This is a genomic window from Streptomyces sp. NPDC127098 (genome assembly GCF_042722465.1).
Lineage (GTDB): Bacteria > Actinomycetota > Actinomycetes > Streptomycetales > Streptomycetaceae > Streptomyces > Streptomyces millisiae.
In genome coordinates this window covers 55,896-112,883 of record NZ_JBHXFJ010000018.1, presented here as the reverse complement: position 1 = coordinate 112,883, position 56,988 = coordinate 55,896, and the positions used below count along the sequence as shown (strand labels likewise).

The following is a 56,988-nucleotide window of genomic DNA, read 5'->3' as shown; positions in this document are numbered from 1 at the left end:
GCCGCAGCTGATCGGCAGCGCCCTGGCCACCGGCGCCGGCTTCGTGGTCGGCAGCCGCTATGTGCCGGGTGGTCGGCTCGCCAGTGAGTGGGCCCCGCACCGGCGGCTGCTCTCCCGCTGGGCCAACCGCTACGTCGGCGCGGTGCTGCGCACCGGGCTGCGGGACGCCACCGCCGGCTTCGTGCTCTGGCACGCCGACGTGGTGCGCGCGCTCCGCCTGGAAGAGGTCCGCAGCAACGGGTACTGCTTCCAGGTCGAGCTGAAGTACGCGGCGGTGCGCGCCGGTTGCCCGGCCGTGGAGATCCCGATCCGCTTCGAGGAGCGCCGGCAGGGCGCCTCGAAGATGTCGGCCGGGGTGCAGCTGGAGGCGGCGGTGCTGCCCTGGCGGCTGCTGCTCGGCGACCTCGCCGCGGGTCGGACCGGGCGGGTGGGCGCCGTGATCCGTCCGGCCGCGCGCCGCCGGGCGGGGACTGACCGCCGGTGGCCCTGACCTCGTCGCGGTCTTCGGAGGGCGTGGACGAGCCGTCGGCGTCGCCCGGCGCGGGATCGCCGACGCCGCGCGCCGCGGCGCCCGCGCTGCTGGCGTACGCCGGGGTGCGGGCGACGGGGCTGATCCTGTTGGCGATCTGGGCGGCCGTCGAGGACCGGAGTCCCCACACGCTGCTGACCGCCCGCTGGGACTCGCTGTGGTACGCCAGGATCGCCGAGGGCGGCTACGGCTACGAGGTGCGGCTCGCGGACGGCGGCGTCCACTCCGACCTGGCGTTCTTCCCGCTGCTGCCGGCGCTGGAGCGGGCGGTCACCGCCGTCACCCCGCTCGGGGCGGGTGACGCGGGGCTGCTGGTCTCCCAGGTCGCCGCGCTGGCCGCCGCCTGGGGGATCTACGCCGTCACCGCGCTGGTCACCGGGCGGCGGGCGGCCGGCGTGCTGCTGGCGGCGCTGTGGGGCGCGTACCCGACGGCCTTCGTCCAGTCGATGGCGTACACCGAGACGCTGTTCACCGCGCTCGCCGCCTGGGCGCTGTACGCGGTGCTCACCGGGCGTTGGGTGTGGGCCGGCGCGCTGGCGCTCGCGGCCGGGCTGACCCGCCCCAGCGGCGCGGCCGTGGTGGCCGCCGTGTGGCTGCCGGCCGCCGTCCAGGTGTGGCGGGCGCGGCGGGCGTCGCCGCGGCTGCTGCTCGGCGTGGCGCTGGCGCCGCTCGGCTGGCTCGGCTACGTGGTCTACGTGGGGGTGCGGCGGGGCGGCCCGTTCGGCTACTTCGAGGTGCAGGCGGAGTGGGGCAACCGCTTCGACGGCGGTCTGGCGCTGCTCGGCTTCGTCTGGGAGAACCTGACGGGCAACGTGATCGGCGGGATCGGCCTGGCCGCCGCGCTGGCCCTGGTGGGCTGGCTGCTGTGGCTGTTGGCGCGGGGGCGGTGGCCGCTGGCGTTGCTGGTCTACACGGTCGTCGTGGTGGTCACCTCGCTGGTCGGCTCCGGCTACTTCGGCTCCCGGCCCCGGCTGATGATGCCGGCCTTCGCGCTGCTGCTGCCGGCGAGCATGGCGCTGCTGCGGCTGCCGCCCCGGCGGCGCGCGCTGGTGGTCGCGCTGGCGGCGCTGGCCTCCGGCTGCTACGGCGCGCTGACGCTACTCGGTCCAGGACCGCCGTAGCGCTCCGCGTGAGCGCTCCGCTGGAAAGCCGGGCGGGTGGCGGGTGGCCCGGCCCGGCGGCCGCGCCGAGGCGGCGCGGCCGCCGGCCGCGGCAGCCGCGCGCCGCGTCGCCGTCGACGACTGGGACGATCGCCTGTCGGCGGGGCCGCGTCGGCTCAGGCCGTGTGCTTGACGATCTCGCCGTCCACCAGCACCACCAGGCAGCCGCCCGCGGTGGCGCAGTACTCGACCGAGCCCTGCGAGGAGTGGTGCCGGGAGCGCAGCGTCCACTGCTCCCCGGAGCCCGGGGCCGGCCGGCCGCAGACCGGGCAGACGTCCTCCTCGGCCGCCGCGTCCGACGCCTCGGCGCGCGGCGTGTGGATCCTGACGGGCTCGGTGGTTCGGCGCCGCGACTGCGCGACGGCCCAGGCGCTGGCCGCCACCACCAGTGCGATCGCGCCGAGCTGACGGGCGCTCAGCCGCTCGTCGAGCAGCGCGAAGCCCACGGCCGCGCCGACCGCCGGGGTGAGCGACAGCAGCACGCCGAAGGTGCGGGCGTCCACCCGCCGCAGCACCACCATGTCCAGCGTGTAGGGGACGAGCGAGGACAGCACCGCCACCGCGAGCCCGGCGCCGAGCGCGTCGGGGTGCGCCACCACCGCGCCGCCGTCCACCACGGCCGCCACCGGGGCCAGGGCGCAGGCGCCGACCGCGAGCGCCAGGGCGAGCCCCGTCCAGTCCGAGAACACGGCCCCCACCTGCCTGTTGAGCAGCACGTACCCGGCCCGGCAGGCGCCGGCCAGCACGCCGAGGACCACCCCGGCGGCGGCCAGCGAGGCGCCGGGCGCGGCCAGCAGCAGCACCCCGGCGAGCGCCAGCAGCGCGGCCGACAGCTGCCCCGGGCGGCGCGAGAGGCCGACCGCGAGCGCCAGCGGGCCGAGCAGCTCCAGGGTGGCGGCCACCCCGATCGGCAGGCGTTCGAGGGCGCCGAAGTAGGCCACGTTCATCGTCGCCAGGACCAGGCCGAGCCCCACCACGGCCCGCCACTGGCGTGCGTCGAGGGCGCGCACCCGGGGCCGGGCGACGGCACACAGCACGAGGGCGGCGATGGTCAGCCGGAGCCCGGCCAGGGCCAGCGGACTGACCTGCTCGTAGGCGCCCTTGGCGACCGCGGCGCCGAGCTGGAGCGAGGTGATCTGTCCCAGTACCAGCAGGATGGTGCTCATGACGTCCAGCGTGATGTCATGGCCTTATGCAGTTCAACCATTACGGCGGCGAGGCCGCCCGGCTCGCCGCCGACCTCGTCAACCTCCCCGCCCCACCCACCCCCGACCAGCTCGAACCCCTGCTGGTCGCGCGGGACATCTCCCGCCCCAGGCTCGACGAGGCGGAGGCCGGGGACATCTGGAACTGGAGCCGCCGGCTCGCCCCCTGCTTCGGGCCGCAGGACACCACCCGGCGCTGCGAGACCATCAACGCGCTGCTGGCCGACGCCTCCAGCCGCCCCTACATCTCCCAACACGGCGGCCGTGACCCGCACCTGCACTACAGCTTCCCCGGCGCCGGGCCCGCCGCCCACATCCGCGCCGTCACCGCGGCCGGCCTCGCCTACGTCGTCTGCTTCGCCGCGCCCGAGCGCCTGGGCCGCTGCGCCCGCGCCAACTGCGGCCTCGCCTACGTGGACACCTCCCGCAACGGCCGGCGCGCCTACTGCTCCGTCCGCTGCTCCAACAACGACGCGGTCGCCCGCCACCGCGAGCAGCGGCGGCGGGCGACCGCCTGACAGCTCAGGGGGCGGTGCGCAACCAGCCGGCCCAGGCCGAGGTGATCATGTCCTCCAGCGAGCGGCTCGCGGTCCAGCCCAGGTGCTTGGCGGCCAGGTCGGGGCAGGCGACGATCCTGGCCGGGTCGCCCGGGCGGCGCGGGGCGGTCCTGGGGCGCAGCCGGGTGTGGCCGGTGATCTCGGCGACGGCGCGGATCAGTTGGCGGACCGAGACGCCCTCGCCGCGCGAGAGGTTGAGGGTCAGGTGGTCGGGGGTCGGCTGCTCGACCAGCGCCTGGGCGGCGGCCACGAAGGCGTCGGCCACGTCCTCGACGTGCACGAAGTCGCGCACGCAGGTGCCGTCCCCGGTCGGGTAGTCGTCGCCGAGGATCCGGGCCGGGGAGCCGGCGTGCAGGTACTCGAACGTCATCGGGAGCAGGCCGCGGCCCGCGGTGTCCGCCAGGTGCGGCGCCGCGGTGCCGGCGACGTTGACGCAGCGCAGGGCGGCGGTGTTGATGCCGTGGGCGCGGCCCGCGGCGCGCACCAGCCACTCGCCGGCGAGCTTGGTCTCGCCGTACGGGGTGGTCGGCAGGCAGGGGGCGTCCTCGGTGATCAGTTCCGTCTCGGGGGCGCCGTAGACCGCCGCCGATGAGCCGAACACGAAGCGGGGGACGCGGGCGCCGCGCACCGCCTCCAGCAGGATCTGGAGGCCGTGCAGGTTCTCCCGGTAGTACCGCAGCGGCTGGCGGACGGACTCGGCGGCGTCCTGGTGGCCGGCGAGGTGGACGACGGTGGTGACCCGGTGCTCGGTGAGGGTCCGGTCGAGCAGGCCGCGGTCGAGCACGGAGCCGCGCACCAGCGGGACGCCGTCGGGCAGCCGGGTGGTGTCGCCGGTGGAGAGGTCGTCGTAGACCGCGACGCTCTCGCCGGCCTGGGCCAGGGCACGCACCACGTGGGCGCCGACGTAGCCGGCGCCGCCGGTGATCAGATAGGACATGTGCTCACCTTTCTCGGGGCGTTGGGCTGCGGGGGAGGCGGCGTGACGGCGGCGCGTGGCGTGAGGGCGGCGGGGGACGGCACGGGCCGGCGGCACTCGTCGGGGACCACGGGCGGCACCCCGCGCCCGTCGAGGAAGAAGGCGCGCACCACGCGTTCCGCGGCGAAGCCGTCGTCGTAGGGGCAGAACCGGCGGCGGAACTCGGCGCGCAGCGCGGCCGAGCGCGGGTGGGTCCACAGCCACGGGCGGAGCAGGGCGGCGGCCAACTCCGGGAGGGTCCTGGTGACCGGTCCTGGGGCGACGGCGGGCAGGTCGAGGTAGGTGCCGTGGACGGCGCGGTACGCCTCCCAGTCGGGGATGTGGACGACGATCGGCCGGTCGAGGCCGGCGTAGTCGAAGAGCACGGGGGCGTAGTCGGTGACCAGCGCGTCGGCGGCCAGGCAGAGCCGCTCCAGCGGCGTGTCCGGGTGCTCCTCCGCGCTCAGCACGGCGAAGTCGGGGCCGAGTTCGCGGGCCAGTTCCAGGGTGTCGAGCGGCTGGCGCGGATAGCCCCGCGGGGCGGGGGCGTACAGCACGGCGCGCGCGCCCTCGGGCACGCCGAGGCGGGCGCGGACGTCCGCGACCTCCTCGGGGCGCGCCGTGTGGAAGAGGTCGGCGCGCGGTGAGCCGTACTCCAGGACCGTGTAGCCGGCCGGGAAGGCGGTCTGCCAGGCCAGGGTGGTGTGCCGGTTGGCCGACAGGCAGTGGTCCCAGCGGTCGATCTGGCGCAGCAGCGGGTCGAGTTCGCGGTCGGTGACGTCGAGGCCCTGGGGGGCGAGCGGGGTGCCGCGGTGGGTCTGGAGGCGCAGCTGGCCCCGGCGGTCGGCCAGCGTGGCGGGGAAGTCGGTGTTGGAGACCAGGTAGCGGGCGCGGGCCAGCGCCGTCCAGTAGCCGGCGGTGCCGGGGACAAGACGCTGGACGCCGGTGGGCAGCGGGTGCTCGGGGCCGGCCGCCCAGGCGGTACGGATGCCGGGGGCGAGCTCGCGCACCTTGGCCTCCAGGGCGGCCGGGTGGCAGGCGTAGCGCCGGTCGTGGGTGGTGAAGACGGCGAGCTGGGGATCGAGGGGCCGGTGCAGCTGGAGGCGGTAGTGCGCTCGGAGCGCGACGGCGCGCGCGCGAGCGGCGGCGGCGCGTACGCGGGCGCCCAGCACGCCGAGCGCGGCGCGGGTCCGGCGCGTCAGGCGCCGGGCGGCGGCGAGCAGCCGGTAGGCGTGCCGGCCGCGGAGCCTGGGCAGCGGGAGGCCGGCGCCGCGCCGGCCGCCGATAGCCGTGGCGCCGGCGGCCGCCCGGTGCCTGAGGCACAGCTCCCGGCAGGCGCGCAGGAAGGCGGCCCGGTCGGCGGCCGGCAGCGCGGTGCCCCGGTGGACGGCGGTCAGGTGCGCCACCATCCGGCGGTAGAGGGCGGCCCGCCAGCGGTCGGTGGGCAGCAGCGCGAAGGCCAGCTCGTACTGGCGCAGCACGTCCACGTGGCCGCTGCCCGCGCTCTCGGCCCGGCCGCCGTGCCGGCGCTCCCGGTGGTGCAGGCAGACCCGGTCGAGGACGGCGATGGAACCGGCGCCGGCCAGCGCCGGGTAGGCGAAAGGCACGTCCTGATAGTGGCCGGCGGGGAAGCGCAGGCCGAGACGGGTGACGAGGTCGCGGCGGTAGGCGCGGGCCCAGGCGATCGGCGGCAGGCCGAGCAGCTCGGGCCGGCCGGCGAGCGGGGTGGCCTCGGTCGGACGCGCGGTCAGCGTGCCGGGCGGGTCGGCGGGGGTGACCCGGCCGTGCCAGGCGAGGCGGGCGTGGCCGAACACCAGCAGCTCGGGGTCGCCGGTGGTGGTGATCCTGGCGTCGAGGGCGGCGAGCGAGCCGGGGGTCAGGACGTCGTCGCCGTCGAGGAACAGCAGGTAGTCGCCGGTGGCGCGGTCGATGCCGGCGTTGCGGGCCGGCCCTGGGCCCACGTTCCGGTCGAGCGTGATCACGGTGACGCGGGGGTCGGCGGCGGCGACGTCGGCGGCGATCTCGCCGCAGCCGTCGGGCGAGGCGTCGTCGACCACGATCAGCTCGACGTCCCGGAAGTCCTGGGAGAGCACGGACGTCAGGCAGGCCGGCAGGTACGCCTGGACTCGGAAGGCGGGCACGATGATGCTGAAGCGGGGCACGGCACCACATCCAGGTAGGGGATTGTCCGGACGATCTGACAATCTCTCTTCCGTACCGTCATCCCGGGGATGGTCCGAGGTGTCGCGCCCGCGATCCCACCGAACGGCGTAGCCGCCGGCCCGCGGGAAGCGGACCGGCGGCCACGAGGCGGCGGTGCGGGGACGGCGGTGCGGGGGCGGCGCTACTTCACCGCGCCCGACATCACGCCGGCCACGAACTGCCGCTGGAAGGCGAAGAAGATCGCCAGCGGGATCAGCATCGTGAGGAACGCGCCCGGCGCCAGCACGTCGAAGTTGCTGCCGAACTGCCGCATCTCCTGCTGGAGCGCCACCGTCATCGGCGGCGAACCCGCGTCCGCGAAGATCAGCGCCACCAGCATGTCGTTCCACACCCACATGAACTGGAAGATCGCCAGCGCCGCGATCGCCGGGCCGCCGAGCGGCAGCACCACCCGGGTGAAGAGCCGCAGCTCGCCCGCGCCGTCGAGCCGCGCCGCCTCAAGCAACTCGCGCGGGATGTCCGCGAAGAAGTTGCGCAGCAGGAAGATGGCGAACGGCAGGCCGAACGCGGAGTGGAAGATCACCACGCCCGGCGTCGTCTCGAAGATCCCCAGCGTGTTGAAGAGCCGGGCCACCGGCAGCAGCGCCACCTGCACCGGCACCACGAGCAGCGCCACCACCAGCAGGAACCAGTAGTCGCGGCCGGGGAAGTCCAGCCAGGCGAAGGCGTAGCCGGCCGCCGCGCCCAGCACGACCACCAGCACCGTGGAGGGCACGGTGATCGCGATCGTGGTCCAGATCGAGCTGGTGAAGGTGTCGTTGGAGAGCAGCGCGTCGTAGTTCTCGAACGTCCACTGCCCGGGATCGGTCAGCGCCTCCCACCAGCCCGTCGACGCGATGTCGCGCGGCGTGCGGAAGGAGGAGGCGAAGAGCCCCGCGGTCGGCAGCAGCCAGATCAGCGCGAGCACGACGAGCAGGACGCGCACGGCGCCGCTCGCGGCGAACGAGGCCAGCCGGGAGCCCAACGAGCGGGGCGGCGGGCCGGAGTCGGCGGCCGGGCCGGTGTCCTTCGCCGGCTCCGGCGCCTGCGCGGTCAAGGTGGTGGCGGTCACCGCTGGTTCTCCCGTCGCAGCCTTCTCAGGTTGAAGATGATCATCGGCACCACCAGCAGCAGCAACAGCACCGCGATCGCGCTGCCCAGGCCCTGGTCGGGCTCGGCGCCGAAGGCGGAGATGTAGAGCTGGAGCGCCAGCACGTTGGCGTCGGCCTGGCTGGAGCTGGGCGCGATGATGTAGACCAGATCGAAGATCTTCAGGACGTTGATCATCAGCGTCACCATCACCACGGCCAGCACCGGGGCGAGCAGCGGGACGGTGACCCGGCGGAACACCTGCCACTCGTTGGCGCCGTCGACGCGCGCCGCCTCCAGGGTCTCCCGGGGCACGCTGGCCAGGCCCGCGGCGATCAGCACCATCGCGAAGCCCGCCCACATCCACACGTAGGCGCCGATGATCGCCGGGGTGATCAGGTCGGGACCGAGCCAGCTCGCGCCGTTGTAGGGGGCGGCGAAGCTGTCGGCGGCCAGCCGCAGCTGGGCGCCGTCCGCCTGTTCTGCCGGCAGCGCGAAGGTGCCGTCGGCCGCCGTGTCCGCCTCGGCCACCACCTCGCCGTCCCGCACCGCCTCGACGGTGATGCCCGCGAGCGCGCGCTCCTCGCCGTCGATGGCGTTCCGCTCGCCGCCGCCACCCCGGGTGAAGTCCATCCACACCGTGCCGGTGACCTGCCCCGGGTCGCTCGCCGCGGTGGCGGCCGGCTCGGCGTCCGCCAGCTCCGGCTGGGGCACCGCGACCAGCGGCAGCAGCACCGGGGTGCCGGCCGAGACCGGCGCGTCCAGCAGGTAGGAGCCGTCCTCCTGCGCGGTGAGCGGCCCGCCGGGGCGCGGCTCGGCGTCCGGCCAGGACGAGGAGCCGACGAAGGTGTCGTGGACCGTGGTCAGCACGGCGTTGGCCAGGCCGCGCTCCGGGTTCTGCTCGTAGACCAGCCGGAAGATGATGCCGGAGGCCAGCATCGAGACCGCCATCGGCATGAACACCAGCAGCTTGAACGCCGTGGCCCAGCGGATGCGTTCGGTCAGCACCGCGAAGATCAGGCCCAGCGCGGTGGCCACCGTGGGCGCCAGGATGATCCAGATCAGGTTGTTGCGCAGCGCCGTCCTGGTCGCCTCGTTGGAGAAGATCTCCGTGAAGTTGTCGAGGCCGACGAACTCGTCGCCCGACGCGTCGAAGAAGCTGTACCAGATCGAGTACCCGATGGGGTAGAGGACCAGCGCGCCGAGCAGCAGCAGCGCCGGCAGCAGGAAGCTGGCTACCGCCCAGGGGCGGGCTCTGATCACCGCCTTGCCGGAAGCCATGAGATCTCCGTCCGTGATGAGTCGTCGTTGAAGCGTCGCGGCGTCGTCCGCCGGTCGGTTGCGGTCGGGGCCTCAGTCGCCATACGCCCTCGCCGCCTGCGACTCCAGGTACTGCTGGGCGCCCTCGATGTCGTCCGGGTTCCGCAGGAAGTTCTGCAGGCCCTGCCACATGCCCTGCCCGGTGGTGCCGCCGAAGGCCGCCGGCGTCTGGTCGGACAGGTCGAAGCGGAAGTCGTCGCCCGCCGAGATCAGCGCGTCCGCGATGCCCCGCTGCACGTCGTTGGGGTAGGCGGCGAGGTCGAGTGACCGGTTGGGGGAGACCATGCCGCCGCCCTCGGCCCAGATCCCGGCGGCGTCGGTGGAGGCGAGGAAGGCCAGCATCGCCTCCTGCGCCTCCGACGCCTCGCCGTCCGGCGCCACCGCGACCGCGGCGTCTCCCGCGCTCACCACCGGCGGGTCGCCCTCGCCGACCGCCGGGAACGGGAACACCAGCGCGTCCTCGCCGATCACCGCGTCCGTGGAGTCCGTGATGACGGCCCCGACGAAGTCGGCCTCGAAGACCATCGCGGCGTCCGGGATCTCCAGGTTGATGAAGGTCTGGGTGACGGAGGTCGGGAAGTCCGTCTGCAACGAGCCGCTGTTGCCGTTCGCCAGCAGCTGGTTGGCGCCGAACAGCTCGCCGAGCGTGGTCAGCGCGTCGGTGACCGTCTGGTCGGTCCACGGGATCTCGTGCGCGATCAGCTGGTCGTACGCCTCGGGGCCGGCCTGCGAGAGGTAGATGTTCTCGAACCAGTCGGTCAGCGTCCAGCCGTCGCCGCCGGCCACCGAGACCGGCGTGGTGCCCGACTCCCAGACCGTCCAGGCCGTGTCGACGAACTCGTCCCAGGTCGCCGGCGCCGAGACGCCCGCGTAGTCGAAGGCGGTCGAGCTGTACCAGACCAACGACTTGTTGGCGACCTTGACGTACACGCCGTACTGCTCGCCCTCGTGCTGGCCGACGGCCTGCCAACCCGGCGTGTAGTTGGCGTCCAGCTGCTCCTGGACGAGGTCGCCGACCGGGGCTATCCAGCCGTTCGCGGCGAACTCCCGCAGCACGCCGGGCTGCGGGACCATCACGATGTCGGGCGGCGCGCCACCCTCGATCTTGGAACTGACGAACTGCGAGACGTTGTCACCGCTCGGCACGAAGCTGACCGAGGCGCCGGTCAGCCGCTCGAACTCGTCCATCACGCGGAGGAAGTTGTCACGCTCCGCGCCCGTCCAGACCGCGGCGACCTCCAGGTTCTGCCCGCTGAGGTCCGGCAGCTCGATGGTCGACTGCCGGTTGCCCCGGTCCTCGCCCTCCTCACCGCCGCACGCGGTGAGCGTCGCAAGCGTCGAGAGCGTCAGCGCGGCCGCGGCCACGGCACGCGTGGACCCCCTGGTTCCTCCGGCCCCTCGCCGGGATTTCCGGCCTGAACCGTGCATGAACACAGCCTCACCCCTTCAGGTGCGGCAATGCGCCGAGCCGGCTGCAGGGCCTGCCACACCGCATGTCCTGTGGCGAATGTCCTACGCCCGGGAGGATGCCCGGGCAAGAGCAGACGGTAGACAAGTCGCCTTTGTGATCGGGATGTTATTGCCGTGCGCGAGATATGGTCCAGACAAGTCTGGATGCGTTCGCATGTGTGCATTCACAAGCTGACGGCATCGCCCGACGACGGCCGGCGCCGCCGACGCCGGCACGGCGGCCAGCACCGTCGCACCGGACATGGCCGACTCGCGCAGGGTTCGCATGAGTTTTCTCCGCCCCCTTCGCCGAGGGCGCGATCTTCACGACTCGGAGCGGTCAGACCAGCGTCGCGGTGGGGTGGTCCGTCTCCGCCGCGCGGGTGGCCGCGCTGGCGAGGAGGGCCACGTCCGTCGGGCCGTTGCCCAGCTCGCGGACGGGACGGGTGGTCGGCGGATCCCCGACGCGGGCCCAGTCGAGCCGGGTGACGGTGGGCCGCAGCGTCGCGGTGCGGGGGATGCGGCCGGTGACCCGGCCGGCCTGGAAGGCCGTCGCCGCGCCGGCCCGCCACAGCTCGCCGCGCCCGGGCGGCTGGCCGGCCAGCGAGATCCAGGCCGGGGCGCCGGCCGCCACCCGGCCGCCCGCCACGATCAGCCGGACGCCGAGGCGCCGGCCCTCGCCGGACACCGCGTCGAGCACCCGCAGCACCGAGCCGGCGGCCTGCCGCCCCGGCGCGCCGAGCGGCGGGGTCAGCAGGGCGTCGAAGTCGTCGACCAGCACCACCAGCCAGGGCAGCGGGTCGCTGCCGCGCGCCAGCATCGGCGGCAGGTCGTCCTCCACCGCCGGGCGCGGGGGGTGGACCCGGCGGGTCCTGGTGGGGGCGCGGCCGAAGTCGGCGTCGCCGAGCAGCGCGGCCCGCCGCTTGAGCTCCTCCCGCAGGGCCTGGGCGAAGGCTCGTATCCGCACCGGGTCGGTGGCCCCCACGTACGACGCGACGTGCGGCAGCTCGGCGCTCGGGCGCAGGCCCGCGCCCGCGCCCTCGACCAGCAGCAGGGACAGGTCGCGGGGGGAGAGCGCGCTCGCCAGCGAGGCGGCCAGCGTGTTCAGCAGCTCGGTGCGGCCGGAGCCCGGGCCGCCGTCGACGGTCAGCGGGGCGGTCAGGTCGGCGAGCTCGACGGCCACCGGGCCCTCGACGCCCGCGCCGAGCACCAGCGGCAGGCCGGTGTGCCGGTGCCAGCGCTCCCGCAGCGTGCCGGGTGTGACCCGGGCCAGCTCGAGCGCGTCGAGCAGGCGACAGCTCTCGGGGAGCGGCGCGGCGGCCTGGCGCGGCGACCCGGCCGGCCGGCCCGCGGTCTCCTCGGTGACGGGCGCCAGCGCCCTGGCGAACCGCTCGGCCCAGGCCGCCGACACGGCGTCGGCGCCGGCGGCCGGGCTCTCCGCGCCGTCCGAGCCGATGAGCCGCAGCGAGGTGGCGACCGCGCCGGTGAGCAGGCCCACCGTGCCGCAGGCGCGGAAGAGCGGGGAGGCGGCCCTGGCGGCGGCCAGCGTCTGCGCCGTGGGCGAGGCCGGGGTGGCCGGTGGTGCCTCGGCGAGCACGATCAGATGGATGCCGGCGGCCGGCCCCGTTATCGCCAGGTGGGCGAGGGCCGCCCTGGCCTCGGGGCCGCCCGGGTCGCCGTCGACCAGCACCACGGTGCGGCGGCCGGCGAACGGCCGGGCGGTGAGCTCGGTCAGCTCCTGGATCCTGGCGGCCGCCTGCGCGGGCTCGAAGGCCAGCAGCAGCCGGCAGTCCTGGCCCCGGGCGGGGCGGGTGTGCGGGAGCCAGCCGAGCCAGGACCACTCGCTCGCCCGGCCTGGGGCGAGCACCACCAGTTCGAGCGCGCTCGGCGGGTGCAGCGCGGCCAGCTGGGCCAGGGCGGCCCTGGCGACGCCCGCCACCCGCTCCCGTGGCCCCGCCAGACCGAGCGAACCGGCCTCCGGCAGTGCCACGGTGACGGGTCTCGGGGTCGCGGCGCCGCGCTGCGCGGTGCCGAGCCGGACGCCGAACGCGTCCTGGTGGGTGGCGCCGCGCTCCCACAGCCGAGGGCCGGCCGCGGGGGCCCGGGGCGAGCCGAGAGCCGTCAGCAGCAGCGCCGCGAGGTCGGGCCAGCGCGCGTCGGCCGCCGCCGGCTCCGGGGCCGCGGTGCGGGCGGTCTCGGGCTCGGCCGGGGCGCCGGACTGCCACCGCCCGGCCAGGTCCTTCAGGCCGCGTCTGCGGGCCTGGGGCGCGCCGGGCGGTGCGGCGGGCGGGGGCGGCACCGCGCCCTCGACCTCGACCCTTATCAGCGACTCGCCGAGTCGCAGCAGGGCGCCCGGCGGCATCGGCACCGGGCCGCCGGTGACCGGCCGGCCGTCGAGCAGCGTGCCGTTGCGCGAGCCGAGGTCGGTGACCGTCACCCGGCCGCCGGGGTCGAGGGACACGGCGCAGTGGACGCGCGAGACGTCCGGGTCGTCGAGCGGGATGTCGGCCTCGGCCGAGCGCCCGATCCTGGCGACGCCGCCGCGCAGCAGGTGGACGCCGCCCGCGTCGGGGCCGGCCACGACCAGGAGCCTGCCGGGCACCGGCTCGTGGCCCGCGCCCTCGACCGGCTTGTGGAAGGCGAGCACGGCGCCGTCGACCAGGGGCGGCTGGCCGAGGACGGCGCGCCTCGGGTCGAGCCTGTGGTCCTCGCAGAAGACGGCGCCAGGCGTCGCGGAGCCGGGCGCGAGGGTCGCGGCCAGCGAGCCGAGCACGGCGGCGAGCGGGGTGTCGGCGGGGGCGGCGACCTGCACGTCGACGCCCGCGGCGGCGTCTCCGTGTCCGAGAACGGTCAACCTGATCTGAATCGGCATCGGCCCTCCCGGTCACCTCGCCAGCCCCGGCTGTCACGCGCCCGCTCGCACCAGTCGTCGCATCGGATGCTGATGCTGAAAGCATCCTCGCACCCGCCACTGACGGCGCGCCGCGCTCCCGACAGTTAGTGATCTTGATTGGCTGCTTCTGACCAGATTCCGACCAAGACTTCTGACCAAAACTGATCGGTGGCACCCACCGCGGCTCGTCGCGGCGGCGGAGGTGATCGTAAGGCCCGGCGGACCGTGGAACGCAACCAAGCGCCACGGGACGGCGTCCCCCCACGTGAGCCGGCCGTGGCCCAGGACCAGGACCGGCCGTGCGGACGGCGCCGCCCCTCCGCGGGCGGTCGCACTACAGTAGGGACCTCGAACCCGTCACCACCAGCGATGCACCAGGGAGCTCACGTGCGGCCGGTAGGCAGCAAATACCTGCTCGAGGAGCCCCTGGGGCGCGGTGCCACCGGCACCGTCTACCGGGGCCGCCAGCGCGAGTCCGCCGGGGACGAGGCGGCCGTGGCGGGACAGCCGGGCGAGCGGGTCGCCATCAAGGTCCTCAAGGAGGAGCTCGCCTCCGACCCCGACGTGGTGATGCGCTTCCTGCGCGAGCGCGCGGTGCTGCTGCGGCTCAGCGGGGACAACCACCAGAACATCGTCCGCACCCGCGACCTGGTGGTCGAGGGCGAGATGATAGCGCTGGTCATGGACCTGATCGACGGCCCCGACCTGCACCGCTACCTCTACGAGAACCGCCGGTTCTCGCCCGTGGCCGCGGCGCTGCTCACCGCCCAGATCGCCGACGCGCTGGCCGCCGCCCACGCCCGCGGCATCGTGCACCGCGACCTCAAGCCGGCCAACGTGCTGCTCGCCGGCGCCGACGACGAGAACGTGGCGCTACGGCCGATGCTCACCGACTTCGGCATCGCCAGGCTGGCCGACTCGCCCGGCGTCACCCGCGCCAGCGAGTTCGTCGGCACCCCGTCCTACGTCGCCCCCGAGTCCGCCGAGGGCCGCCCGCAGACCTCGGCCGTCGACGTCTACGCGGCCGGCATCGTGCTGTACGAGCTGGTCACCGGGCAGCCGCCGTTCGGCGGCGCGAGCACCCTGGAGATCCTCCGCCGGCACCTGAGCGACGAGCCCCGCAGGCCCGCCGGGCTGCCCGACCCGCTGTGGACCGTCATCGACTGCTGCCTGCGCAAGAGCCCTGACGAGCGGCCGAGCGCCGCCGCGCTGGCCCGCGCGCTGCGGACCGTCGCCGCCGGCATCGCGGAGAACGCGAGCCCCGAGCAGCGCACGGCCGCGCTCGGCGTCGCCGCGCTGCTCGCGCCGGACACCAACCCGGTCCAGGTGCCGGGCACGGGGATCAGCCCGCCGGGATCCGCCGAGCCCACCCAGGTGCTGCCCGGCGGCTCGGCCTCCGGCGGCGGCCCCGACCCCTTCGGCGCCACCAGCGTGCTCCCGCAGCACGGCGCGGGACCCGACCACGGCCAGGGCGGCGGTGGGCGCGACGACGACCTGTCGGCCACCCGGGCCATGCCGGCCCAGGGCGCGCCGCCGCCCGAGCCGCAGCTCCCGACAGCCTGGGGCGACCAGCTGCGGGCCGCCCGCGACCGCAACGAACCGACCAGGGTCCAGCCCGCCGAGCCGGCGCTCGACCCCCTGCAGCGCGCCCCGCAGCGGCGCCCCCAGCGCCGCCCGCAGCGCGTCGCGCCCCCGCCGCAGCAGCAGGGCCAGGGCGGGGCCTACGGCTACCCCGTGGCGCCGCCACCCCAGTACCAACAGCCGCAGCAGTACCAGCCGCAGCCCCAGCAGTACCAGCCGCAACCGCAGCGCTACCAGCCGCCGGTGCCGCCGCGCTACCAGGAGCCGGCCCCGCGCCGGAACGACGAGCCGCGCGGCCGGTCACGGAGCGCGAACCCCATGCGCATCCCGGGGCTCGGTTGCCTCAAGGGCTGCCTGTTCATGGTGCTGATCCTCGTCGTCATCTGTTTCCTGGTCTGGAACTTCACACCGCTTCAGGACTGGATTGCCGACGGCCGGAGTTTCTGGGACACCGTCACCGGGTGGTTCGACGACGTCCGGGAATGGCTGGGCCTGATCGAGGAGGCCAATCAGCAAGTCGAGGACATCCAGAACAGCGTCCCCGAATAATCGACGACCTCGGGGATTTATCGACTTCCGAGGGTGGAATTTCGTCCGGGCATGCCAATAAAACCGGGCAAGCCGGGCATGCGGTAGTCCCGTCACCTGACGGGGCGTCGTAGCCTCACGCCATGGCACGGAACATCGGCAGCCACTACACCGTCCACCGTGTGCTCGGCCGCGGCAGTGCCGGAACGGTGTGGCTCGGGGACGGGCCCGACGGCCCCGTGGCGATCAAGCTCCTGCGGGAGGACCTCGCCGCGGACCGCGACCTGGCCGAGCGCTTCGCCCACGAGCGGCACGCCCTGCTCGGACTCGAACACCCCAACATCGTCGGCGTCCGCGACCTGATCATCGCGGACTCGGGCGACACCCCCGACGGCCAGGAGGTCGCCCTGGTCATGGACCTGGTGCGCGGCCCCGACCTGCGCCGCCACCTGGAGCGCGAGCGCCGCCTCGCGCCGCGCGAGGCCGTGGCGATCACCGCGGCCGTCGCCAACGGCCTGGCCGTCGCGCACGCCGCCGGCATCGTGCACCGCGACGTCAAGCCCGAGAACATCCTGCTCGACACCCCCGAGGGCGGCCGGGTCGCGCTGCTCACCGACTTCGGCGTCGCCAAGCTGATCGACGAGCCGCGGCACGGCGGCAAGGGCGGCGTCGTCGGCACCCCCGACTACCTGGCCCCCGAGATCGTGGAGGGCCTGCCGCCCCGCGCGGCCGTGGACATCTACGCGCTGGTCACCGTCCTCTACGAGCTGCTGGCCGGCTTCACCCCCTTCGGCGGCGGCCACCCGGGCGCCGTGCTGCGCCGGCAGGTCACCGAGAAGGCCGCCGAGCTCCCCGGCATCCCGCGCGAGCTGTGGGAGCTGATCCAGCAGTGCCTCGCCAAGGCGCCGGCCTCCCGGCTGCGCGCCGCCGAACTGGCCTCCCGACTGCGCGAGTTGCTGCCGTCCCTGGAGGGGCTGCCGCCACTCGACATCGGCGACCCGGACGAGGACGCGGCGCCCGAGCCCGTCGAGGCGGAGGAGCCGATCGCGGCCCTGGCCGCCGCGGGCGGTGGCGGCGGTGGCGCGGGGCGGGTCGCCGTGCCGCTGGTCCGCGGCACCGCGCCCGACTCGGAGCGCGAGACCCACACCCGGATGCGGGTACCGGACGCGGAGGAGCTGGCCGGGGGCGCGCACGGCACCGCGCGCACCATCAGGACCGCCGGCGAGCGCCGGGCCGGCTCGGCCAGGAACGCCGCGGCCGCCCGCCGCCGCAGGCGGCTGGCGGTGACGGCCGCCGCCCTCGTGGGCGCCGCCGCGCTCGGCGGCTGGCTGCTGTTCTCCGGCGGCGACAGCAGCGACGGCGGTCTCGGCGAGCCGGCCGGCGGCCCACCCAGGGCGGATATCCAGCTCTCCGAGCCCGCGTAGCGGCCCCTCGGCGGGCGGCCACGCCGCTCGCCGACGGCGCGCGCCGCTGGCCGCGGCGCCCAGCCGTTACGCTGGACGTGTGGCAGTTGTCGATGTATCCGAAGCTCTGAAGTCTCTCGCCTCCACCATGGAGTCGATCGAGGCCGTCCTCGACCTGGACAGCCTGCGGGCCGAGGTCGCCTCGCTTGAGGAGCAGGCGGCCGCCCCCACCCTCTGGGACGACCCGGAGCACGCCCAGCAGGTCACCAGCAAGCTCTCCCTGCTCCAGGCCCAGGTGCGCAAGACCGAGGAGCTGCACGGCCGCATCGACGACCTCGAGGTGCTCTTCGAGCTCGCCGAGGCCGAGTCCGACGCGGACACCCGCAAGGAGGCCGAGGCCGAGCTGGCCGCCGTCCAGAAGGCGGTGGACGAGCTCGAGGTCCGCACCCTGCTCTCCGGCGAGTACGACCAGCGCGAGGCCATGGTCAGCATCAGGGCCGAGGCCGGCGGCGTGGACGCGGCCGACTTCGCGGAGCAGCTGCAGCGCATGTACCTGCGCTGGGCCGAGCGCAAGGGCTACCCGACCGAGGTGCTCGACACCTCCTTCGCGGAGGAGGCCGGCATCAAGTCGACCACCTTCACCGTCAAGGCCCCCTACGCCTACGGCACGCTCTCGGTCGAGCAGGGCACCCACCGCATGGTGCGGATCTCCCCGTTCGACAACCAGGGCCGCCGCCAGACCTCGTTCGCCGGCGTCGAGGTGCTGCCGGTGGTGGAGCAGACCGACCACATCGAGGTCCCGGAGAACGAGATCCGGGTGGACGTCTTCCGCTCCTCGGGCCCCGGCGGACAGTCCGTCAACACCACGGACTCGGCGGTCCGCATCACCCACCTGCCCACCGGCATCGTCGTCTCCTGTCAGAACGAGAAGTCCCAGATCCAGAACCGCGCGGCCGCGATGCGCGTGCTGCAGGCCCGGCTGCTCGCCCACCAACGGGCGCAGGAGCAGGCCAAGATGGACGCGCTCAAGGGCGACGGCGGCAACTCCTGGGGCAACCAGATGCGGAGCTACGTCCTCCAGCCGTACCAGATGGTCAAGGATCTTCGTACCGAACACGAAGTCGGAAACCCCCAGGGTGTTTTGGACGGGGATATCGACGACTTCCTGGAGGCGGGAATCCGCTGGCGGAAACAGCAGGAGAAGTAACCTTCACACAACTTTCTTGGCCCGCTCGGCATTTACCGGACATCCCGCTTGACGGGGGTCGTTTCAGCGGGAAAGCTGTTCGCCTGGCATGCCTATGTCCAGGGGTGCGTGTTGCGCAAGGGGCGCGTGAGAGGCTCGGTGCCCTCCGCGCCGGGCGCCGCCCTTGCGCAGGCTGCCCATGACAAGCGGGACATAGTCTGTACCGAACAGCTACAGGGGGTAGTGCATCTATGGCCAGTCCCAAGACACGCGCCAACATGGCGCGCGTCGCCGCGGCCGCCGTCTTCGCGGCGGGCGCCTCGCTCGCCGTCGTCGGCACGGCGTCCGCGGGTGAGCAGAGCAAGGACAGCTCGGCGCCGACCGCCCAGGACGCCGCCATCCTCGGCGTCGCAGAGGGCGCCGACGGTGCCATTCTCGGCCTGACCGAGGGCAACGACGGTGGCGCGGACGACGGCGGTGCCGATGACGGTGGCGCGGACGACGGCGGTGCTGACGACGGTGGCGCCGATGACGGCGGTGCTGACGACGGTGGCGCGGACGACGGCGGTGCCGATGACGGTGGCGCCGATGACGGCGGTGCCGATGACGGTGGCGCGGACGACGGCGGTGCCGATGACGGTGGCGCGGACGACGGCGGTGCTGACGACGGTGGCGCGGACGACGGCGGTGCCGATGACGGTGGCGCCGATGACGGTGGCGCGGACGACGGTGGCGCGGACGACGGCGGTGCCGATGACGGTGGCGCCGACGACGGCGGCGCGGCCAACGGCGCTGACGGTGGCAGCCCCGAGGGTGTCGCCGAGGGCGCCGGCGGTCCGCAGCCCGACTCCGAGGGTGCCACCTCGCCGATCGAGCAGAACGACCCGACCGAGCAGCTGACCGAGGAGGAGGCCGAGGCCGTCCCCAGCGGCAACGGCGAGCTGGCCGAGACCGGCGCCTCCATGAACGAGACGCTGCTGATCATCGGCGCCGCGACCATGATCGCGGGCGGCGTGGCCTTCCGCTACCTGCCGCGGCTGATCACCAAGAACGGTGGTGCGGCCGCCGCCTGACCAGCCAGGTCACGGCGCGCGTACACCACGTAACACCACGCACATCAGAACGGGCCCGGGGCGGCAGCGCCGCCCCGGGCCCGCTCGTTGGAGTCCCGGGCTCCGGCCCGCTCAGGCGGGCCTGGCGACCAGCAGCAGCACGGCCACCAGTGCCAGCAGCAGGGCGACGAGACCGGCGGGGCTGCCGAGCGCGCCCCACGGGCCACGCTCCGCGCGCAGCCGCGCGAGCTCGGCCCGGCAGACGGCGCAACGGCCCTCGCTGACCCGCCCCGCGCAGTTGGCGCACACCAGCCAGTCGGCGGTCATGCGATCGTCTCCTCTCATCTCCCCCTGCTCCCTACTGTGCCAGGGTCCGTACGGAAACGCAGAAGCCCGACCGGATCCGGGCCGGATCCCGCCGGGGACCGGCCTGGAAACAGGACCCCGATCCACCCAACGGGAGCGAAACCGGCAAAAGCGGATGGCCTGGGACGCCGCCTGCGGACCACGTGCCGCTTCGCGTATGGTCTGCCCCAGCGACGGGGAGCCCCCCGCATGTACCCCATCCCGACATGGTGTAACCGTGATCCGATTCGACAACGTCTCCAAGACGTACCCGAAGCAGAACGCGCCGGCCCTCAACAACGTGTCCCTCGAGGTCGAACGCGGCGAGTTCGTCTTCCTGGTGGGCTCCTCCGGCTCCGGCAAGTCCACCTTCCTGCGGCTGCTGCTGCGCGAGGAGCGCGCCAGTCACGGCTCGGTGCACGTGCTCGGCAAGGACCTAGGCCGGCTCTCCAACTGGAAGATCCCCCAGATGCGCCGCCAACTCGGCACCGTGTTCCAGGACTTCCGGCTGCTGCCGAACAAGACGGTGGGCGAGAACGTCGCCTTCGCGCTCGAGGTCATCGGCAAGCCCCGCGGGCAGATCCGCAAGACCGTGCCGGAGGTCCTCGAACTCGTCGGCCTCGGCGGCAAGGAGGAGCGGATGCCGGGTGAGCTCTCCGGCGGTGAGCAGCAACGCGTCGCCATCGCACGGGCGTTCGTCAACCGGCCGATGCTGCTGATCGCGGACGAGCCGACCGGCAACCTGGACCCGCAGACCTCGGTCGGCATCATGAAGCTCCTGGACCGCATCAACCGCACCGGCACGACCGTCGTCATGGCCACCCACGACGCGCAGATCGTGGACCAGATGCGCAAGCGCGTCATCGAGCTCGAGAAGGGCCGTCTCGTCCGCGACCAGACCCGCGGCGTCTACGGCTACCAGCACTGACCCCGGCCTGAGCCCCGACTGAAAGGACGCCATGCGCGCCCACTTCGTCCTGTCGGAGATCGGCGTCGGTCTCCGCCGCAATCTGACGATGACCTTCGCGGTGATCGTGTCGGTCGCCCTCTCGCTGTCCCTGCTCGGCGGCTCGCTGCTGACCAACCAGCAGGTCAACAGCATGAAGGACTTCTGGTACGACCGGGTCGAGGTGTCGATATTCCTCTGCAACGAGAACGACGCCCAGACCGACCCCGCCTGCGCCCGCGGCGCGGTCACCGAGGACCAGAAGGAGCAACTGCTGGCGGAGCTCGAGGAGCTGGAGCTCGTCGAGGACGTCTTCTACGAGTCGGCCGACGAGGCGTACACGCACTACCAGGAGCAGCAGGCCGACTCGCCGATCGCCGCCGTGGTCACCCCGGACCAGATGCAGGAGTCGTACCGCGTCAAGCTGACCGACCCGACCCAGTACGACGTCGTGTCCTCGGCGTTCGCGGGCCGGGAGGGCGTGCAGTCGGTGCAGGACCAGCGCTCGACGCTGGAGAACCTGTTCGACCTGCTCAACGGCGTCAACTACGCGGCGCTCGGGCTGATGGCGCTGATGCTGGTGGTGGCGATGCTGCTGATCGTGAACACGGTGCGGGTCTCGGCGTTCAGCCGTCGCCGGGAGACCGGGATCATGCGGCTGGTCGGCGCGTCCAGCCTCTACATCCAGCTGCCGTTCATCCTGGAGGCGGCGATCGCCGGCCTGCTCGGCGGGTTGTTCGCCTGTGTGCTGATCGTGGGCGTCAAGTACTTCGCGATCAACAACTTCCTGGCCGAGCAGATCCCGCTGATCAACTTCATCGGCTGGGACGCGGTGCTCTCGGTGCTGCCGTTGGTGCTGGTGGTGAGCGCGCTGATGCCCTCCCTGGCGGCCTTCTTCGCGCTCCGCAAGTACCTGCGCGTGTAGGGCGCGTGTGATTTATCACCGTGACGTGCGCCCGGACGTACCGGGTGAAACTCCCGTGCGCCCCCTGGGTGTGTCCTACACTCCGCACCATGTCACGTCCGTGTCACGGAGTTTCGTTTGGGCCGCGGGGCGGGGGTGCCGCCGCCAGGCGGGGGACCGCCCTGGCGTGCGTCTTCGCCGGGGTGCTCGTGACGGGCGCCGCCACCGGCTCCTGGCCGGAGGCGGCGGGCTCCGGCCAGCCGGTGCCGGCCGCCGGGCCGGTCCCGGAGCGGGCCGAGGCGCTCGACGACGCCGGCGAGTTGGTGAGCCGTAGCGGCGACCGCTGGGCGAGCGCCTACTCGGCGGAGGAGTACCAGTCGGTCCGGCTGAACCTGGCCGGCGAGTACGTCGGCACGGGGATAGCGGTGATCAGCACCGCCGAGGGCCGGATCGTGGTCAGCGAGGTGCACCCGGGCAGCCCGGCCGAGCGCGCCGGCGTCCGGGCCGGCGACGAACTGGTCACCATCGACGGCGTGCCGCTCACCGGCCGCCCGGTCACCGACGCCGTGAGCCGGCTGCGCGGCAGCGCGGGCCCCGAGCCGGCGCCCGCCGGCAGCACGGTGCTGCTCGGCGTCGAGCGGGACGACCTGGTCACCACGGTGCGGGTGGAGCGCGCCCGGCTGACCGCCCGCCCGGTCACCGTCACCCGCGACGAGCCCGGCGTCACCAGGATCCACGTCAGCTCCTTCGTCGAGGGCTCGGGCGAGCTGGTCCGGGCCGCGGCACACAGCGCGCCGCCGGAGGACGGCATCGTGCTCGACCTGCGCGGGAACACCGGCGGACTGCTCACCGAGGCCGCCGCCGCGGCCTCCGTCTTCCTGGACGGCGGCCTGGTCGCCACCTACGACGTGCGGGGCGAGCAGAACGCGCTGCACGCCGAGCCCGGCGGCGACACGGCGACGCCCCTGGTGGTGCTGGTGGACGGCGGCACCATGAGCTCGGCCGAGATGCTGACCGGCGCCCTCCAGGACCGCAACCGCGCGGTGATCGTCGGCACCCCGACCTTCGGCAAGGGCACCGTGCAGATGCCGGACGTGCAGCCGGACGGCTCGGTGGCCGAGCTGACCGTGGGCCGCTACGCCACCCCGTCGGGCCGCACGGTCGGCTCCGAGGGACTCGTGCCCGACCTGCTCGTCGGCCCCGGCGAGGACGCCGAGGAGCGGGCGGAAAACGTGCTCGGCGGTCTGGCGGCCGGCCGGTAGACTCGGCTGGTCATGGCAAAGGAAACGGGGCGCAAGCTGATCGCGCAGAACAAGAAGGCGCGGCACGACTATCACGTTCTGGACACGTACGAATGCGGTCTGGTACTGACCGGCACCGAGGTGAAGTCGCTGCGCCAGGGCCGCGCGTCCCTCGTCGACGGTTTCGGTCAGATCGACGGCGGCGAGGTGTGGCTGCACAACGTGCACATCCCCGAGTACGCGCAGGGCACCTGGACCAACCACAGCGCCCGGCGGAAGCGGAAGCTGCTGATGCACCGCGGGGAGATCGACAAGCTGGTCGGCCGGATCCAGGAGACGGGCCTGACGCTGGTGCCGCTCTCCCTCTACTTCCTGAACGGACGCGCCAAGGTCGAGCTCGCCCTGGCGCGGGGCAAGCGGGACTACGACAAGCGGCAGACGCTGCGGGAGAAGCAGGACCGCCGGGAGGCGGAGCGCGTCGTCTCGGCGGCTCGCCGCAGGCAGCGCGCGTGACGTATCATGGCAGAGACGCGGCCGGGAGCGGTCGTGGTGTTTGTTAACTCAACATGGGGATGATCGGTTTCGACAGCGGATGTCGAAGTAGGGGAAGCGAGCCGAGGAAGCGCGGCAATGATCTCGTTAACCATGTGCCGTGAAAAAATAATCGCCAATAACAAGCGCGATTCCTTCGCCCTCGCTGCCTGAGCAGCGACTCGCGAAGTGTCAGCCCGGGCCTGTTCCCGTCCCGGTGTCTGGCATCAGCTAGGGAACTCACCTGTTAGCTCCGGTCGCGGGAGCTAAGGGGACACCAAACAGCGACTGAGCCCGTCGGAGACTTGTCCGCGTGATCTCCGGGGCTGAGAAAATCAGAGCGGACTGCGCTCGGAGAAGCCCTCCTTCTGCTTCGTTGGACGCGGGTTCGATTCCCGCCATCTCCACTCCGTCGACAGGCGACGTGTGCCACGCGCTCCGCGGGTGGCCGCGTCGCCTTCGTCGTTCCAGGCCACGTCGTCTTTGTCGTTTCTGCTCGGCTTGGCCCGGGTGGCGGCGGTAGGGTGCGCGCCATGGGGAACAGTGCACCGGGGTGGGACCCGCAGCGGCAGCCGGCGAGTTGGCGGTCTCATCGAAGCGTGGTGATAGGTGGCGCCGTGCTGGTCACGGTGTTGGCGGTGGTCGCGGTGCTCGTGCTCCGTGGCGTGGACGGCGACGGCCGCTCCGACCAGGCGCGGGACGGTGCGGACGCCTTCCTGCGGGCCTGGGCCGACGGTGACCTGGCGCGGGCCGCGTCGCTCACCGACGATCCGGAGGGCGCGCGTTCGTTGCTCGACTCGGTGGCGGAGAACATGGGCTCCGAGGAGACGGTGCTGGAGGTCGCCGGCGAGGCCGAGGCGGTCGAGGACGCGGACGAGGCGATGCGGGTGCCGTTCACCGCGACGTTCACCCTGGGAGAGCTGGGCGACTGGTCGTACGACTCGGCCGCGGTGATGGTGCCGGGCGAGGAGGACCGTTGGCTGGTGCGCTGGGAACCCGCCGTCGTCCACCCGCGGTTGGGGGAGGGGCAGACGCTGGTCCTCACCACCGAGGAGCCCGAGCGGGCCCCCATACTCGCGGCCGACGGCAGCCAGTTGGCCGGCCCGTCGACCGTGTGGGACATCAGCATCTGGCCCGCGATGCTCAGCGATCCCACGGCGGCGTACGAGGCGATCGACGCGCTGGACGTGGGGGTCGACACCGAGGCGCTGGCCGACCGGGTGGCCGCGGCCGAGCCGGACCAGGCGGTGCCGGTGGTGACCCTGCGGGACGCCGACTACCAGGAGCACGCCGGGGAGTTGGGGGCCGTGCCCGGGATCCAGGTCCAGGAGGACACCAGGCCGCTGGCGCACGCGGCCAGGTCGCTGGTCGGGGGCCTCGACCCCGAGTCCGGCGCCGGCTCCTCGGGGCTGCAGCAGCGCTACGACGAGCAGCTGGCCGGCACCCCCGCCTCCGCGGTGGTGATCGCCGACCGAGAGTCGGGCGAGGCCGTCGACACCCTCTACGAGCAGGAGGGCGGCGAGGCCGGCAGCCCGGTGGAGACCACGATCGACCCCGAGGTGCAGGCCGCGGCCGAGGAGGCGCTCGACGACCTCGGGCGGGCCGGCTCGATCGTCGCGATACGGCCGTCGTCAGGCGAGGTGTTGGCCGCCGCCGACTGGCCGCTCGACGGGTTCAACCGGTCCCTCCAGGGGCAGTTGGCGCCCGGCTCCACCTTCAAGGTGGTGACGGCGGCCGCGCTGCTCGAAGCCGGGGTGACGCCGGACGACCGTCTCGGCTGCCCCCGTGAGGTCACCGTGAACGGCCAGGCCTTCGAGAACCAGAACGAGTTCGAGCTCGGGCCCGAGACGACCCTGCGTGAGGCGTTCACCGAGTCCTGCAACACGGCGTTCATCGGCAACCGGGACCGCTTCGAGGACGACACCCTCAACCGGACGGCGCGGGCCTTCGGCATAGGCGAGGAGTGGAGCGTGGGCGCCGTCACCTTCGACGGCAGCGTGCCGGTCGCCGACGACGAGAACGCGCTGGCCGCGTCGCTGATCGGGCAGGGCCAGGTGCAGGCCAGCCCGCTGGTGATGGCCTCGGTGGCGGCCACCGTGGCGGACGGAACGTTCCGCCAGCCGCTGCTGGTCCCGGCGGCCGTGGAGGAGCCGTACCAGGCGGACACCGAGCTGTCCGAGTCCACGGTCGCGGCGCTCCGCACGATGATGCGGGCCACCGTGACGGAGGGCAGCGCCTCGGCGCTGGACGGCGTGCCGGGCGAGCCGCACGGCAAGACCGGGACGGCCGAGTACCGGGCGGAGGACGGCGAGCTGTCGACCAACGCGTGGATGATCGGCTTCCTCGGCGAGGGCGACCTGGCGTTCGCGGTGGTGCTCGAGGACGGCGGCTCGGGCGGCCGCGACGCCGGGCCGCTGGCCGCGGCCTTCCTCACGGCGCTGTAGCCGCTCACTCGTCCGCCCGCCGGCGGAGCCGGGGTGTCCCGCGCCCGGCTCGCCGGCCGGCGGACGACGGCCGGCGGCGTCGCGGGTGCGCTTGCGCGGCGGGTGGGCGGGTGTCGTCCAGGGCCGAGGGGAGGGCGGCGATCAGGGTGCCGCCGGTGAGGGCGAAGAGCATGGTCGGCATGGCATCCACCCTCGCCAAGGGCGAGGCGCCGCGTCCAACACCTGATCAGCGCCCATTCACGCGCCCCTGTTGTGAATCGGCTGAGGCGCGTGAGAATGGTCCTCGTGCACCACGAGACCGATCCCCGACTGCTGCGCGCGTTCGTCACGGTGGCCGAGGAACTGCACTTCACCCGGGCCGCCGGCCGGCTCTTCGTGGCGCAGCAGGCGCTCAGCCGGGACATCAGGCGGCTGGAACGCGAGTGGGGGACGGCCCTCTTCGACCGGAGCACCCGGCACGTCGCCCTCACCCGGGAGGGGGAGCGCCTGCTGCCGCACGCGCGCCGTGTGCTGGCGGCGTACGACGGGCTCGGCGCCGCCGTGGCGGCCGGTGGCGACCGGCCACTGGTGGTGGACGTGGCGGCGCGGGTCGCCACCGGGCAGCGGGTGCTCGACGAGGCGCGGCTGATCGCGCCCGAGCTCGAGTTCGTCGCCCGCTACCACAGCGGCCTCGCCAGGGCGGCGGCCGAGATCGCCGACGGCCGGCTCGACGTGTCGTTCGGCCGGGTGGCCGGCCTCGCCCCGGCCGTGCGGTCCTGGCTCGCGCACCGGCTGATCCGCTTCGAGCGGGTGGCCGTGCTGCTGCCGGGCGACCACCGGCTGGCCGCGCTGCCCCGGGTGCCGCTCGCCGAACTGGCGGGCGAGACGCTGTACGCGGCGGCGGGCAACGAGGAGACCACCGAGTGGACCGACTACGCCCGGAGCCTCTTCGCCGGGCGCGGCATCCATCTCGCGCCGCCGTTCCCGAAGATCGAGGGCGAGGCCGAGTTCGGCCGGGTCGTGCGCAGGCAGGGCTGGTCCGTGCTGGCCAGCACGGAGTTCGTCGGCGTACCGGGCATGGTGCTGCGACCGCTCGTCGAACCCGTGCCGCTCTCCCCGGTCTCCATGGTGTGGCGGCGCGGGCCGCACCACCCGGGGCTCGACGCGCTCACCGCGGCCGCCCGCGACCTGGGCGGCCGCGGCTCCTGGTTGGAACGCCCGGCCGGCTCCTGGCTGCCGGAGGCCGACCGCGGGCTCTACGCCTCCGCCGGGTCCTGAACGGTCAGCCAGCCCAACTCGGCCGCCCGCACCCCCGCCTGGAAGCGGTTGGTGGCGCCGAGCCGCGCCATCAGCTGCGCCACCGTCCGGCTCACCGACCGCTGGGAGACGCCGAGCCGCAGGGCGATGTCGTCGTTGGTGCGGCCGGTCGCCATGAGCAGCAGCACCTCGCGCTCGACGCCCACCGGCTCGGTGTCCGGCGCCGCCACGTCGGGCTCGACGAAGTCCCGGCCGTCCTCCCAGCACTGTTCGAAGACCTGGCACAGGAAGCTCAGCACCGAGGGGTCCCGGACGATGGCCGCGCCCGCCGCCGTGTCCAGCGGGTCGAGCGGCAGCACCACGCAGTCCCGGTCGTAGATCAGCATGCGGGACGGCAGCGTGCCGGTGCTGCGCACCGACCCGCCGGCGGTGGTCAGCCGCTCCACGTACTGCACGGTGTTGCGGTGGCGGCGGGCGCTGTGCTGGAACAGCGACCGCATGGTGATGCCGCGCGACAGCAACTCCATGTCGAGCGGCGCGGCCGCCCGGACGGCCGCGTCGGTCACGCCGCCACCCGGTTGCATGGAGTCCAACGAGGTGGTGCAGGTGCGGCCCAGGTCGTCGATCACCGCGCGGACGTTCTCTATCCCCTCGACCACCTCGATGCTGCTCTTGGCCGAGCGCATGCTGCGGGCTTCCAGGTAGTCGCCGGAGAGCGCGTGCAACTGCTCCCTGGTGGCCGCCATCGCGATCCGCTGCTGGAGGATGTCGCGCTCCAACGGGGCGAGCAGCGCCTCCGCCGCGCTCTCCGGGCTGATCGCCACCCAGCCGCCGCTCGGCGAGCGCTGCAACAGGCCGAGCTGGGAGAGCTTCTTCTCGGCCCGGCTGACCTGCTCCCGGTCGAGACCGGCCCGCGCCGCCAACTGGCTGACCAGGTCGGTGGGATGGGTGACCCGCAGCTGGTACACGCGGACGGTCGCCGCGTCGATCTCCTCCTCGTCGCCCAGCACGGCGCCGGCCTCGCCGAGCAGCGGGTCGTCGACGGCGTCGGCATCGCCGTCGCCGACGGCGTCGCCCGTCTGTGTCGTGCTCACATCCATCGTCCGCACCCCTTCCCGTCGGAGTGGTCGTGTCAGGACAGCCAGCCGTTGAGCGCGGCCCGCGCGCCCGCCTGGAACCGGCTCTCGGCGCCGAGGCGCTCCATCAGGCGGGCGACGATCCGGCTGACGGACCGGGGCGACATGCCCAACTGGTGGGCGATCGCCTCGTCCTTCTTGCCCGCCGCCATCAGCAGCAGCACCTCGCGCTCGACACCGGTCGGCACGGGGCCCGTGCGCTGCTCCTCGGCGAAGTCCAACGCCCGGTCCCAGTAGTGCTCGAAGAGCTGCTTGAGGAACTTGAGCACCGCGGGATCGCGCACCAGGGCGGCGCCGCCCGCCGTGTTCAGGGGGTCGAGCGGCAGCACCGCGCAGTCGTCGTAGATCAGCATCCGGGACGGCAACACGGCGGTGCTGCGCACCTGGCCGCCCTCGCTGGCGAGGGTGGCCGCGTAGACGGTGGTGGCACGGTGGCCGCGCGCCGAGTGCTGGAAGATCGAGCGGATCCGGATGCCACGGGAGAGGAGCTCGCGGTCCACGGCCAGCGCGGCGCGGAGGGCGTCGTCGGTCTGTGGGCCGCCGTACACCAGCGCGTCAAGGGACTTGGCGCAGGTGCGGCCCAGGTCGTCGATGACGGCGCGGATGTTGTCGATGCCCTCGACGATCTCGATGCTGCTCTTGGCCGAGCGCATGCTGCGGGCCTCGAGGTAGTCGCCGGAGAGCGCGTGCAGCCTGGCCCTGGTCGCCGCCATCGCGATGCGTCGTTGGAGAATGTCCTGTTCCATCGGCGCGAGGAGCGCGTCGGCGGCGCTCTCGGGACTGATGGCCACCCGGCCGCCGCTCGGGGACGGCCGCAACAGGCCCAACTCGGCAAGCTGGAACTCCGCGTCCTTCACTTGCTCCGGTGTAAGACCAGCACGAACGGCAATCCATTCAACGGAGTTGGTGGGGTGAGTCACGCGGAGCCGGTAAACTCGGGCGGCCGCTGCGTCTATTTTGCCGGATTCGCTCACGATCTTCTTCCTCGAACGACATCGGCCAGCCCCTTGGCGTCAACTTGACAGGCGAGATGATGCCACAGCGATTCTATCGACTTCGCCGTGAATGCTCGTGAGCATGATTGGGCCAGCATGCCACTCATGTTCGCCTATGTGGACACGGAAGAGGGATCCCGTGAAGAAGTTTGTTCTCAGCGTTCTCGCCGCCTTCGCGATCGCGGCGGTGTCCGGTGGGGTCGCCACGGCTCAGGACGCGAGTGCCGGACAGAACGAGACCCTCGGCAGCGTCTGGGGCTGATGCGCGACTCGCGGGGAGCCCGGCACCTCGGCCGGTGACGCGGTCGACCTGGAAGTGGACGTGGACGTGGACTCGAACCTCGGATCTCGTGGACTCAAGGAGGCGGCACGATGACGCCCCAGTCACCGATGGCGGTTCTGCTCAGCCCGCGCCCTGCGGTGGTCGAGGCGGCCCGCCGGGTCGGCGCCCGCACCCTGGTGTTGGCACCCGACCTGTCACGACCGGGAGTTCGGGAGGCCGTCGCCCTCGCCGACCAGGCGATCACGGTCGACTGGACCGACCACCCCCAACTGATGATGGCCATCGGCCATCTCACCAACCTTCCTGCCAGGGCTGCTGTGTTCGGCTTCACCGAGGCCAGCGCCCTGATCGCCGCCCGGGCGAACGAAGCGCTCCGCTTCCCGGGCAACCCCCATGCGGCCGTCGCGTACCTCACGGACAAGGCGGCCTTGCGCGGCAGGGTCAACCAGCTCACCGGTGCCCCCGTCCGGTTCGAGCACTGTGACCGTGCCGCGCATCTGGTGGCCGTCGCCGAGCGCGTCGGCTTCCCGTGCGTGGCCAAGCCGCGCACCGGCTCGGGCGGCCAGGACGTGCATCTGCTGCGCAGCGTGGCGGACGCGTCGGACCTGGCCGCCCAGCTGGCGGGCGAACCCGCCCTGATCGTCGAGGAGTTCCTCGACGGCCCGGAGTTCAGCGTCGAGGCGCACTCGCGGTCAGGCGAGCACACGGTCCTGGCCGTCACGAGGAAGTACGGCCCCCGCGACCTCGTGGGAGCCGACATCACGGAGTACCAGCGGACGACCGGCTACGACATGCCGGCCGATCTGGACGAGGACACGCGGGAGCGGATCCACCGACTGGTCGTCGCCACGCTCAACTCGGCGGGCCAGCGCAACGGACTCTCGCAGACCGAGGTCATCGTCACCGCCGAGGGGCCGCGGCTCATCGAGTCGCACGCCCACCCGGGGGCCACCGAGGTGCACGACCTGCTGCGGCTGGCCACCGGGACCGACCTGATCGCGCTCAGCGTCGCCAGCGCGCTCGGACTGCCGCTGCCGGAGCCCGACTTCGTCGAGCCGCGGTGTGCCGGCATCCGGTTCCTGCGGCTGCCGCCCGGCCATTTCGAGGCGGTGGAGGGGATCGCGGAGGCACGGGCGCTCGCCGGGGTGCGGGAGCTGGAGATCGCGGTTCCCGTGGGGAGTCATGTTCCGGAGGCCACCAGCCGGGTCGCCGGACATGGCTACGTCACGGCGGTCGCCGACAGCCCTCAGGAGCTGGAGGCAGTGCTGCGCAAGGCGCTCGACACGCTGCGGCCCGTGGTGCTGCCCGCTCCGGAGCCGGAACCCGGGCCGTCCGTGCTGGCCGGGGTGATGGCCCGGGAGATCCCACGTGCCGACGTGCCGCGGGACATGCTGAGGGAGGCAGTGAAGGAGGAGGAGCACACTGCGGCCTGAGCTGTTCCCCGCGCTGGTCCCGCCCCGGACCCCGGCCCCACGGACAGACCTCCTCCTGCCCCTCGGGCGCACCTACTTCGTCGTGGAACGCCGTGACGCCCTCGGCGCCGTCGAACAACGCGGCGTCGTGGGCGCGTTGGGCCTGCACGGCGTGGAGACCGGGCACGTGCTGCGGCACCAGCAGGTCGCCGAGTCGGCCGTGCGCAACCAGGTCGGGCTCCTCGAACAGACCGACGCGCCGGTCGAGCCGTTACTGCTGGCCGCGACCGATCTCGGCTCTTTCCAGCAGTGCGTGGACGAGACGGTCAAGGGGCCGCCGGTCCGCGAACTCCCCACCCCGGAGGGCGGCACCCAGCTGCTGTGGGCGTGCGACCAGGCGTGGACCGACGTGCCCCCCGCCCTGCCGCCGGTGCTGCTCGCCGACGGCCACCACCGGCTCGAGGCCGCCAGGCGGCTGCGCCGGGCCGAGCCCGGCTCGGCGGCCGGCCGGCTGCCGGCGCTGGTCGTCGACCACCGCCGCTACCCGCTGACCCTCTCCGCCACGCACCGGGCGGTGCCCGGCCTCGACCTCGGCCGCGCGGTGGCCACGGCGGCCCGGGTCGCGCGGGTCGCCGAGCTGCCGGCCGGCGCGCGGCTCGCACCGCGCAACGGCACCTTCGTGCTGACCGGTGGCGGCCGGGCGTGGGAGGTCTCCGAGGTGTCGCCGGCGACGATGGCCGGTCGGCTGCGGTTCGTGCCCCCGGAGTGGGTGGAGCTGCCGGCGGCGATCAGCGACCACGTGCTGATCCCCGCGCTCTGCGAGGACCAGGGGGTGCCGGTGGCGCCGCGCTACACCAGCGAGCCGCCGGGGCCGGAGGAGGTCGGCCTGATCCTGCCGCCGCCGACGTGGGACCAGATCTGGTCCGGCGCGGCCAGCGGGGCGGGCATGCCGCCCAAATCCACCCACCTCGGCCCTTCGCTGCCGCGGTGGCCCCTGACGTAGGTTTTTTCCCACCCGCCCTCCCGCCAGCGTGGTGGCGGCCCGCCGGTGGGCTGGGAAGGGCGGGTGGGTGGGCGAGACCCTGCCCGGCCTCACCGCGTAGCGAAGTCGCTCACCGCCCCGGGTCCGCGTTCGTGAGTGCAAGGTTTCGCACGCGTCACCTCGGGCCACAGCCGCGAAACGCGCGGTACCTACCTTCGGGCATCACGAGGATCTGTGACCGAGCACCAAGTACCGGGCGTGATGCCCGATGGAGGCGTGATGTCAGCCCCCAAGCCCGTGGCCTCCCGGCGAGGCGGACGTTGGATAGAAGAGTGGGACCCGGAGGACGAGCGGTTCTGGAGGGAGAAAGGGGAGCGGGTCGCGCGCCGCAACCTTGTCTTCTCCATCCTCTCCGAGCACATCGGCTTCTCCATCTGGACCCTGTGGTCCGTGCTGGTGCTCTTCATGGGCCCCGAGTACGGCATCGACCCGGCCGGGAAGTTCTTCCTGGTGTCGATGGCCACCCTGGTCGGCGCCGTCGCCCGGGTGCCCTACACCTTCGCCGTCGCCCGCTTCGGCGGTCGGAACTGGACCGTGGTGTCGGCCGCGATGCTGCTGCTGCCCACCGCGCTCGCGTGGGTGGTGATGGAGCCGGGGACGTCGTACACGACCTTCATGCTGGTGGCCGCCCTCACCGGCGTCGGCGGCGGCAACTTCGCGTCGTCGATGACGAACATCAACTCCTTCTACCCGCTGCGCAAGAAGGGCTGGGCCCTGGGCCTCAACGCCGGCGGCGGCAACATCGGCGTCCCGGTGATCCAGCTCGTCGGCCTGCTGGTGATCGCCACCGCCGGTGAGGGCAACCCCCGCGTGCTGCTGGCCGTCTACGCGCCGCTGATCCTCGTCGCCGCGACGCTGGCCTGGCGGTTCATGGACAACCTGGGCCCGGTGACCAACGACACCGGCGCCGCCCGGGAGTCCGTCCGCGACCGGCACACCTGGATCATGTCCTTCCTCTACATCGGGACGTTCGGCTCGTTCATCGGCTACAGCTTCGCCTTCGGTCTCGTGCTGCAGAACCAGTTCGACCGCACCCCGCTCCAGGCGGCCTCCATCACCTTCATCGGGCCGCTGCTCGGCTCGCTGATCAGGCCGGTCGGCGGCTACTGGGCCGACAGGTTCGGCGGGGCGAGGATCACCCTGTACACGTTCGCCGGCATGGCGGTCGCCACGGTCGTGGTCCTGCTGGCCTCGGCGAACGAGTCGCTGCCGGTCTTCCTCGTCGGCTTCGTCGGCCTCTTCGTGCTCAGCGGCCTGGGCAACGGCTCGACCTACAAGATGATCCCCGGCATCTACCGGGCCAAGGCGCAGGACCAGGGCCTCACCGGCGAGGCGGCGGCCGCCTACGCGCGGCGGCTGTCCGGCGCCGCGATCGGCCTGATCGGCGCGGTCGGCGCGCTCGGCGGGCTCGGGATCAACCTGGCGTTCCGGCAGTCGTTCCTCTCCACCGGGTCCGGATTCAGCGCCTTCGTCGCGTTCCTCGCCTTCTATGCCGCGTGTTTCGTGGTTACCTGGGCCGTATACCTGCGCGGCGCGAGCGCGCCCCAGGGCGTCGCCGAGGAGGGCGCGAAGAGCCCGGGCAGCGACGACCGGCAGCCCGCCTACGTCGGAGTCTGACGGGGATCCGGGTGCGGCGGGCCCCGCTGCCCGCCGTAACCCGGGGGAAATCCACCGGAACCGAGCCTGTCACGCTCCGTTGACAGGCTCGGTTCCACGCATCGGAACTCTCGGGGCGGAGCGATACGGATCGATGGAGCGGATGGCGCAGAAGGAACAGGCAGGGCGTGAGATCCGGCCACTCGACGGCTTCACCGTGGGCGTCACGGCGGCCCGCCGGGCCGAGGAGCTCGGCGCGCTGCTGCGCAGACGCGGCGCGGAGGTGCTGCACGCGCCGGCGCTGCGCATCGTGCCGCTGGCCGACGACGACGAGCTGCTGGCCGCCACCCGCGAGCTGATCGCCCACGCCCCCGACATCGTCGTGGCCACCACCGCGATCGGCTTCCGCGGCTGGGTGGAGGCGGCCGACGGCTGGGGCATGGGCGAGGAGCTGCTGCGCACGCTCGGCTCGGGCGAGCTGCTGGCCCGCGGCCCCAAGGTGCGCGGCGCCATCCGGGCGGCGGGCCTCACCGAGGCGTGGTCGCCGGCCTCCGAGTCCATGGCCGAGGTGCTGCAGCGGCTGCTCGACGAGGGCGTCGCCGACCGACGGGTCGCCCTCCAACTGCACGGCGAGCCGCTGCCCGGCTTCATCGAGGCGCTGCGCGAGGCCGGCGCCGAGGTCGTGGACGTGCCGGTGTACCGCTGGATGCCGCCCGAGGACCTCGGCCCCGTCGACCGGCTGATCGACACGGTGCTGGCCGGCGGCCTGGACGCCGTCACGTTCACCAGCGCGCCGGCCGCGGCCTCGCTGCTGCGCAGGGCCGAGAAGCGGGGGGTGCTCGAACCGCTGGTCGCCACGTTCCAGAAGCGAGTGCTGCCGGCCTGTGTCGGGCCCGTGACCGCGCTGCCTCTGCAGGCCCACGACGTGCCGACGCAGGCCCCCGAGCGCTTCCGGCTCGGTCCGCTGGTCCAGCTGCTCTGCAACGAGCTGCCGGCCCGCGCCCGCCCGCTGCCGGTCGCGGGCCGCCGGGTGGAGATCCGCGGCCACGCCGTCGTGGTCGACGGCGAGCTGCGGCCGATCGCGCCGGCCGGCATGGCGATGCTGCGGGTGCTGGCCCGCCGACCCGGCTGGGTGGTCTCCCGCGCGGAGCTGTTGCGCGCGCTGCCCGGCGCCGGGCGGGACGAGCACGCCGTGGAGACCGCCATGGCGAGGCTGCGGACGGCACTCGGCGTGCCGACCCTGATCCAGACCGTGGTCAAGCGCGGCTACCGACTCGCCCTCGATCCGGCACTCGACGGCCGCAAGTACGGCGAGTAACCGGCGGGGCCCGTCGGACGGCCCGCCCCCGGCCGTCCGACCTGTGGCACATGCCGCACGCACGGCCCCGGATGGGCGTACGGTGGAACGCCTTCCAGACCAGCGGAGCCGACAGCCGAAGAGGGGGACCGCGCCATGGACGTGCGGGAACGCGAGATCCGGGACGAGCAGCGGCACCTGGACACCGTGTACCGGCGGCTGACGGAGAAGATCCACGAGGCCGAGTTCCTGATGGCCGACGCGGCCGACCGGGTCCAGGTCGGCACCCCCGGCGCGCTCGCCGAGCGCGACGCCCAGGTCTTCCAGGCGGGGCTCCACCTCTCCCGGCTGAACAACGAGTTCGAGGACTTCCTGTTCGGCCGGATCGATCTGCTGCCGGGCAAGGACGGGGTGCGCGGCCCGGACGGCGCCTACACCTCGGTCGAGCCGGCCGACGACGCGATCGGCGAGGAGGACGGCGCGCCCGTGGCCGAGATCGCCGAGACCCTGCACATCGGGCGGCTCGGCGTGCTCGACGCCGAGTACGTGCCGCTGGTCATCGACTGGCGGGCGCCGGCCGCCGCCCCCTTCTACCGGGCCACGCCCGTCGCCCCCGGCCGGGTGGTGCGGCGCCGGGTGATCCGCAGCCGGGGCCGCCGGGTGCTGGGCGTCGAGGACGACCTGCTCCGCCCCGAGCTGCGCGCCCTGCTGGCCGGCACCGAGCTGCCGGTCGTCGGCGACGGCGCGCTGATGGCCGCCCTCGGCCGGGCCAGGGGGCGGCGGATGAGCGACATCGTCGCCTCCATCCAGGCCGAGCAGGACGAGGTGATCAGGGCACCGGTCACCGCGGTCACCGAGGTCACCGGCGGCCCCGGCACCGGCAAGACGGCGGTGGCGCTGCACCGGGCCGCCTACCTGCTCTACCAGAACCGGCGGCGGTACGCGGGCGGCATCCTGGTGGTCTCCCCGACGCCGCTGCTGGTGTCGTACACGGAGGGCGTGCTGCCGTCGCTCGGCGAGGAGGGGCAGGTCGCGATCCGGGCGCTCGGCTCGCTGATCGAGGGCGCCGAGGCCGACTCGTACGACGAGCCGGCCGTCGCGCGGATCAAGGGCTCGGCCGCCATGGCGCGGGTGCTCGCCCGCGCGGCGCGCGGTGCGGTCGACACGCCCGGCGCACCCGAGCGGCTGCGGGTGGTCGCCTTCGGCCGCCGCGTCGAGCTCGAAGGCGAGGAGCTGGCCGCGGTCCGGCAGCAGGCACTCGGCGGCACGGCTCCCGTCAACCTGCTGCGGCCCCGCGCCCGCCGGCTGCTGCTCGACGCGCTGTGGCGGAAGTCGGGCGCCCCTGAGCGCTACCAGGACCCGGGGTTCGCCGCCGAGGCCCGCGAGGCGTTCAACGACGACATCGCGGACGAGGAGGCGTTCACCGACTTCCTGGCCGCCTGGTGGCCCGAGGTCACCCCGCTCCAGGTGCTCGTGGCCATGGCCGACGAGCAGCGCCTGGCCCGCTGGGCCCGCCGGATCCTGCGCCCGCGCGAGGTGCGGCAGCTGGCGCGGTCACTGCGCCGGGTCACCCCGGCGGGCGCCGGGCTCTCGGCGCACGACGTGGCGCTCCTGGACGAGCTGCGGGTGCTGCTCGGCACCCCGACCAGACCGGCGGCGCCCCGCGAGGTCGACGTGCTCGACCAGCTCACCGGGCTCGCCGAGCTCACCACCTACGCGGAGCGGAGCGCGCCGAACGGTCGGGCCTCGGCGGCCGACCCCGACGGCGGCGAGCGCCTGGACTACGCGCACGTGATCGTCGACGAGGCGCAGGACCTCACGCCGATGCAGTGGCGGATGGTGGGCCGGCGCGGGGGCCAGGCCACCTGGACCATCGTCGGCGACCCGGCGCAGTCCTCGTGGCCGGACCCGGCCGAGGCGGCGGCGGAGCGCGACCGGGCCCTGGGACGGCGGATGCGGCGCCGCTTCGAGCTGACGGTCAACTACCGCAACCCGGCCGAGATCGCGCGGGTCGCGGACGGGGTGCTCTCCCGGGCCATGCCGGGCGCGGTGCCGCCGCGCGCGGTGCGGGAGACCGGGATCGCGCCGCGGTTCGCCACCGTCGAGTCGGCGGGGGCGCTGCGGGCCGCGGCGCGGTCCGAGGCGAGTCGGCTGCTGGCCGAGGTGCCGGGCACGGTCGGCGTGGTGGTGGCGATGCGTCGCCGCGCGGAGGTCGCGAGGTGGCTGGCCGACCTTCCGGAGGCCGGGGAGCGGCTGATGGTGCTGGGCAGCCTGGAGGCGAAGGGCCTGGAGTACGACGCCACGCTGGTGCTGGCCCCCGGCGAGATCGCCGACGAGTCGCCCGCCGGGCTCCGGGTGCTCTACGTCGCCCTCACCCGCGCCACCCAGCGCCTCACCGTGCTGGCCACGGCCGGCGACACGGCCGTCCCGGCCGGCTGAGCTGGGCGGTTGACGTGGGCGGAGTCCCGCACTTGCACGGGGCGGGGACGCGTGCGGTAGCCTGAAACTGGCGTCGGCCCGTTCCATGCCCCCGGGCCCAACCATTGTCGCTACGAGCGACCACTTGCCGCGAGGCGAGCTGGCGGGTCGGCGCCCCTACCTCTCCCCCCTCCTTCTTTCCACACCGTTTCCATGGCTGTGACGCTTTGCTGTTACGGTCATATCGGTCCCGCGCCCTGGGTTTCACCGAGGCGCGACGCTCTCGTATGGTGACAGCACTTTCGGGGGCGGTTTTCAGGAAAGCGAAGGAAGTCGGCGATGGCAACGGCGCCCAGTGTCTCGTACTCGATGACGGTCCGTCTCGAGGTCCCGGCCAGCGGTACGGCGGTCAGTCAGCTCACCACCGTCGTCGAGTCGTCGGGCGGCTCGGTGACCGGCCTGGACGTGACCGCGTCCGGCCACGAGAAGCTGCGCATCGACGTGACCATCGCGGCCAGCTCCACCGCGCACGCCGACGAGATCGTCCAGAAGCTGCGCGGCATCGAGGGCGTGGCGCTCGGGAAGGTCTCCGACCGCACCTTCCTGATGCACCTCGGCGGCAAGATCGAGATGAAGTCCAAGCACCCGATTCGCAATCGCGACGACCTCTCGATGATCTACACGCCGGGTGTGGCCCGGGTCTGCACACAGATCGCGGCCAACCCCGAGGACGCCAGGCGGCTGACCATCAAACGCAACAGCGTGGCCGTCGTCACCGACGGCTCGGCGGTGCTCGGCCTCGGCAACATCGGCCCGCACGCCGCGCTTCCGGTGATGGAGGGCAAGGCCGCCCTGTTCAAGCGGTTCGCCGGCATCGACGCCTGGCCGCTGTGCCTCGACACCCAGGACACCGACGCGATCGTGGAGATCGTCAAGGCGATCGCGCCCGGCTTCGCCGGCATCAACCTCGAGGACATCTCCGCGCCGCGCTGCTTCGAGATCGAGGCGCGGCTGCGCGAGGCCCTGGACATCCCGGTCTTCCACGACGACCAGCACGGCACCGCCATCGTGGTGCTGGCCGCGCTGACCAACGCGCTGCGCGTGGTCGGCAAGGAGCTGGGCAACGTACGGGTCGTCATGTCGGGCGCGGGCGCCGCCGGCACCGCCATCCTCAAGCTCCTCATCGAGGCCGGCGTCAAGCACGCGGTGGTGGCGGACATCCACGGCGTGGTGCATTCGGGCCGCGCCGACCTGGTGGACGCCGACGGTGACTCGCCGCTGCGCTGGATCGCGGACAACACCAACCCGGAGGGCGTCACCGGCACCCTGAAGGAGGCGATCGTCGGCGCCGACGTCTTCATCGGCGTCTCCGCGCCCGACGTGCTGGCGGCCGAGGACGTGGCGGCGATGGCGAACGACGCGATTGTGTTCGCGCTCGCGAATCCGGACCCGGAGATCGACCCGGCCATCGCCCGCCAGACGGCCGCCGTGGTGGCCACGGGGCGCTCCGACTTCCCCAACCAGATCAACAACGTTCTGGTGTTCCCAGGTGTGTTCCGCGGCCTGCTCGACGCCCAGTCGCGGACCGTCGACCTGTCGATGATGCTGGCCGCGGCCCGCGCCCTGGCCGACGTGGTCGGCGAGGAGGAGCTGAACGCCAACTACATCGTGCCCAGCGTCTTCAACGAGAAGGTCTCGGGCGCGGTGGCCGACGCGGTCCGCGAGGCGGCCCAGGGCGCCACCGGGCCCGCCAGCGCCTAGCGGTGCGGGGCCCCACCCGGCGGCGAGTCGGTTGCCCGGCCTCCACGGCCGCCCCTTAGGGTGACGGGAGAGGCGAGCCACGGGACCGTCATGACGGCGGGCGATCAGCGCTCTTCGTGTGACCCCGCGGGCGCCGGATTGGCCTTCTCGCCTCCCGTGGGGGCAGGATGCGTATCCGGGCGCGAGGGGCCCGGAAGTCAGACCCTGGTCCTGGGGCTGTCAGTGGGCCCTGGCAGCATCGGCTTCGATCTCACGCCTCATTGGCAAGATGAACACGGGAGTACGAAATATGAACCGCAGTGAGCTGGTGGCCAGTCTGGCCGACCGCGCCGGGGTGACTCGAAAGGACGCCGACGCCGTGCTGGGCGCCTTCGCCGAGACCGTCGGCGAGATCGTTGCCAAGGGGGACGAGAAGGTCACCATTCCCGGCTTCCTGACCTTCGAGCGCACCCACCGTGCCGCCCGCACCGCGCGCAACCCGCAGACCGGCGAGCCGATCCAGATCCCGGCCGGGTACAGCGTCAAGGTGTCCGCGGGCTCCAAGCTGAAGGAGGCCGCCCGGGGCAAGTGACCCCGTGGTGAACATGTTGCAGGGGTGGCCCGGCCAGGGCCACCCCTCTCGTGCTGTCAGGGCGCGTCCGCGGCTGTCGCCGAAGGCCGCGTGAGGATCACCACACCTCGCTAGGCTCTTCGCCGACCAGAAGGTCACCGCGCGCCGGCAGGCCTCTGACACACGGGGAAGAAGAGTGACGACCATCCAGATCACGCCCGAGGACGATCCCCTCGGGCAACAGCGGCGTTCCCTGCTCGACTGGTTGCGCAGGGAGCCGGGGGTGCGCGAGCACGCGGAGATCACGCTGCTCTCCGGCGCGCCCGCGGCCCGGGGCACCATGGGCGTCTCGGCGGACGTCATCCGGCTCGTCGTCGACTACGGCTTCCAACTGGCCAACCTGGGCGTGGCCATCGCCGCCTGGCGGGCCGCCTGCGCCCCGCGCGCCCGGGTGACGATCGAGCGCGACGGGCTCACCGTCACCGTCTCCACCGCCGACCCCGCCACCGCGCGCGCCCTGGTCCAGGCCCTCGGCGCGGGCGACGACGGGGAAGCGGGCCGAAACCAGGGGGAGGGGGCGTGAGCGGCGAGGGCAAGGGGCCGCCGGATCCGGCGCAGTCGGCCTGTGTGCTCATCGGCGTCCGGCGCTACAGCCGTCTCGAGCCGCTGCCCGCGGTGGCGAACAACTGCCGTGCCCTGCACTCCGCGTTCACCGACCCACGGGTCTGGGGCCTCGCGGAGGACGAGCGGTGCCGCACCGTGCTCGACCCCAGGTCGCCCGACGAACTGATCGAGCCGGTCATCAGGGCGGCGAAGCTGGCCAGGGACACCCTGGTGGTGTACTACGCGGGCCACGGCGTCATCGACCCGCACGACCTGACGCTCCATCTCACCCTGCCCGACTCCCGCCCCGACGGCCCGCACACCGCGGTCCCCTACGAGTGGCTGCGCCGCGCGATCATCGAGCACAGCAGGGCACGCCACAGGATCGTCGTCCTCGACTGCTGCTTCAGCGGCCGGGCGTTCGGCACCGGGATGTCGGACGCGGCCAGCCTGCGCACGGTGGCCAGCGTCGAGGACACCTACCTGCTGACCTCGGCCGCCGAGAACGTGCGGGCGCTCTCCGTGCCGGGCGAGCGGTTCACCGCGTTCACCGGCGAGTTGGTCGACGTGCTCACGAACGGGGTGCCGGACGGGCCCGAGTTGCTCTCCCTCGACGACGTCTACCGGCAGGTGCACGACGCGTTGCTGGCCAAGGGGCGCCCCGAGCCGCAGCGGCAGGACCGCAACCAGGCCGGCGCCCGGCCGTTCGTACGCAACCAGGCGCGCCTCCCCGCGCCCCCTCAGCCGCCGCCGTCGTTCTGGCGCCGGCGCCGCACCGGCCTGGTCGTCGCGGCCGGCACGGCGCTGGTGCTCGCGTCCGCGCTCGCCCTCCGCTGGGGGGCCGGCCCCGACCAGCAACGGGCCGGCGCCTGCTCGCCCGCGGCCACGCTGCTCGGCTACTCGGACGCGCTGGACACCACCGAGCACCGTGGCCGGGACGTGGAGGGCCTCTCGGCGCTCGCCCCGACCGAGGGCGACCGCGCCCTGGTGCTCGGCGACAACACCCCGGCGCTGCTCTACGAGGTGGCGCTCGGCGGCCCCGAACTCGAGGGCCTGGAGATCGAGAACGTCACGACGCTGGTCGACGAGGACGGCGCGCCGCACCAGGGCGAGGAGTTCGACGGCGAGGGTCTTGTCGTCGAGGACGAGACCGTGCTGGTGGCCTCCGAGTCGGACGCCGGCCCCTCGCTCACCCGCTTCCGCCTCGCGGACGGCCGGGCGGTCGCCAGCCTGCCCGTCCCGGACAACTTCCGGCCGAACGTCAACATGGAGTCCCTCACCGTCACCCCGGACGGCGGTTCGCTCTACCTGGGCCTGGAGACGCCGCTCCCAGTCGACGACACCTACCGCGGGCAGAACATGCTGCGCGTGCAGCGCTACACGGGCTCACGCGGCGGCGACTACCAACTGGCCGGCCAGTTCGGCTACCAGTCGGACTCGGGGCTCTCCCTGGTCGAGCTGGCCGCGCTCGGGGACGAGGAGTTCCTCGCCCTGGAGCGCGGCTTCGTCGCCGGCGTCGGCAACACCGTCCGCGTCTACCACGTGTCGTTCGCCGGCCTGACCGACGTGTCGGGGATCGAGTCGCTCGGCGACGCGCCCTCCGACGTCTTCCCGGTCAAGACGCTGCTCGTCGACCTCGGTGACTGCCCGGCCGCGGACGCCGTCGCCAAGCAGGAGCAGATCAACCCGCTGCTCGACAACGTGGAGAGCATGGCGCTCGGCCGGGAGGTCGTCGAAGGCGAGCACGCCGGCCGGCACCTGCTCCACCTGGTGTCCGACAACAACGGCAGCCCACGGCAGACCACGCGCTTCTACACGCTCGCCGTGCGGCTCCCCTAGACCCGGGGCCCGGGCGTCAGGCGCGCTCCACCTTGGCGCCCAGGTCCTCCAGCTTGTCGGCGAAGTTCTCGTAGCCGCGGTTGATCAGCCCGATGCCGTGCACCCGCGAGGTGCCCTGCGCGGCCAGCGCCGCGATCAGGTACGAGAAGCCGCCCCGCAGGTCGGGGATGACCAGGTCGGCGCCCTGCAGCGTGGTCGGCCCTGAGACCACCGCCGAGTGCAGGAAGTTGCGCTGGCCGAAGCGGCAGGACGCGCCGCCCAGGCACTCTCGGTAGAGCTGGATGTGCGCGCCCATCTGGTTGAGCGCGCTGGTGAAGCCGAGACGCGACTCGTAGACCGTCTCGTGCACGATGGAGAGCCCCGACGCCTGGGTGAGGGCCACCACGAGCGGCTGCTGCCAGTCCGTCTGGAAGCCCGGGTGCACGTCCGTCTCCAGCGCGATGGCGCTGAGCGGGCCGCCGGGGTGCCAGAAGCGGATGCCGGCGTCGTCCACCTCGAACTCGCCGCCGACCTTCCGGTACACGTTGAGGAAGGTCATCATCTCCCGCTGACTGGCGCCGTGCACGTAGACGCTGCCCTTGGTGGCCAGCGCCGCGCTCGCCCACGAGGCGGCCTCCAGGCGGTCGGGCAGCGCCCGGTGCGTGTAGCCGCCGAGCCGGTCGACGCCGGTGATCCGGATGGTCCGGTCGGTGTCCATCGAGATGATCGCGCCCATCTTCTGCAGCACGCAGATCAGGTCCTCGATCTCCGGCTCGACCGCCGCGTTCGACAGCTCGGTGACGCCCTCGGCCAACACCGCCGTCAGCAGCACCTGCTCGGTGGAGCCGACCGACGGGTAGGGCAGCCGGATCTTGCAGCCGCGCAGCCCCTTGGGGGCCTCCAGGTACTGGCCGTCGGCGCGCTTCTCGATCGTCGCGCCGAAGCTGCGCAACACGTCGAAGTGGAAGTCCACCGGGCGGCCGCCGATGTCGCAGCCGCCGAGGCCCGGGATGAACGCGTGGCCGAGCCGGTGCAGCAGCGGGCCGCAGAACAGGATCGGGATCCGCGACGAGCCGGCGTGCGCGTCGATGTCGGCCACGTTGGCGCTCTCCACGTGCGAGGGGTCGAGCACCAGCTCGCCCGGCTCCTCGCCGCTGCGCACGGTCACCCCGTGCAGCTGGAGCAGGCCGCGCACCACGCGCACGTCGCGGATGTCGGGCACGTTCCGCAGCCGGCTTGGCGCGCTGCCGAGCAGCGCCGCGACCATCGCCTTGGGCACGAGGTTCTTCGCCCCGCGGACCCTGATCTCCCCCTCGATCGGGGTGCCGCCGTGAACAATCAGTACGTCGTCGGTCATCGAACTCGAGATCCCTACGGGTCGGTGCGGGGGCCACCGCGTTTCGACGGCGACCGCATGGAAATGCCAGTGAGCCATGCTATGACCGCACGAGCCGCGCGCTCGCGGACGGCACTCCCCAGCGGTCATCCGATGCGGAATCATGGGTGTCATGACCGAGGCGTCCTCGCTCACCGGGCGGCTGTTGGTGGCCACCCCGGCCCTGTCCGATCCCAACTTCGACCGCTCCGTGGTCCTCCTCCTCGACCACGACCGGGAGGGGGCGCTCGGCGTGGTGCTGAACCGCCCGACACCCGTGGGCGTCTCCGAGGTGCTCGAGCCGTGGGCCTCGCTCGCCGGAGAGCCAGGCGTGGTCTTCCAGGGCGGCCCCGTGGCGCTCGACGCCGCGCTGGCCATCGCCGTGGTGCCCGGCACGGGCCCGCTGGGCTGGCGGCGGGTGCACGGCTCGATCGGCCTGGTGGACCTGGAGGCGCCGCCCGAGGTGCTGGCGGCCGAGGTGGGCAGCCTGCGGATCTTCGCCGGGTACGCCGGCTGGGGCCCCGGGCAGCTGGAGCGGGAGCTGGACGAGGGCGCCTGGTACGTCGTGGACTCCGAGCCGGGCGACGTCTCGGTGCCGGAGCCGGAGCGCCTGTGGCGGGCCGTGCTGCGCCGGCAGCGCGGCAGCCTGGCGCTGCTCGCGACATACCCGGACGACCCGTCGCTCAATTAGGCTTGTGACCCATGAGCACTCTCGAGCCCGAGCGCGGAGCGGGCACCGGCACCCTCGTCGAGCCCACCCCGCAGACGACGCACGGCGATGGCGACCACGAGCGCTACGCCCACTACGTCCAGAAGGACAAGATCATGGCGAGCGCGCTGGACGGCACCCCCGTCGTCGCGCTCTGCGGCAAGGTCTGGGTGCCGGGTCGGGACCCGAAGAAGTACCCGGTGTGCCCCACCTGCAAGGAGATCTACGAGTCGATGGGCTCGTTCGGCGGCGGCAAGGACGGCAAGGGCGGCAACGGCGGCAAGTAGCCCCGACCGCCCCCGCCGGCTCCGCGCCTCGCCGGGACCCCGGACCGCCGGCCGTGCAGGGCCGTCCGGGGCTCCGTCATGCCCCTCGCCGGGGGTCCGTCCCGGCGTCCCTTCCCGGGCCCCGCACCCCGCTCCGCGCCGTGCCCTGATCGTGTGAGTCGAGGGCCGCCCCCGCCGCCGGTCCCGCTGCCGCCGGATCCGGTGGCCGCCCCGCGTGTCGCGCGGGCCACCCCGGCGCCTGCCGGGCCGGATTCTGTGCCAGAGTTGCCACGTCCGGGCTCGGAACACGTACCGTACGGCTCGGCAGCCGGGACAACCGGAAAGGGGCAGCCGGATTGAGCACGCACGCACCGCACGCACCGGGCTCCGCGCGGCTCGTCGCGCTACCAGCCACGCTGGACGAGGCCGTGGCGGCGCTGGCCGCAGAACCGGCCGCCGTGCCGGTCGCGGGCGGCACGGACCTGATGGCCTCGGTCAACGCCGGGCTGCTGCGGCCCGCGGCCCTGGTCGGCCTCGGCCGCCTCGCGGAGCTGCGCGGCTGGGCGTACCAGGACGGTCACGCGCTGCTCGGCGCCTGTCTCACGCACTCCCGGATGAGCCGCCCCGACTTCGCCGCGCTGATCCCGGCGCTGGCGGCCGCCGCGCGGTCCGCGGGCCCGCCCCAGGTGCGGAACGCCGGCACCCTCGGCGGCAACATCATCACCTGCGCCCCCTCGGGCGACACGCTGCCGGTGCTCGCCGCGCTCGACGCCACGCTGCTGGTCGCGGGTCCTGACGGGGAGGGCCGGCAGATCCCGGTCAGTCACCTGCTCGCCGGCCGGGACCGGCTGCGCGGCGGGGAGTTGCTGGCCCACGTGCGGGTGCCGCTGCTGCACGCCCCGCAGACCTTCCTGAAGGCCACCGCGCGCACCGGGCCCGCCAGGGCGCAGGCCTCGGTCGCGGTCGTCCTCGACCCGGTGCGCCGGGAGGTGCGCTGCGCGGTGGGCGCCGTCAGCCCGATGCCGCTGCGGCCGCTGGACGCCGAGCGGTGGGTGGCCTCCCTGGTCGACTGGGACGGTGAGCGCGGCCTCGCCCCCGAGGTGCTGCACGCTTTCGGGGACTATGTCGGAATGGCCTGCATCCCGGATCCGCCGCCGCCGAGCGATGGGGGCGAACCTCCGCAACTTCCGCCCGCCGTGCAGCACATGAGGCGTACCGTGGCGACACTGGCCCGCCGTGGACTCGGAAGGGCTCTCGCATGAGCAACGAACAGCAGCCCGAACCGGCGCCCGACTTCTCGCCGGAAGGCGCGCGCACGCCAGGACCGCAGGGGGGGTGGGGCGGCGAGTACGACTCGGACGCCACCGCCTTCATAGAGCTACCCGAGGGCTACCAGGAGCGCTCGGGCGGCGAACCGCTCGCCGCGCCGGGACACGGCTACCAGCCGCCGGAGATCGGCGACGGCGCGGCCGCGCCGGCCGCCGACCCCTCGGTCGGCGGGCAGTGGACCAGGCCGTTCGGCGACGTCCCGCAGGGCGCGGGGCACGACGCCGGACCCTGGTCGGCGGGGGGCGAGCCCCCCGCGCCCGCCCCCTGGGCCACGCCCCCCGCCGGCGAGCCCCACCCCACCGCGGAGCCGGCCGCCGGTGCCGTGGAGCCATGGTCGCCCGAGCCGGACGGGACCCCTCCCGGCCAGCCGGAGACCGGCAGCCGCAGCGACCACCCCGAGGTCTCCTACGTGCTGCGGGTCAACGGCGTGGACCGGCCGGTGACCAGCGCCTGGATCGGCGAGTCGCTGCTCTACGTGCTGCGCGAGCGGCTCGGCCTCGCCGGCGCCAAGGACGGGTGCGCGCAGGGCGAGTGCGGGGCCTGCTCGGTGCAGGTCGACGGGCGTCTGGTGGCGGCCTGCCTGGTGCCGGCCGCCACGGCCGCGGGCAGCGAGATCAGGACGGTGGAGGGGCTCGGCGCCGACGGCGCGCCCTCCGACGTGCAGCGCGCCCTGGCCGCCACGCCGGTGCAGTGCGGCTTCTGCCTGCCGGGGATCGCGATGACCGTGCACGACCTGCTCGAGGGCAACCACGCGCCGACCGAGCTCGAGACGCGGCAGGCGCTCTGCGGCAACCTGTGCCGCTGCACCGGGTACCGGGGCGTGCTCGACGCCGTCCGCACGGTCGTGGAGGGGCGCGCGGCCACCGCGGCGCGCGCCGCCGAGGAGGCCGCGCACGAGGCGCGGGACGGCGGCCCTGGCTCCCGCATCCCGCACCAGGCGGGGCCGCCCGCCGGGGGGGCGCGGTGAGCCGCCGGGCCACGGTGCCCGGCGGCCGAGTGGTTCCAGGTGAGCAAGGGGACGAAAGGGCGATGTCATGACGGACCGGGGCACCGACGGCGCCACCGCCATCACCGTGTCCCCCGCCGGCGGGGGCGCCAGGACCGCACGCCCGGCGGGCGCGCCCCCGCACGGTCTCGGCGACTCGCTGTCGCCGGCCGAGGCCGAGGCCAAGGCCAGGGGCACCTTCCCCTACACGGCCGACCTGTGGGCCGAGGGCCTGCTCTGGGCCGCCGTGCTGCGCTCCCCGCACCCGCACGCCGCGATCAAGCGGATCGACACCACCGACGCGGCGGCCATGCCGGGGGTGCGGGCCGTGGTCACCCACGAGGACGTGGGCGGCGAGGCCGGCCTCGGCCGGCTGGTCACCGACCGGCCGCCGTTCGCCTCCGAGGTGGTCCGCTACCACGGCGAGCCGGTGGCAGCGGTGGCCGCCGACCACCCGGAGACCGCGCGGCTCGCGGCCGCCGCGATCGTCGTCGAGTACGAGGAGCGGGAGCCCGTCACCGACCCGGAGAAGTCGTTCGAGGCGCCGGCGCTGCACCCGGACGGCAACGTGATCCGGCACATCCCGCTGCGCCACGGCGACCCGGCCGCCACCGGCGAGGTCGTCGTGGAGGGGCTCTACCGGATCGGCCGCCAGGACCCGGCGCCCATCGGCGTCGAGTCGGGCCTGGCCGTGCCCCGCCCGGACGGCGGCGTCGAGATCTACACGGGGACCACCGACCCACACACCGACCGCGACCGGATCGCGGCCAGCCTCGGGCTCACCACCGAGCAGGTCAAGATCTACGTCACCGGCGTCCCCGGGTCCCTCGGGGACCGCGAGGACCTGGGCTTCCAGCTGCCGCTCGCGCTGCTCGCCATCCGCACCGGCAGCCCCGTGAAGCTCTCGGCGACCCGTGAGGAGTCGTTCCTCGGCCACGCCCACCGGCACCCCACGCTGCTGCGCTACTGGCACCACGCGGACCGCACCGGCAAGATCGTCAAGGTCGAGGCGCAGCTGCTGATGGACGCCGGCGCCTACGCCGACGACTCGGCCGAGGCGCTGGCCGCCGCCGTGTCGTTCGCGGCCGGGCCCTACGTGGTGCCCAACGCGGTGATCGACGGCTGGGCGGTGCGCACCAACAACCCCCCGGCCGGCTACGTGCGCGGCGAGGGCGCGATGCAGGTGTGCGCGGCCTACGAGGGGCAGATGGACCGGCTGGCGGCGCAGCTCGGCATCGACCCGGCCGAGCTGCGCGCCCGCAACGTGCTGGGCACCGGGGACGCGCTGCCGACCGGGCAGACGGTCACCTGCCCGGCCCCGGTGGCCGAGCTGCTGGCCGCGGTGCGCGAGGCGCCGCTGCCCGCGCTGCCCAAGGACGGCCCGGTGGAGGACTGGCTGCTGCCCGGCGGCCCGGAGGGCGCCGGCGAGCCGGGCGCGGTGCGGCGCGGCGTCGGTTATGCCCTGGGCATGGTCCACATGCTGGGCGCCGAGGGCGCCGACGAGGTGTCCACGGCCACGGTCAAGGTGGAGGGCACGGTCGCCACGGTGCTGTGCGCCGCGGTGGAGACCGGGCAGGGCTTCGCGACGCTGGCGCGGCAGATCGTGCAGGACGTGCTGGGCATCGAGGAGGTGCACGTCGCGCCGGTGGACACCGACCAGCCGCCGGCGGGGCCCGGCGGGCGCGGCCGGCACACCTGGGTCTCGGGCGGCGCGGTGGAGCGGGCGGCCAAGATGGTGCGCACCCAGCTGCTCCAGCCGCTGGCCGCCAACTTCGGCATGTCCGCCGAGCTGTTGAGCATCGCCGACGGCAAGATCACCTCCTACGACGGGGTGTTGAGCACCACGGTGGCCGAGGCGCTGGAGGGCAAGGAGCTGTGGGCGACGGCGCAGTGCCGGCCGCATCCGACGGAGCCGCTGAACGAGGCGGGGCAGGGCGACGCGTTCGTCGGCCTGGCCTTCGCTGCGCTGCGGGCCGTGGTGGACGTGGACGCGGAGCTGGGTTCGGTGCGGGTCGTCGAGGTGTCGGTCGCGCAGGACGTGGGGCGGGTGCTCAATCCGCGGCAGCTGCGGACGCGGATCGAGGCGGGCGTGCTGCAGGGCGTCGGCGCGGCCCTGACGGAGCATCTGCGGGTGGTCCGCGGGGAGGTGCGGCGGCCCGACCTCTCGGGGTACCCGCTGCCCACCGCGCTGGACGCGCCGGACGTGCGGATCGTCCGGCTCATCGAGGAGCGGGACGTGGTCGCGCCGTTCGGCGCCAAGGCGGTGAGCGCGGTGCCCGTGGTGGTGGCGCCGGCGGCGGTGGCCGCGGCGGTCAGGGCGGCCACCGGGCGGCCCGTCAACCGGCTGCCGATCCGGCCGCAGTCGGCGGTGGTGGGCCCGTAGGCGCCCTTTCACCTGATCGGCGTACGACGATGGTCAGGGGCGAATCCGCCACACGTCCATAGGCAGGCCTCGGGGTCAGTCCTTACGGTGTTCGCATGACCGACACCGACGCCGGCTCCGGGCCTCCGAGCACCGCCACCCCGCACCAGCAGCAGGGCGAGGAGGCCGCCGCCGACGGCGGGCGCGGTGGCGTCCTCGGCCCTCGCCACCGCGCGCTCACCCTGGGGTGCGTCTGCTCCATCCTGTTGATCGCCTTCGAGGCCATGGCCATCGGCACGGCGATGCCGGCCGCGGCCGAGGAGCTGCGCGGCGTCTCGCTCTACGCCTTCGCCTTCTCCGGCTTCTTCACCACCAGCCTGCTCGGCATGGTGGTCGCCGGGCAGTGGTGCGACCGGGTCGGGCCGCTGCGGCCGGTGGCGGCGGGGATAGCCGCCTTCGCGGCGGGACTGCTGGTGACGGGCGTGGCCCAGAGCATGTGGGTGTTCGTGCTGGGCCGTGCGGTGCAGGGGATAGGCGGCGGCCTGGTGATCGTCGCGCTCTACGTGGTGGTCGGCCGGGCGTTCCCCGAGCGGCTGCGTCCCGCGGCGCTGGCCGCGTTCTCCGGGGCGTGGGTGCTGCCGTCGATGGTCGGGCCGCTGATCGCGGGGTCCGTCACCGAGCACTTCGGCTGGCGCTGGGTCTTCCTGGGGATCACCGCGCTGGTGCCGCTGCCGCTGCTGGTGATGCTGCCGGCGCTGCGGCGTCACGCCTCGGGGCCGCCGCCTGGCGCGCGGGGCGCGTTCGACGGCCGGCGGCTGCGTCTCGCGCTCGCGGCGGCGGTGGGCGCGGGGCTCGTGCAGTTCGGCGGCCAGGAGGTGCGGTGGCTCTCGTTGGTGCCGGCGCTCGTGGGCCTGGCGCTGCTGTGGCCCTCGGCGGTGCGGCTGCTGCCGGTGGGCACCTTCCGGGCGGCCCGCGGGCTGCCCGCGGTGATATCCCTGCGGGGCGTGATCTCCGCGGCGTACCTGGTGACGCAGACCTTCCTGCCGCTGATGCTGGTCGCCCGGCGCGGCCTGTCCTACACCGAGGCCGGTCTCGCGCTCGCCGTCTCGGGCGTGGTGTGGGCGCTGGGCTCCTTCGCCCAGGCCAGGCCGTGGGCCGAGCCGTACCGCCACCTGCTGGTGCGGCTCGGGACGGTGCTGCTCGCGGCCGGGGTGCTGCTGACGCCGCTGGTGCTGTGGGAGGCGGTGCCGGTGTGGCTGCCCACGGTCACGTTGACGGTGGCGGCGTTCGGCATGGGCCTCGTGGTGTCCACGGTGGGGGTGCTGGTGCTCCGGCTCTCGCCGCCCGGGGAGTCCGGGGGCAACGTCTCCTCGCTCCAGGTCTGCGACAGCCTGGGCAACGTGCTGATGCTGACGGCGGTCGGCACCCTGTTCGCCGCCTTCGGCGGGGACGCGTCGGCCGCGCACGAGGCGGGCGGCGCCGCGGCCTCGGCCGTGGGCGCGGAGGCGTTCGTCGTGGTCTACGCGGCGGCGGCCGTCGCCGCGCTGCTCAGCATCGTGGTGGCCGGCCGGATCGGCGCGCCCTCCGAGCGGGCCGCCCTGGCGTGAAGTCGTCGGTGGTGGAAGGGGGTTGGCGGTGACCGGGGGCCGGCCTCAGCGGGCCGGGCCGCGGCTTGGGTAGGCTGGCGCGGTTGTCGCCGCCGAGCCACCGTTTCCGGAGATCGTGACTACCACAGCCTCGTCCGCACCCAGTTCCTCGCACCATCTCTCGCCCGCTTTCCCCGGCCGTGCTCCCTGGGGCACGGCGGGCAAGCTGCGTGCCTGGCAGCAGGGGGCGATGGAGGAGTACCTGCGGCGCCAGCCGCGGGACTTCCTGGCCGTCGCCACCCCGGGCGCCGGCAAGACGACGTTCGCGCTGACCCTGGCGTCCTGGCTGCTGCACCACCACGTCGTCCAGCAGGTGACGGTCGTCGCCCCCACCGAACACCTGAAGACCCAGTGGGCCGAGGCCGCGGCCCGGATAGGGATCCGGCTCGACCCGGAGTACAGCGCGGGCCCGCTGGGCCGTGACTACCACGGGGTGGCCATCACCTACGCCGGCATCGGGGTGCGGCCCATGCTGCACCGCAACCGGTGCGAGCAGCGCAAGACCCTGGTGATCCTGGACGAGATCCACCACGCGGGCGACTCGCGTTCCTGGGGCGAGGCGTGCCTGGAGGCGTTCGAGCCGGCCACCAGGCGGCTGGCGCTCACCGGCACCCCGTTCCGCTCGGACACCAACCCGATCCCCTTCGTCTCCTACGCGGAGGGCACCGACGGGATCCGCCGCTCGGTCGCCGACTACACCTACGGCTACGGCAACGCGCTGGGCGACGGCGTGGTGCGGCCGGTCATCTTCCTCTCCTACAGCGGCAGCATGCGCTGGCGCACCAAGGCGGGGGACGAGATCGCCGCCAAGCTCGGCGAGCCGATGACCAAGGACGCCACCTCCCAGGCGTGGCGCACCGCCCTCGACCCCAGGGGCGAGTGGATGCCGGCGGTGCTCACGGCCGCCGACCGGCGGCTCACCGAGGTCCGCAGGTCCATCCACGACGCCGGCGGCCTGGTGATCGCCACCGACCAGGAGTCGGCCCGCGCGTACGCCAAGCTGATCCGGGAGATCACCGGCACCTCGGCCACCCTCGTGCTCTCCGACGACAGCGGCGCCTCGCAGCGTATCGAGGAGTTCCGGGGGAGCGAGGACCGCTGGATGGTCGCGGTCCGGATGGTGTCGGAGGGGGTGGACGTGCCCCGGCTCGCGGTCGGGGTCTACGCCACCACCATCGCGACCCCGCTGTTCTTCGCCCAGGCCGTGGGCCGCTTCGTGCGCTCCCGGCGGCGCGGCGAGACCGCGTCCGTCTTCCTGCCGACCATCCCGACGCTGCTCCAGTTCGCGCACGAGCTGGAACTGGAGCGCGACCACGCGCTGGACAAGCCGAAGAAGGACGGGGAGGAGGACCCGTACGCCGAGGAGGCCGACCTGCTGAAGGAGGCCGAGCGCGAACAGAACGAACCGGACGGCGAGCAGGACCAACTCCCGTTTGAGGCGCTGGAGTCCGACGCCGTCTTCGACCGGGTGATGTACGACGGGCACGAGTTCGGCATGCAGGCCCACCCCGGCAGCGAGGAGGAGCAGGACTACCTCGGCATCCCCGGGCTGCTCGAACCCGACCAGGTGCGGCTGCTGCTGCAGAAGCGGCAGGCCAGGCAGATCGCGCACAGCCGCCGCAGGCCGGACGCCGAGGCCGACCTGCTCGAGGTCCCGGCGGAGAACCGCCCGGTGCTCAGCCACAAGGAGATGATGGAGCTGCGCCGCGAGCTCAACTCGCTGGTCGGCGCCTACGCGCACCAGTCGGGCAAGCCGCACGGCGTGATCCACACCGAGCTGCGCCGGGTGTGCGGCGGCCCGCCGAGCGCCGAGGCCACGGCGGGCCAGCTGCGGCAGCGGGTGGAGAAGATCAGGGAGTGGGCCACGCGCATGCGGTGACGCCCGTCCGCTCTTCCGGCATTTCTCCCCAGAACGATCCAAAACCATCATCGACTGCTCGGATTTTGGACGTCCTCTTCCGGTAACCGGTGCTGATCGCTAAGTTTCCGGACACGCGCACACTCGGTTGCAGAGTCGCCCCGGTGCGCAGCGGCCAGTGATCCGTCTCACCTGCCATGTCCAGTGATGGCATCCCGTGCGCGCTGCCGAACGGGACGTCGGCACGCGCACCGCTGACCCGGAAGGGGGCGCCGTGACCGCGGAGACTTCCCAGACACTCGACCGAGGACTGCGAGTCCTCAAGCTGCTCGCCGAGACCGACCACGGGCTGACGGTCACCGAGCTGTCGCGCCAGCTCGGCGTCAACCGCACCGTCGTCTACCGGCTGCTCGCCACCCTCGAACAGCACTCCCTGGTCCGCAGGGACGCCGGCGGCCGGGCCCGGGTCGGCGTCGGCGTGCTCGGCCTCGGCCGCCAGGTGCACCCGCTGGTACGGGAGGCCGCCCTGCCGGCGCTGCGCTCGCTCGCCGAGGACGTGGGCGCCACCGCCCACCTCACCGTGGTGGACGGCACCGACGCCCTCACCGTGGCCGTGGTCGAGCCGAGCTGGACCGACTACCACGTGGCCTACCGCACCGGATTCCGGCACCCGCTCGACCGGGGCGCCGCAGGGCGTGCCATCCTCACCGGCCGCTGCAAGGACATCGACGACGAGGACGGCTACGTGCTCACCCGCGGCGAGCTGGAGGCCGGCGGCTCGGGCGCCGCCGCCCCGCTGCCCAGGGACTGTGGCATCGAGGGCAGCGTCGGCGTGGTGATGCTGAGCGAGGCGGTGCCGCCCGAGGTCGGACCGCGGGTGGTCAGGGCCGCCGAGGAGGTGGCGGCGGTCCTGCGTTAGATTCGCTGCCATGCCCGCAGCCAAGAACGCGCCCGAGGCGCCGGCCGCCGCCCAACGGCCGCCCGGTCGCCGTCGCCCGCTGCTGCTCGCCCTCTGCGGCGCGCTCGTGGTGGCGCTGTTCGCGGTGGTGGCCGTCGTGCCGCTGCCGTTCTCCGTCACCTACCCCGGGTCCACCGCGGACGTCCTCGGCGAGGCCGAAGGGGAGCCCGTCATCACCGTCTCCGGCGCGCCGGTGCGCGACACCGAGGGCCAGCTGCTGCTGACCACCATCGTGGCCACCGGGCCCGACGCCACGGTGCGCCTCGGGGACGTGATCAGCGGCTACTTCGCCGACGACCGGGCCGTGATGCCGCGCGCCTCGGTCTACCCGGTCGGCGACTCGACGAACGAGATCCGCGAGCACAACGCCCAGCAGATGCGCGAGTCCCAGGACGCGGCGGTGTCGGCGGCCCTCGGCTACCTCGGCCTCGACGGTTCCGAGGTCTCCGTCGAACTCAACCTCCCGCGCATCGGCGGCCCGAGCGCGGGCCTGCTGTTCTCGCTCGGCATCGTGGACGTGTTGCGGGGCGACGGCCGGGGCGGCGACCTCACCGGCGGCCGGGTGATCGCCGGCACCGGCACCATCGAGGCGGACGGCACCGTGGGCCCGGTGGGCGGCGTGCCGCTGAAGACCAGGGCGGCCGCCCGCGACGGCGCCGACGTCTTCCTGGTGCCGCGCGACGAGTGCTCGGACGCCCAGGCGGACCTGCCAGAAGGGCTGCGGCTGATCCCGGTGACCACCCTGAGCGGCGCGGTCGACGACCTGCGCGCGCTGGCCGCGGGCGAGCCCGTGCCCAGCTGCTGAACCTGCCCAACCGCCCCCGCGAGTGCAGGTCGCGGGGGCGGCTTGTGGGGGGTGGTACAGGTACTGATTCCCAGGGCCGACCCGTTCACGCCCGCTCGCCGGGAATCGGGGACATCCGCACCCCGCGGACACCTTCTGGCGGAAGCCGGGGCGATTCCGCGCCCGCTTGGTGAAGTCATGGGGCCCCTCGGTACAGTCGGGCCGCGAGAAGGGGAGGCCGGGCATGGCGATCGACGGACTCGACGCGCGGCTGATCGAACTGCTCGCCAGGGAGCCGCGGATCGGCGTGCTCGAGGCCTCACGGCGGCTCGGCGTCGCGCGCGGCACGGCCCAGGCCAGGCTGGAGAAGCTGCAGGCGTCCGGGGTCATCCGGGGCTTCGGCCCGGACGTCGACCCGGCGGCCATCGGCTTCCCGGTCACCGCCTTCGCCACCCTCGAGATCACCCAGGGCCGGGGTGAGGAGGTGCGCCGCCACCTCGGCGGCGTCCCCGAGGTGCTCGAACTGCACACCATCACCGGTCAGGGCGACATGCTCTGCCGCCTGGTGGCCCGCTCCAACGCGGACCTGCAACGGGTGATCGACCGGGTCGTCGGCTTCCCCGGCATCGTCCGGGCGTCCACCGCGATCGTGATGGAGAACCCGGTGCCCCTGCGGGTCATCCCCCTGGTCAGACACGCCGCGGGCGGCGGTTCCTGACCGCTCCCGCCGTACCGCTCAGGGGGCCGACTCACCCGGCTCCTCGGCGCCGGGGATCAGCAGACCACGTAGTTCGTCCTCCACGTCGCCGGCGTCGCCCTCGGTGCCAGGCGGCACCACGCGCAGCGTCCGCTCGAGCCAGGCGGACAGCGGCACCGCCGGCACGTGCAGCAGGGCCTCGCCGTCCGGCGAGCTCAGCGACAGGCAGATCACGTTCCGCCCGGCCTGCTTCGCGGGCCACACCCGCACGTCGCCCTCCCCGGAGGGCCGGAACACGCCCTCCACCAGCAGGTCCCTGGCGAACGTCCAGTGCACCGGGACGTCGGAGCCCAGGTGGAAGGTGATGTGCACGGCGTACGGGTCGTCGGACCGGTACACGAGCCGAGCCGGCACCGGAACGCTGCGCTCAGGCGAGAGCACCAACTGGAGGTCCAACTCCCGCTCGATGATGGTGTGCATGGGATGCGCCCTTCTCTGTGCGGTCCTGCGGAGATAGAGAGGGAGAGACCGGTCTTTCATTACGCGACTCCACGAGAATCGATCAGGACTCCTTCGACGGCCGGGCGGCGGGCCGGAGGGACCGCCCACACCCCGTCGTCGCGGCGCGGATGCGGGTACCCCGGCGGCCCCCCGAGTACGCTGCCCGAGTCCGCGCCGGCACCGATCCGGACGCGCAACTCGCCCCTCGATGGCCGATATTGGGTGGACCCCGGGCCGGTCGGCTCGCACAGTGATGCGGTGACACACCCGACGCCACCCCCCTTCCTGCCAGGACTCACGCTCTCCCGCGTCCTCTACGAGGAGGCCGTGCGACCGCTGCTCGCCGAGCACCACCCGGGGCTGCGGTACGCCGCCGCCCGCGTCGGCCCGGGCTCCGAGGTGCTGGGCTTCGACACCGCCAGGTCCGCCGACCACGAGTGGGGACCGCGACTCGAACTCTTCCTGACCGCCGAGGACGCGGCCGAGCACGGCGCCGACATCGAACGGATGCTCGCCCACCGGCTGCCCAAGGAGGTGCGCGGCTGGCCCACGAACTTCCGGCCGTCGCCCGACCCGGCCGACCCGGTCGGCCTGATGGCCCACACCGAGGGGCCGGTCGCGCACCGGGTCGCGGTCACGGACGTCGGCTCCTGGCTGGCCGAACGCGGCCTCACCGCCGAGCCCGACACCGCGGACTGGCTCGCCATGCCCGCCCAGCGGCTGGCCGAGGTCACCGCCGGCGCCGTCTTCCACGACGGGGTGGGCGAGTTGACCGCCGCGCGGGCCAGGCTCGACTGGTACCCGGACCAGGTGTGGCGCTGGCTGCTCGCCTGCCAGTGGCAGCGGATCGCCCAGGAGGAGGCGTTCCCCGGGCGCTGCGCCGAGGTCGGGGACGACCTGGGCGCGGCCCTGGTCGCCGGGCGGCTGGTGCGGGACTGGATGCGGCTCTGCCTGCTCTACGCGCGCCGGTACCCGCCCTACGGCAAGTGGCTTGGCAGTGCCTTCGCCCGACTGCCGGTCGCCGGCGAGCTGTTGCCCGCGCTGCGCGGCGCGCTCGCCGCCACGGGCGCGGCGCTCCGCGAGCGTCACCTGTGTGACGCGGGCGAGCGGATCGCCGCCCTGCACAACGAATCGGGGCTGACGGCGCCGGTCGATTCCACCCGACGGCCCTACCACAGCCGGCCGTTCCTGGTGCTCGACGCGGGCCGGTTCGCGCGGGAGCTGGCCGGCACGGTGGAGGATCCGGCGCTGCGTGGCCTTCCGTTGACGGGCGCCGTCGACCAGTGGGCGGACAACACGGACTTCCTCGGCGATCCGGGGCCGGCCCGTGCCGCCGTGTGGGCGGCGCTCGGGCGACAGGGCGCGTGGGAACCGGACGGTGTTCGTTAGGGTCCTTCTCGGACAGACTTGGAATGACGCTGGCCGCTTGCGACGTACGATGCTTACTCGCAGTCGCGACCAGAGAGCACGGACGAGGAGATTCGGACCGCATGAGCTCCCCACCCGCAGGAGGCGCCAGCGGCGGCCCGGGGCCCAACTGGTATCCGGACCCGTCCATTCCCGGCTACATCCGGTACTGGAACGGCACCGCCTGGGTGCCGGGCAGCAGCCGGCCCGAGCCGCGGGAGGGCGAGCCCGCGCCCACGCCGCCGGCCGGCTCCGGAGTGGCGCCGGCGGCGCCCACGCCGGCGCAGGCACCCCCCAAGGACGAGACACAGCCCTTCTTCTTCGACGAGGACCCGACACCCGCGGACTCCGGTCCGCAGGTGGCGCACTCGGGCGACCAGCGGGTCGCCTGGGGTTCCGACGAGGACGTGAGCCCGTCGCCGGCCACCGCGGCCGGGCGGGTCG

At 73.8% G+C, this 56,988-nt stretch carries 48 protein-coding genes and 1 other RNA gene (2 of these 49 running past the window's edge); 36 read left to right on the top strand and 13 right to left on the bottom strand.

Annotation, left to right across the window (positions count from 1 at the left end):
• Together ACFWI8_RS14600 and ACFWI8_RS14595 are read left to right on the top strand one after the other, a co-directional pair.
• Window positions 1-490 carry the 3' portion of a polyprenol monophosphomannose synthase gene (locus ACFWI8_RS14600; protein ID WP_387090368.1) on the top strand. It extends 365 nt beyond the left edge of the window, so the window shows 490 of its 855 coding nt (coding positions 366-855); its start codon lies beyond the left edge, outside the window; its stop codon occupies window positions 488-490.
• A 23-nt stretch (window positions 491-513) separates the two neighbouring features.
• The gene (locus tag ACFWI8_RS14595; protein ID WP_387090366.1) at window positions 514-1,650 is read left to right on the top strand and encodes a hypothetical protein; all 1,137 of its coding nucleotides are present in this window, start codon (window positions 514-516) and stop codon (window positions 1,648-1,650) included.
• 155 nt (window positions 1,651-1,805) lie between these two features.
• Here the strand turns inward: ACFWI8_RS14595 and ACFWI8_RS14590 are convergent, their stop codons facing one another.
• Window positions 1,806-2,855, bottom strand: coding sequence for a DMT family transporter (locus ACFWI8_RS14590; protein ID WP_387090363.1), 1,050 nt, complete (start codon window positions 2,853-2,855; stop codon window positions 1,806-1,808).
• A 26-nt stretch (window positions 2,856-2,881) separates the two neighbouring features.
• Between ACFWI8_RS14590 and ACFWI8_RS14585 the strand changes: the two genes are divergently transcribed.
• Window positions 2,882-3,412 carry a CGNR zinc finger domain-containing protein gene (locus ACFWI8_RS14585; protein ID WP_311602814.1) on the top strand — a complete coding sequence of 177 codons (531 nt, stop codon included), beginning with the start codon at window positions 2,882-2,884 and terminating at the stop codon, window positions 3,410-3,412.
• A gap of 4 nt (window positions 3,413-3,416) precedes the next feature.
• Here ACFWI8_RS14585 and galE read toward each other — a convergent pair whose 3' ends face one another.
• The 6 genes from galE to ACFWI8_RS14555 form a co-directional block, all read right to left on the bottom strand.
• Window positions 3,417-4,388 (bottom strand): UDP-glucose 4-epimerase GalE, encoded by a 972-nt coding sequence (gene galE, locus ACFWI8_RS14580; RefSeq protein ID WP_387090360.1) that lies wholly within the window; start codon window positions 4,386-4,388, stop codon window positions 3,417-3,419.
• Entirely contained in the window at window positions 4,376-6,568 is a 2,193-nt protein-coding gene (locus ACFWI8_RS14575) for a CDP-glycerol glycerophosphotransferase family protein (protein ID WP_387090358.1), read from the bottom strand. The genes galE and ACFWI8_RS14575 overlap by 13 nt, the downstream gene beginning before the upstream one ends.
• Before the next feature lie 182 nt (window positions 6,569-6,750).
• Entirely contained in the window at window positions 6,751-7,680 is a 930-nt protein-coding gene (locus ACFWI8_RS14570; protein ID WP_387090356.1) for a carbohydrate ABC transporter permease, read from the bottom strand.
• On the bottom strand, window positions 7,677-8,978 hold the full coding sequence (locus ACFWI8_RS14565; protein WP_311602817.1) for a sugar ABC transporter permease: 1,302 nt from the start codon (window positions 8,976-8,978) through the stop codon (window positions 7,677-7,679). The genes ACFWI8_RS14570 and ACFWI8_RS14565 overlap by 4 nt, the downstream gene beginning before the upstream one ends.
• A gap of 72 nt (window positions 8,979-9,050) precedes the next feature.
• A complete protein-coding gene (locus ACFWI8_RS14560; protein ID WP_387090353.1) occupies window positions 9,051-10,382 on the bottom strand; it encodes an ABC transporter substrate-binding protein in 1,332 nt (443 codons plus the stop codon).
• A gap of 424 nt (window positions 10,383-10,806) precedes the next feature.
• Window positions 10,807-13,332 carry an FHA domain-containing protein gene (locus tag ACFWI8_RS14555; RefSeq protein ID WP_387090382.1) on the bottom strand — a complete coding sequence of 842 codons (2,526 nt, stop codon included), beginning with the start codon at window positions 13,330-13,332 and terminating at the stop codon, window positions 10,807-10,809.
• A gap of 414 nt (window positions 13,333-13,746) precedes the next feature.
• On the opposite strand from ACFWI8_RS14555, the gene ACFWI8_RS14550 reads away from it, so the two are divergent.
• From ACFWI8_RS14550 to ACFWI8_RS14535, 4 genes are all read left to right on the top strand, one after another.
• Window positions 13,747-15,489: a serine/threonine-protein kinase gene (locus ACFWI8_RS14550; protein ID WP_387090350.1), complete on the top strand. Its 1,743-nt coding sequence runs from the start codon at window positions 13,747-13,749 to the stop codon at window positions 15,487-15,489.
• 122 nt (window positions 15,490-15,611) lie between these two features.
• Entirely contained in the window at window positions 15,612-16,892 is a 1,281-nt protein-coding gene (locus tag ACFWI8_RS14545; protein ID WP_387090347.1) for a serine/threonine-protein kinase, read from the top strand.
• Window positions 16,893-16,971: 79 nt separating this feature from the next.
• Window positions 16,972-18,078 carry a peptide chain release factor 2 gene (gene prfB, locus ACFWI8_RS14540; RefSeq protein ID WP_387090345.1) on the top strand — a complete coding sequence of 369 codons (1,107 nt, stop codon included), beginning with the start codon at window positions 16,972-16,974 and terminating at the stop codon, window positions 18,076-18,078.
• Window positions 18,079-18,335: 257 nt separating this feature from the next.
• Entirely contained in the window at window positions 18,336-19,130 is a 795-nt protein-coding gene (locus tag ACFWI8_RS14535) for a hypothetical protein (RefSeq protein WP_387090343.1), read from the top strand.
• 111 nt (window positions 19,131-19,241) lie between these two features.
• Here ACFWI8_RS14535 and ACFWI8_RS14530 read toward each other — a convergent pair whose 3' ends face one another.
• Window positions 19,242-19,436: a hypothetical protein gene (locus ACFWI8_RS14530; RefSeq protein WP_311602830.1), complete on the bottom strand. Its 195-nt coding sequence runs from the start codon at window positions 19,434-19,436 to the stop codon at window positions 19,242-19,244.
• Window positions 19,437-19,692: 256 nt separating this feature from the next.
• On the opposite strand from ACFWI8_RS14530, the gene ftsE reads away from it, so the two are divergent.
• The 6 genes from ftsE (at window position 19,693) to ACFWI8_RS14500 (ending at window position 25,520) form a co-directional block, all read left to right on the top strand.
• Window positions 19,693-20,382, top strand: a complete 690-nt coding sequence (gene ftsE / locus ACFWI8_RS14525; RefSeq protein ID WP_311602832.1) for a cell division ATP-binding protein FtsE — start codon at window positions 19,693-19,695, stop codon at window positions 20,380-20,382.
• Window positions 20,383-20,413: 31 nt separating this feature from the next.
• Window positions 20,414-21,325 (top strand): permease-like cell division protein FtsX, encoded by a 912-nt coding sequence (gene ftsX, locus ACFWI8_RS14520; RefSeq protein ID WP_311602833.1) that lies wholly within the window; start codon window positions 20,414-20,416, stop codon window positions 21,323-21,325.
• An 89-nt stretch (window positions 21,326-21,414) separates the two neighbouring features.
• Entirely contained in the window at window positions 21,415-22,566 is a 1,152-nt protein-coding gene (locus ACFWI8_RS14515; RefSeq protein ID WP_387090339.1) for a S41 family peptidase, read from the top strand.
• A 12-nt stretch (window positions 22,567-22,578) separates the two neighbouring features.
• Window positions 22,579-23,058, top strand: coding sequence for an SsrA-binding protein SmpB (gene smpB / locus ACFWI8_RS14510; RefSeq protein ID WP_387090336.1), 480 nt, complete (start codon window positions 22,579-22,581; stop codon window positions 23,056-23,058).
• 55 nt (window positions 23,059-23,113) lie between these two features.
• Window positions 23,114-23,486, top strand: a transfer-messenger RNA (tmRNA) gene (gene ssrA / locus ACFWI8_RS14505).
• 123 nt (window positions 23,487-23,609) lie between these two features.
• On the top strand, window positions 23,610-25,520 hold the full coding sequence (locus ACFWI8_RS14500; RefSeq protein ID WP_387090333.1) for a penicillin-binding transpeptidase domain-containing protein: 1,911 nt from the start codon (window positions 23,610-23,612) through the stop codon (window positions 25,518-25,520).
• A 4-nt stretch (window positions 25,521-25,524) separates the two neighbouring features.
• Here ACFWI8_RS14500 and ACFWI8_RS14495 read toward each other — a convergent pair whose 3' ends face one another.
• Window positions 25,525-25,701, bottom strand: coding sequence for a hypothetical protein (locus tag ACFWI8_RS14495; protein ID WP_387090331.1), 177 nt, complete (start codon window positions 25,699-25,701; stop codon window positions 25,525-25,527).
• 95 nt (window positions 25,702-25,796) lie between these two features.
• Here ACFWI8_RS14495 and ACFWI8_RS14490 point away from each other — a divergent pair, with 95 nt between their 5' ends.
• Window positions 25,797-26,777, top strand: coding sequence for a LysR family transcriptional regulator (locus ACFWI8_RS14490; protein ID WP_387090379.1), 981 nt, complete (start codon window positions 25,797-25,799; stop codon window positions 26,775-26,777).
• Here ACFWI8_RS14490 and ACFWI8_RS14485 read toward each other — a convergent pair.
• The gene (locus ACFWI8_RS14485; protein ID WP_387090328.1) at window positions 26,756-27,850 is read right to left on the bottom strand and encodes a LuxR C-terminal-related transcriptional regulator; all 1,095 of its coding nucleotides are present in this window, start codon (window positions 27,848-27,850) and stop codon (window positions 26,756-26,758) included. The genes ACFWI8_RS14490 and ACFWI8_RS14485 overlap by 22 nt on opposite strands.
• 38 nt (window positions 27,851-27,888) lie before the next feature.
• Window positions 27,889-28,749, bottom strand: coding sequence for a LuxR C-terminal-related transcriptional regulator (locus ACFWI8_RS14480; RefSeq protein ID WP_387090325.1), 861 nt, complete (start codon window positions 28,747-28,749; stop codon window positions 27,889-27,891).
• 277 nt (window positions 28,750-29,026) lie between these two features.
• On the opposite strand from ACFWI8_RS14480, the gene ACFWI8_RS14475 reads away from it, so the two are divergent.
• From ACFWI8_RS14475 to ACFWI8_RS14430, 10 genes are all read left to right on the top strand, one after another.
• Window positions 29,027-29,149, top strand: coding sequence for a hypothetical protein (locus ACFWI8_RS14475; RefSeq protein ID WP_387090322.1), 123 nt, complete (start codon window positions 29,027-29,029; stop codon window positions 29,147-29,149).
• A gap of 110 nt (window positions 29,150-29,259) precedes the next feature.
• Window positions 29,260-30,603: an ATP-grasp domain-containing protein gene (locus ACFWI8_RS14470; protein ID WP_387090319.1), complete on the top strand. Its 1,344-nt coding sequence runs from the start codon at window positions 29,260-29,262 to the stop codon at window positions 30,601-30,603.
• Between the two features lie 82 nt (window positions 30,604-30,685).
• Window positions 30,686-31,585, top strand: coding sequence for a DUF1015 family protein (locus ACFWI8_RS14465; RefSeq protein WP_387090317.1), 900 nt, complete (start codon window positions 30,686-30,688; stop codon window positions 31,583-31,585).
• A 258-nt stretch (window positions 31,586-31,843) separates the two neighbouring features.
• The gene (locus ACFWI8_RS14460) at window positions 31,844-33,241 is read left to right on the top strand and encodes a nitrate/nitrite transporter (protein WP_387090315.1); all 1,398 of its coding nucleotides are present in this window, start codon (window positions 31,844-31,846) and stop codon (window positions 33,239-33,241) included.
• Window positions 33,242-33,383: 142 nt separating this feature from the next.
• On the top strand, window positions 33,384-34,538 hold the full coding sequence (locus ACFWI8_RS14455) for a uroporphyrinogen-III synthase (RefSeq protein ID WP_387090313.1): 1,155 nt from the start codon (window positions 33,384-33,386) through the stop codon (window positions 34,536-34,538).
• A 135-nt stretch (window positions 34,539-34,673) separates the two neighbouring features.
• Window positions 34,674-36,956: a HelD family protein gene (locus tag ACFWI8_RS14450; protein WP_387090310.1), complete on the top strand. Its 2,283-nt coding sequence runs from the start codon at window positions 34,674-34,676 to the stop codon at window positions 36,954-36,956.
• 318 nt (window positions 36,957-37,274) lie between these two features.
• Complete coding sequence (locus ACFWI8_RS14445) at window positions 37,275-38,696, top strand: NAD-dependent malic enzyme (protein ID WP_387090308.1); 1,422 nt, start codon at window positions 37,275-37,277, stop codon at window positions 38,694-38,696.
• A 289-nt stretch (window positions 38,697-38,985) separates the two neighbouring features.
• A complete protein-coding gene (locus tag ACFWI8_RS14440) occupies window positions 38,986-39,267 on the top strand; it encodes an HU family DNA-binding protein (protein WP_132931688.1) in 282 nt (93 codons plus the stop codon).
• A 175-nt stretch (window positions 39,268-39,442) separates the two neighbouring features.
• Window positions 39,443-39,829 carry a hypothetical protein gene (locus ACFWI8_RS14435; protein WP_387090305.1) on the top strand — a complete coding sequence of 129 codons (387 nt, stop codon included), beginning with the start codon at window positions 39,443-39,445 and terminating at the stop codon, window positions 39,827-39,829.
• Window positions 39,826-41,688, top strand: coding sequence for an esterase-like activity of phytase family protein (locus tag ACFWI8_RS14430; protein WP_387090302.1), 1,863 nt, complete (start codon window positions 39,826-39,828; stop codon window positions 41,686-41,688). The genes ACFWI8_RS14435 and ACFWI8_RS14430 overlap by 4 nt, the downstream gene beginning before the upstream one ends.
• Before the next feature lie 16 nt (window positions 41,689-41,704).
• Here ACFWI8_RS14430 and murA read toward each other — a convergent pair whose 3' ends face one another.
• Window positions 41,705-43,024 (bottom strand): UDP-N-acetylglucosamine 1-carboxyvinyltransferase, encoded by a 1,320-nt coding sequence (murA, locus tag ACFWI8_RS14425; protein WP_387090299.1) that lies wholly within the window; start codon window positions 43,022-43,024, stop codon window positions 41,705-41,707.
• Between the two features lie 151 nt (window positions 43,025-43,175).
• Here murA and ACFWI8_RS14420 point away from each other — a divergent pair, with 151 nt between their 5' ends.
• The 10 genes from ACFWI8_RS14420 to ACFWI8_RS14375 all read left to right on the top strand — a co-directional run bounded on the left by ACFWI8_RS14420 (window position 43,176) and on the right by ACFWI8_RS14375 (window position 54,657).
• Window positions 43,176-43,733 carry a YqgE/AlgH family protein gene (locus ACFWI8_RS14420; RefSeq protein ID WP_165953806.1) on the top strand — a complete coding sequence of 186 codons (558 nt, stop codon included), beginning with the start codon at window positions 43,176-43,178 and terminating at the stop codon, window positions 43,731-43,733.
• 11 nt (window positions 43,734-43,744) lie between these two features.
• Window positions 43,745-44,038 carry a DUF3039 domain-containing protein gene (locus ACFWI8_RS14415; RefSeq protein WP_132931683.1) on the top strand — a complete coding sequence of 98 codons (294 nt, stop codon included), beginning with the start codon at window positions 43,745-43,747 and terminating at the stop codon, window positions 44,036-44,038.
• A gap of 335 nt (window positions 44,039-44,373) precedes the next feature.
• Window positions 44,374-45,279 carry an FAD binding domain-containing protein gene (locus ACFWI8_RS14410; protein WP_311603302.1) on the top strand — a complete coding sequence of 302 codons (906 nt, stop codon included), beginning with the start codon at window positions 44,374-44,376 and terminating at the stop codon, window positions 45,277-45,279.
• Window positions 45,276-46,313 (top strand): (2Fe-2S)-binding protein, encoded by a 1,038-nt coding sequence (locus tag ACFWI8_RS14405; protein ID WP_387090295.1) that lies wholly within the window; start codon window positions 45,276-45,278, stop codon window positions 46,311-46,313. Before ACFWI8_RS14410 ends, ACFWI8_RS14405 begins: the two co-directional genes overlap by 4 nt.
• Window positions 46,314-46,380: 67 nt before the next feature.
• Window positions 46,381-48,714 carry a xanthine dehydrogenase family protein molybdopterin-binding subunit gene (locus ACFWI8_RS14400; protein ID WP_387090292.1) on the top strand — a complete coding sequence of 778 codons (2,334 nt, stop codon included), beginning with the start codon at window positions 46,381-46,383 and terminating at the stop codon, window positions 48,712-48,714.
• 95 nt (window positions 48,715-48,809) lie between these two features.
• The gene (locus ACFWI8_RS14395) at window positions 48,810-50,300 is read left to right on the top strand and encodes an MFS transporter (protein WP_387090290.1); all 1,491 of its coding nucleotides are present in this window, start codon (window positions 48,810-48,812) and stop codon (window positions 50,298-50,300) included.
• 115 nt (window positions 50,301-50,415) lie between these two features.
• Window positions 50,416-52,218, top strand: coding sequence for a DEAD/DEAH box helicase (locus ACFWI8_RS14390; protein WP_387090287.1), 1,803 nt, complete (start codon window positions 50,416-50,418; stop codon window positions 52,216-52,218).
• 253 nt (window positions 52,219-52,471) lie between these two features.
• Complete coding sequence (locus ACFWI8_RS14385; RefSeq protein ID WP_311603296.1) at window positions 52,472-53,116, top strand: helix-turn-helix domain-containing protein; 645 nt, start codon at window positions 52,472-52,474, stop codon at window positions 53,114-53,116.
• 10 nt (window positions 53,117-53,126) lie between these two features.
• Entirely contained in the window at window positions 53,127-53,960 is an 834-nt protein-coding gene (locus ACFWI8_RS14380; protein ID WP_387090284.1) for a S16 family serine protease, read from the top strand.
• A 223-nt stretch (window positions 53,961-54,183) separates the two neighbouring features.
• Complete coding sequence (locus ACFWI8_RS14375) at window positions 54,184-54,657, top strand: Lrp/AsnC family transcriptional regulator (protein WP_311603292.1); 474 nt, start codon at window positions 54,184-54,186, stop codon at window positions 54,655-54,657.
• 18 nt (window positions 54,658-54,675) lie between these two features.
• Here the strand turns inward: ACFWI8_RS14375 and ACFWI8_RS14370 are convergent, their stop codons facing one another.
• Entirely contained in the window at window positions 54,676-55,116 is a 441-nt protein-coding gene (locus ACFWI8_RS14370; protein ID WP_311603291.1) for an SsgA family sporulation/cell division regulator, read from the bottom strand.
• Window positions 55,117-55,395: 279 nt separating this feature from the next.
• On the opposite strand from ACFWI8_RS14370, the gene ACFWI8_RS14365 reads away from it, so the two are divergent.
• Together ACFWI8_RS14365 and ACFWI8_RS14360 are read left to right on the top strand one after the other, a co-directional pair.
• Window positions 55,396-56,526: a DUF4037 domain-containing protein gene (locus tag ACFWI8_RS14365; RefSeq protein ID WP_387090280.1), complete on the top strand. Its 1,131-nt coding sequence runs from the start codon at window positions 55,396-55,398 to the stop codon at window positions 56,524-56,526.
• A 101-nt stretch (window positions 56,527-56,627) separates the two neighbouring features.
• A protein-coding gene (locus tag ACFWI8_RS14360; RefSeq protein ID WP_387090277.1) for an RDD family protein crosses the window boundary here: on the top strand, window positions 56,628-56,988 show its beginning. Its footprint extends 1,343 nt past the window's final position; 361 of the gene's 1,704 nt are visible here — the first part of the coding sequence; the start codon lies at window positions 56,628-56,630; its stop codon lies off the right edge, out of view.

Excerpts from the sequence above, each read along its gene's own strand:
- ACFWI8_RS14445 (WP_387090308.1), top strand. The coding sequence starts at position 37,275 with ATGGCAACGGCGCCCAGTGTCTCGTACTCGATGACGGTCCGTCTCGAG.
- ACFWI8_RS14420 (WP_165953806.1), top strand. The coding sequence starts at position 43,176 with ATGACCGAGGCGTCCTCGCTCACCGGGCGGCTGTTGGTGGCCACCCCG.
- ftsX (WP_311602833.1), top strand. The coding sequence starts at position 20,414 with ATGCGCGCCCACTTCGTCCTGTCGGAGATCGGCGTCGGTCTCCGCCGC.
- ACFWI8_RS14565 (WP_311602817.1), bottom strand. The coding sequence starts at position 8,978 with ATGGCTTCCGGCAAGGCGGTGATCAGAGCCCGCCCCTGGGCGGTAGCC.
- ACFWI8_RS14395 (WP_387090290.1), top strand. The coding sequence starts at position 48,810 with ATGACCGACACCGACGCCGGCTCCGGGCCTCCGAGCACCGCCACCCCG.
- ACFWI8_RS14490 (WP_387090379.1), top strand. The coding sequence starts at position 25,797 with ATGGTCCTCGTGCACCACGAGACCGATCCCCGACTGCTGCGCGCGTTC.
- ACFWI8_RS14590 (WP_387090363.1), bottom strand. The coding sequence starts at position 2,855 with ATGAGCACCATCCTGCTGGTACTGGGACAGATCACCTCGCTCCAGCTC.
- ACFWI8_RS14545 (WP_387090347.1), top strand. The coding sequence starts at position 15,612 with ATGGCACGGAACATCGGCAGCCACTACACCGTCCACCGTGTGCTCGGC.
- smpB (WP_387090336.1), top strand. The coding sequence starts at position 22,579 with ATGGCAAAGGAAACGGGGCGCAAGCTGATCGCGCAGAACAAGAAGGCG.
- ACFWI8_RS14515 (WP_387090339.1), top strand. The coding sequence starts at position 21,415 with ATGTCACGTCCGTGTCACGGAGTTTCGTTTGGGCCGCGGGGCGGGGGT.
- ACFWI8_RS14375 (WP_311603292.1), top strand. The coding sequence starts at position 54,184 with ATGGCGATCGACGGACTCGACGCGCGGCTGATCGAACTGCTCGCCAGG.
- ACFWI8_RS14415 (WP_132931683.1), top strand. The coding sequence starts at position 43,745 with ATGAGCACTCTCGAGCCCGAGCGCGGAGCGGGCACCGGCACCCTCGTC.
- ACFWI8_RS14535 (WP_387090343.1), top strand. The coding sequence starts at position 18,336 with ATGGCGCGCGTCGCCGCGGCCGCCGTCTTCGCGGCGGGCGCCTCGCTC.
- ACFWI8_RS14585 (WP_311602814.1), top strand. The coding sequence starts at position 2,882 with ATGCAGTTCAACCATTACGGCGGCGAGGCCGCCCGGCTCGCCGCCGAC.
- ACFWI8_RS14370 (WP_311603291.1), bottom strand. The coding sequence starts at position 55,116 with ATGCACACCATCATCGAGCGGGAGTTGGACCTCCAGTTGGTGCTCTCG.
- ACFWI8_RS14500 (WP_387090333.1), top strand. The coding sequence starts at position 23,610 with ATGGGGAACAGTGCACCGGGGTGGGACCCGCAGCGGCAGCCGGCGAGT.
- ACFWI8_RS14455 (WP_387090313.1), top strand. The coding sequence starts at position 33,384 with ATGGCGCAGAAGGAACAGGCAGGGCGTGAGATCCGGCCACTCGACGGC.
- ACFWI8_RS14440 (WP_132931688.1), top strand. The coding sequence starts at position 38,986 with ATGAACCGCAGTGAGCTGGTGGCCAGTCTGGCCGACCGCGCCGGGGTG.
- galE (WP_387090360.1), bottom strand. The coding sequence starts at position 4,388 with ATGTCCTATCTGATCACCGGCGGCGCCGGCTACGTCGGCGCCCACGTG.
- ACFWI8_RS14530 (WP_311602830.1), bottom strand. The coding sequence starts at position 19,436 with ATGACCGCCGACTGGCTGGTGTGCGCCAACTGCGCGGGGCGGGTCAGC.
- ACFWI8_RS14450 (WP_387090310.1), top strand. The coding sequence starts at position 34,674 with ATGGACGTGCGGGAACGCGAGATCCGGGACGAGCAGCGGCACCTGGAC.
- ACFWI8_RS14460 (WP_387090315.1), top strand. The coding sequence starts at position 31,844 with ATGTCAGCCCCCAAGCCCGTGGCCTCCCGGCGAGGCGGACGTTGGATA.
- ACFWI8_RS14495 (WP_387090331.1), bottom strand. The coding sequence starts at position 25,701 with ATGCCGACCATGCTCTTCGCCCTCACCGGCGGCACCCTGATCGCCGCC.
- ACFWI8_RS14400 (WP_387090292.1), top strand. The coding sequence starts at position 46,381 with ATGACGGACCGGGGCACCGACGGCGCCACCGCCATCACCGTGTCCCCC.
- murA (WP_387090299.1), bottom strand. The coding sequence starts at position 43,024 with ATGACCGACGACGTACTGATTGTTCACGGCGGCACCCCGATCGAGGGG.
- ACFWI8_RS14470 (WP_387090319.1), top strand. The coding sequence starts at position 29,260 with ATGACGCCCCAGTCACCGATGGCGGTTCTGCTCAGCCCGCGCCCTGCG.
- ACFWI8_RS14380 (WP_387090284.1), top strand. The coding sequence starts at position 53,127 with ATGCCCGCAGCCAAGAACGCGCCCGAGGCGCCGGCCGCCGCCCAACGG.
- ACFWI8_RS14405 (WP_387090295.1), top strand. The coding sequence starts at position 45,276 with ATGAGCAACGAACAGCAGCCCGAACCGGCGCCCGACTTCTCGCCGGAA.